The 57,671-nt window shown below is 43.7% G+C and carries 47 protein-coding genes (1 of these 47 running past the window's edge); 28 read left to right on the top strand and 19 right to left on the bottom strand.

Annotation, left to right across the window (positions count from 1 at the left end; translation table 11 throughout):
• The first annotated feature begins 252 nt into the window (after positions 1-252).
• The 3 genes from lysA to DN068_RS05330 all read left to right on the top strand — a co-directional run bounded on the left by lysA (position 253) and on the right by DN068_RS05330 (position 3,954).
• Positions 253-1,467, top strand: a complete 1,215-nt coding sequence (lysA, locus tag DN068_RS05320) for a diaminopimelate decarboxylase (protein WP_110997861.1) — start codon at positions 253-255, stop codon at positions 1,465-1,467.
• Between the two features lie 120 nt (positions 1,468-1,587).
• Positions 1,588-2,169: an LOG family protein gene (locus tag DN068_RS05325; RefSeq protein WP_110997862.1), complete on the top strand. Its 582-nt coding sequence runs from the start codon at positions 1,588-1,590 to the stop codon at positions 2,167-2,169.
• Positions 2,170-2,454: 285 nt separating this feature from the next.
• Entirely contained in the window at positions 2,455-3,954 is a 1,500-nt protein-coding gene (locus tag DN068_RS05330; RefSeq protein WP_110997863.1) for a nucleoside recognition domain-containing protein, read from the top strand.
• Between the two features lie 384 nt (positions 3,955-4,338).
• On the opposite strand, the gene DN068_RS05335 is transcribed toward DN068_RS05330, so the two are convergent.
• Entirely contained in the window at positions 4,339-4,833 is a 495-nt protein-coding gene (locus tag DN068_RS05335) for a nuclear transport factor 2 family protein (protein WP_110997864.1), read from the bottom strand.
• A gap of 34 nt (positions 4,834-4,867) precedes the next feature.
• On the bottom strand, positions 4,868-5,575 hold the full coding sequence (locus tag DN068_RS05340) for a C40 family peptidase (protein WP_110997865.1): 708 nt from the start codon (positions 5,573-5,575) through the stop codon (positions 4,868-4,870).
• Positions 5,576-5,703: 128 nt separating this feature from the next.
• Between DN068_RS05340 and DN068_RS05345 the strand changes: the two genes are divergently transcribed.
• On the top strand, positions 5,704-6,099 hold the full coding sequence (locus DN068_RS05345) for a hypothetical protein (protein WP_110997866.1): 396 nt from the start codon (positions 5,704-5,706) through the stop codon (positions 6,097-6,099).
• Positions 6,100-6,169: 70 nt separating this feature from the next.
• Positions 6,170-6,760, top strand: coding sequence for a Crp/Fnr family transcriptional regulator (locus tag DN068_RS05350; protein ID WP_110997867.1), 591 nt, complete (start codon positions 6,170-6,172; stop codon positions 6,758-6,760).
• Between the two features lie 312 nt (positions 6,761-7,072).
• Here DN068_RS05350 and DN068_RS05355 read toward each other — a convergent pair whose 3' ends face one another.
• Positions 7,073-9,940, bottom strand: coding sequence for a gliding motility-associated C-terminal domain-containing protein (locus DN068_RS05355; RefSeq protein WP_110997868.1), 2,868 nt, complete (start codon positions 9,938-9,940; stop codon positions 7,073-7,075).
• A 279-nt stretch (positions 9,941-10,219) separates the two neighbouring features.
• Between DN068_RS05355 and DN068_RS05360 the strand changes: the two genes are divergently transcribed.
• Positions 10,220-10,606 carry a DUF3276 family protein gene (locus tag DN068_RS05360; protein WP_110998078.1) on the top strand — a complete coding sequence of 129 codons (387 nt, stop codon included), beginning with the start codon at positions 10,220-10,222 and terminating at the stop codon, positions 10,604-10,606.
• A gap of 121 nt (positions 10,607-10,727) precedes the next feature.
• Here the strand turns inward: DN068_RS05360 and DN068_RS05365 are convergent, their stop codons facing one another.
• The 4 genes from DN068_RS05365 to DN068_RS05380 form a co-directional block, all read right to left on the bottom strand.
• On the bottom strand, positions 10,728-11,567 hold the full coding sequence (locus tag DN068_RS05365; RefSeq protein ID WP_123985238.1) for a hypothetical protein: 840 nt from the start codon (positions 11,565-11,567) through the stop codon (positions 10,728-10,730).
• Positions 11,551-11,967, bottom strand: a complete 417-nt coding sequence (locus DN068_RS05370) for a hypothetical protein (protein WP_165836288.1) — start codon at positions 11,965-11,967, stop codon at positions 11,551-11,553. Before DN068_RS05370 ends, DN068_RS05365 begins: the two co-directional genes overlap by 17 nt.
• A gap of 173 nt (positions 11,968-12,140) precedes the next feature.
• Positions 12,141-12,419, bottom strand: a complete 279-nt coding sequence (locus DN068_RS05375; RefSeq protein WP_110997871.1) for a DUF3098 domain-containing protein — start codon at positions 12,417-12,419, stop codon at positions 12,141-12,143.
• Between the two features lie 25 nt (positions 12,420-12,444).
• Positions 12,445-13,299 carry a cell division protein FtsX gene (locus tag DN068_RS05380; RefSeq protein ID WP_110997872.1) on the bottom strand — a complete coding sequence of 285 codons (855 nt, stop codon included), beginning with the start codon at positions 13,297-13,299 and terminating at the stop codon, positions 12,445-12,447.
• A 154-nt stretch (positions 13,300-13,453) separates the two neighbouring features.
• On the opposite strand from DN068_RS05380, the gene DN068_RS05385 reads away from it, so the two are divergent.
• The 3 genes from DN068_RS05385 to DN068_RS05395 all read left to right on the top strand — a co-directional run bounded on the left by DN068_RS05385 (position 13,454) and on the right by DN068_RS05395 (position 16,242).
• Positions 13,454-14,587: an arginase family protein gene (locus DN068_RS05385; RefSeq protein ID WP_110997873.1), complete on the top strand. Its 1,134-nt coding sequence runs from the start codon at positions 13,454-13,456 to the stop codon at positions 14,585-14,587.
• Positions 14,588-14,664: 77 nt separating this feature from the next.
• Positions 14,665-15,849: a GTPase HflX gene (hflX, locus tag DN068_RS05390; protein ID WP_110997874.1), complete on the top strand. Its 1,185-nt coding sequence runs from the start codon at positions 14,665-14,667 to the stop codon at positions 15,847-15,849.
• A 144-nt stretch (positions 15,850-15,993) separates the two neighbouring features.
• Positions 15,994-16,242 (top strand): hypothetical protein, encoded by a 249-nt coding sequence (locus tag DN068_RS05395; RefSeq protein ID WP_110997875.1) that lies wholly within the window; start codon positions 15,994-15,996, stop codon positions 16,240-16,242.
• Here the strand turns inward: DN068_RS05395 and DN068_RS05400 are convergent, their stop codons facing one another.
• Positions 16,243-16,899 (bottom strand): DUF2461 domain-containing protein, encoded by a 657-nt coding sequence (locus DN068_RS05400; protein ID WP_110997876.1) that lies wholly within the window; start codon positions 16,897-16,899, stop codon positions 16,243-16,245.
• A 149-nt stretch (positions 16,900-17,048) separates the two neighbouring features.
• Between DN068_RS05400 and DN068_RS05405 the strand changes: the two genes are divergently transcribed.
• The 4 genes from DN068_RS05405 to DN068_RS05420 all read left to right on the top strand — a co-directional run bounded on the left by DN068_RS05405 (position 17,049) and on the right by DN068_RS05420 (position 22,349).
• The gene (locus tag DN068_RS05405) at positions 17,049-18,218 is read left to right on the top strand and encodes a 1-deoxy-D-xylulose-5-phosphate reductoisomerase (RefSeq protein WP_110997877.1); all 1,170 of its coding nucleotides are present in this window, start codon (positions 17,049-17,051) and stop codon (positions 18,216-18,218) included.
• Between the two features lie 46 nt (positions 18,219-18,264).
• A complete protein-coding gene (rseP, locus tag DN068_RS05410; RefSeq protein WP_110998079.1) occupies positions 18,265-19,620 on the top strand; it encodes an RIP metalloprotease RseP in 1,356 nt (451 codons plus the stop codon).
• A 367-nt stretch (positions 19,621-19,987) separates the two neighbouring features.
• A complete protein-coding gene (locus DN068_RS05415; protein ID WP_110997878.1) occupies positions 19,988-21,061 on the top strand; it encodes an NAD(P)/FAD-dependent oxidoreductase in 1,074 nt (357 codons plus the stop codon).
• A 46-nt stretch (positions 21,062-21,107) separates the two neighbouring features.
• A complete protein-coding gene (locus DN068_RS05420) occupies positions 21,108-22,349 on the top strand; it encodes a M16 family metallopeptidase (protein ID WP_110997879.1) in 1,242 nt (413 codons plus the stop codon).
• 304 nt (positions 22,350-22,653) lie between these two features.
• Here DN068_RS05420 and pdxA read toward each other — a convergent pair whose 3' ends face one another.
• The gene (pdxA, locus tag DN068_RS05425; protein WP_110997880.1) at positions 22,654-23,715 is read right to left on the bottom strand and encodes a 4-hydroxythreonine-4-phosphate dehydrogenase PdxA; all 1,062 of its coding nucleotides are present in this window, start codon (positions 23,713-23,715) and stop codon (positions 22,654-22,656) included.
• A gap of 43 nt (positions 23,716-23,758) precedes the next feature.
• On the bottom strand, positions 23,759-25,195 hold the full coding sequence (locus tag DN068_RS05430; RefSeq protein WP_110997881.1) for a leucyl aminopeptidase family protein: 1,437 nt from the start codon (positions 25,193-25,195) through the stop codon (positions 23,759-23,761).
• A 315-nt stretch (positions 25,196-25,510) separates the two neighbouring features.
• On the opposite strand from DN068_RS05430, the gene rsmA reads away from it, so the two are divergent.
• The 7 genes from rsmA (at position 25,511) to DN068_RS05465 (ending at position 37,272) form a co-directional block, all read left to right on the top strand.
• A complete protein-coding gene (rsmA, locus tag DN068_RS05435) occupies positions 25,511-26,269 on the top strand; it encodes a 16S rRNA (adenine(1518)-N(6)/adenine(1519)-N(6))-dimethyltransferase RsmA (protein ID WP_110997882.1) in 759 nt (252 codons plus the stop codon).
• Positions 26,266-27,207: an NAD(P)-dependent oxidoreductase gene (locus DN068_RS05440; RefSeq protein WP_110997883.1), complete on the top strand. Its 942-nt coding sequence runs from the start codon at positions 26,266-26,268 to the stop codon at positions 27,205-27,207. Before rsmA ends, DN068_RS05440 begins: the two co-directional genes overlap by 4 nt.
• Positions 27,208-27,317: 110 nt before the next feature.
• Positions 27,318-31,160 (top strand): carboxypeptidase regulatory-like domain-containing protein, encoded by a 3,843-nt coding sequence (locus tag DN068_RS05445; RefSeq protein WP_165836289.1) that lies wholly within the window; start codon positions 27,318-27,320, stop codon positions 31,158-31,160.
• A gap of 24 nt (positions 31,161-31,184) precedes the next feature.
• Positions 31,185-35,159 (top strand): T9SS type A sorting domain-containing protein, encoded by a 3,975-nt coding sequence (locus DN068_RS05450; RefSeq protein WP_110997885.1) that lies wholly within the window; start codon positions 31,185-31,187, stop codon positions 35,157-35,159.
• A 66-nt stretch (positions 35,160-35,225) separates the two neighbouring features.
• Positions 35,226-36,305, top strand: coding sequence for a PorV/PorQ family protein (locus DN068_RS05455; RefSeq protein WP_110997886.1), 1,080 nt, complete (start codon positions 35,226-35,228; stop codon positions 36,303-36,305).
• A gap of 87 nt (positions 36,306-36,392) precedes the next feature.
• On the top strand, positions 36,393-36,866 hold the full coding sequence (gene greA, locus DN068_RS05460) for a transcription elongation factor GreA (protein ID WP_110997887.1): 474 nt from the start codon (positions 36,393-36,395) through the stop codon (positions 36,864-36,866).
• 10 nt (positions 36,867-36,876) lie between these two features.
• Positions 36,877-37,272: an HIT family protein gene (locus tag DN068_RS05465; protein WP_110997888.1), complete on the top strand. Its 396-nt coding sequence runs from the start codon at positions 36,877-36,879 to the stop codon at positions 37,270-37,272.
• Positions 37,273-37,414: 142 nt separating this feature from the next.
• Here DN068_RS05465 and DN068_RS05470 read toward each other — a convergent pair whose 3' ends face one another.
• Positions 37,415-37,717: a putative quinol monooxygenase gene (locus DN068_RS05470; RefSeq protein ID WP_110997889.1), complete on the bottom strand. Its 303-nt coding sequence runs from the start codon at positions 37,715-37,717 to the stop codon at positions 37,415-37,417.
• The gene (locus tag DN068_RS05475; protein ID WP_110997890.1) at positions 37,714-38,631 is read right to left on the bottom strand and encodes an SAM hydrolase/SAM-dependent halogenase family protein; all 918 of its coding nucleotides are present in this window, start codon (positions 38,629-38,631) and stop codon (positions 37,714-37,716) included. The genes DN068_RS05470 and DN068_RS05475 overlap by 4 nt, the downstream gene beginning before the upstream one ends.
• Positions 38,632-38,672: 41 nt before the next feature.
• Here DN068_RS05475 and DN068_RS05480 point away from each other — a divergent pair, with 41 nt between their 5' ends.
• Positions 38,673-40,112, top strand: a complete 1,440-nt coding sequence (locus tag DN068_RS05480; RefSeq protein ID WP_110997891.1) for a choice-of-anchor Q domain-containing protein — start codon at positions 38,673-38,675, stop codon at positions 40,110-40,112.
• Here the strand turns inward: DN068_RS05480 and idi are convergent.
• Together idi and DN068_RS05490 are read right to left on the bottom strand one after the other, a co-directional pair.
• Positions 40,109-40,642, bottom strand: coding sequence for an isopentenyl-diphosphate Delta-isomerase (gene idi, locus DN068_RS05485; protein ID WP_110997892.1), 534 nt, complete (start codon positions 40,640-40,642; stop codon positions 40,109-40,111). The two genes, DN068_RS05480 and idi, sit on opposite strands and share 4 nt — an antisense overlap.
• Before the next feature lie 67 nt (positions 40,643-40,709).
• Positions 40,710-42,053, bottom strand: coding sequence for an oligosaccharide repeat unit polymerase (locus tag DN068_RS05490; protein ID WP_123985239.1), 1,344 nt, complete (start codon positions 42,051-42,053; stop codon positions 40,710-40,712).
• A gap of 167 nt (positions 42,054-42,220) precedes the next feature.
• On the opposite strand from DN068_RS05490, the gene DN068_RS05495 reads away from it, so the two are divergent.
• Positions 42,221-43,318 carry a vWA domain-containing protein gene (locus DN068_RS05495; protein ID WP_110997894.1) on the top strand — a complete coding sequence of 366 codons (1,098 nt, stop codon included), beginning with the start codon at positions 42,221-42,223 and terminating at the stop codon, positions 43,316-43,318.
• Between the two features lie 64 nt (positions 43,319-43,382).
• Here DN068_RS05495 and DN068_RS05500 read toward each other — a convergent pair whose 3' ends face one another.
• Positions 43,383-44,873 carry a glycosyltransferase family 39 protein gene (locus DN068_RS05500; RefSeq protein ID WP_110997895.1) on the bottom strand — a complete coding sequence of 497 codons (1,491 nt, stop codon included), beginning with the start codon at positions 44,871-44,873 and terminating at the stop codon, positions 43,383-43,385.
• A 595-nt stretch (positions 44,874-45,468) separates the two neighbouring features.
• Between DN068_RS05500 and DN068_RS05505 the strand changes: the two genes are divergently transcribed.
• The gene (locus tag DN068_RS05505; protein WP_165836290.1) at positions 45,469-46,998 is read left to right on the top strand and encodes a T9SS type B sorting domain-containing protein; all 1,530 of its coding nucleotides are present in this window, start codon (positions 45,469-45,471) and stop codon (positions 46,996-46,998) included.
• A gap of 63 nt (positions 46,999-47,061) precedes the next feature.
• On the opposite strand, the gene pyrH is transcribed toward DN068_RS05505, so the two are convergent.
• Positions 47,062-47,793 (bottom strand): UMP kinase, encoded by a 732-nt coding sequence (gene pyrH, locus DN068_RS05510; protein ID WP_110997897.1) that lies wholly within the window; start codon positions 47,791-47,793, stop codon positions 47,062-47,064.
• A gap of 428 nt (positions 47,794-48,221) precedes the next feature.
• Here pyrH and DN068_RS05515 point away from each other — a divergent pair, with 428 nt between their 5' ends.
• Positions 48,222-49,607, top strand: coding sequence for an MBOAT family O-acyltransferase (locus DN068_RS05515; protein ID WP_207798861.1), 1,386 nt, complete (start codon positions 48,222-48,224; stop codon positions 49,605-49,607).
• 2 nt (positions 49,608-49,609) lie between these two features.
• Positions 49,610-50,758 (top strand): alginate O-acetyltransferase AlgX-related protein, encoded by a 1,149-nt coding sequence (locus DN068_RS05520; protein WP_110997899.1) that lies wholly within the window; start codon positions 49,610-49,612, stop codon positions 50,756-50,758.
• Between the two features lie 72 nt (positions 50,759-50,830).
• Here DN068_RS05520 and gcvT read toward each other — a convergent pair whose 3' ends face one another.
• Together gcvT and DN068_RS05530 are read right to left on the bottom strand one after the other, a co-directional pair.
• On the bottom strand, positions 50,831-51,919 hold the full coding sequence (gcvT, locus tag DN068_RS05525) for a glycine cleavage system aminomethyltransferase GcvT (protein WP_110997900.1): 1,089 nt from the start codon (positions 51,917-51,919) through the stop codon (positions 50,831-50,833).
• A gap of 96 nt (positions 51,920-52,015) precedes the next feature.
• Entirely contained in the window at positions 52,016-53,455 is a 1,440-nt protein-coding gene (locus tag DN068_RS05530; RefSeq protein ID WP_110997901.1) for a T9SS type A sorting domain-containing protein, read from the bottom strand.
• A 164-nt stretch (positions 53,456-53,619) separates the two neighbouring features.
• On the opposite strand from DN068_RS05530, the gene DN068_RS05535 reads away from it, so the two are divergent.
• From DN068_RS05535 to DN068_RS05545, 3 genes are all read left to right on the top strand, one after another.
• Complete coding sequence (locus DN068_RS05535; protein ID WP_123985240.1) at positions 53,620-53,982, top strand: hypothetical protein; 363 nt, start codon at positions 53,620-53,622, stop codon at positions 53,980-53,982.
• A 27-nt stretch (positions 53,983-54,009) separates the two neighbouring features.
• Complete coding sequence (locus DN068_RS05540; protein WP_110997903.1) at positions 54,010-54,387, top strand: hypothetical protein; 378 nt, start codon at positions 54,010-54,012, stop codon at positions 54,385-54,387.
• Between the two features lie 255 nt (positions 54,388-54,642).
• Positions 54,643-56,871, top strand: a complete 2,229-nt coding sequence (locus DN068_RS05545; RefSeq protein WP_110997904.1) for a cation:proton antiporter domain-containing protein — start codon at positions 54,643-54,645, stop codon at positions 56,869-56,871.
• Positions 56,872-57,229: 358 nt separating this feature from the next.
• Here the strand turns inward: DN068_RS05545 and pckA are convergent, their stop codons facing one another.
• Positions 57,230-57,671, bottom strand: partial view of a phosphoenolpyruvate carboxykinase (ATP) gene (gene pckA / locus DN068_RS05550; RefSeq protein WP_110998080.1) — the end only. Its footprint extends 1,172 nt past the window's final position; 442 of the gene's 1,614 nt are visible here — the last part of the coding sequence; its start codon lies beyond the right edge, outside the window; the stop codon is at positions 57,230-57,232.

A 57,671-nucleotide genomic window follows, 5' to 3' on the forward strand; every position in this document is an offset into this window, starting at 1 on the left:
ATTTTTTGGGGGGACGTCAACTTACACTAACAGATAGGTCTACCTTATTTATCCTTAAGGCTAAATAGTAACAATGTCGATGAAAAGTGCGACGCAACTCAGGCTTAATCGGAGTATTTGACGCCGGCAACCAAAAGATTACCGTATGCTTGGCAGCCTTTTTTAAATTGAAAACATAATATATGTTTTCTTTCGGCAAAGAGTTCGTCTGGATTTCAGGAATTGATTCATTAAGCATAATTTCGCGCCATTATGTATGAGCCAGTTACAAATCAGCAGCTACTTGATGTAGCCAATGAGTTCGGTACACCGGTATATGTGTACCATGCCGAGAAAATTGCACAGCAATATCACAAGTTGAAGGATGCTTTCAAGGGACATCCTACGAAGTTTTTCTATGCCTGTAAGGCACTTACCAACATCAATGTTCTGAAGTACATGCACCAATTGGGTGCGTCATTGGACTGTGTAAGTATCAACGAAGTGAAGCTGGGGCTGAAGGCTGGTTTTGAACCGAAGCAGATTTTATTTACGCCAAACTGCGTTGATTTCAGCGAAATCGTTGAAGCGGTAGATCTGGGCGTAAACATCAATATCGATAATATTTCTATCCTCGAACAATTCGGGAATCGCTACGGAAGCGGTTATCCGGTTTGTATCCGTATCAATCCGCATATTGAGGCAGGTGGTAACTATAAAATTTCTACCGGTCATATCGATAGCAAATTTGGTATTTCCATCCACCAGATGCGCCATATTGAACGTGTGGTAAAAACAACCCATCTGCATGTACAGGGGCTGCATATGCATACCGGTAGCGAGATTAAGGATGTGAATGTATTCTTGCAGGCGCTGGATGTACTGTTTGAAGTAGCGCGCCATTTCAAAGAACTGGAATTCCTGGATCTGGGCAGTGGCTTTAAAGTGCCATACAAAGAAGGTGATCCGGAAACAGATGTAGTGACTTTGGGCGCTAAACTGACCGAAGCAGTTAAAGAATTTGAAGCAGAATATAACCGCAGCCTGGAAATCTGGTTTGAGCCAGGTAAATATCTGGTAAGCGAATCGGGTTCATTCCTCGTGAAAGCCAATGTAATCAAACAAACGACTGCAACGGTTTTCGTAGGTGTAAACTCCGGTTTCAACCACCTGATTCGTCCGATGTTTTATGACGCTTATCACCGTATTACCAATATCTCCAACCCTACTGGTGCAGAGCGTATCTATACCGTAGTTGGTAATATCTGCGAAACCGATACGTTTGCCTGGGACCGCGTGTTGAACGAAGTGCGTGAAGGTGATCTGTTGTTGTTCCACAATGCAGGCGCTTATGGTTTTGAGATGAGCAGCAATTTTAATTCTCGTCTGAAACCTGCCGAAGTGATGATCAAAGATGGTAAAGCCTTCCTGATCCGTGAGCGCGATGAATTTAAGGATCTGCTCCGCAATCAGATAGAAGTATTGTAAGCAAACGCTTATCGCAACATACACATTACCGCAATTGGCCGCTGGAAATAAAATAATAACAGCGATGCCGGTTGCGGTAATTTCTTTTTTGACTAATCTTGTTTCGAAAATCTGATCATTATGAAAAGTGTTGCCATTTTTTGTGGTTCCAGCGAAGGAAACCATCCTGAATATAAAGAACAAGCCTATTTATTGGGCAAAGTGCTTGCCGGACGAGGAATGCGCGTTATTTATGGCGGCGCCAGAATAGGTTTGATGGGTGCGGTGGCCGATGGCGCATTGGATCATGGCGGTGAAGTGATTGGTGTGATTCCGGAATTTCTGCAAACAAAAGAAGTCGCACACGAAGGTCTTACCGATTTGATTGTTGTGGACACTATGCATGAGCGTAAACTGAAAATGCATGAGCTGAGTGACGCGATAATCACGTTGCCCGGTGGTTTCGGTACGATGGAAGAACTGTTTGAAATGCTTACCTGGGCACAATTAGGTTTGCACGGCAAACCAATTGGTGTACTTAATACCCGAGGTTTTTATACTGATCTTTTTGAGCTGGCTGACCGAATGGTCAATAGTGGCTTTCTCAAAGCCAATCATCGCGATATGCTCCTCAACTGTGATAATATTGATGAGCTCATTACTGAGATGAAAGCCTACGAAGCACCGGAGCTGCCGAAATGGATCTCGAAGCAGACAACTTGATTAATTCAAAAGTCAAAATTCAAAACTACTCGCATTTACGCCAGGCTCAGGTTTGTCAGGCTGAGCGGAGTCGAAGCCTTTAATTAAATGGTTAAGTCAGTCCATTCGTGAATACGCAACGACTGATTTAACCTTTTGTCGTTTTAACTAATTAACCTGCTGAGCGCTGTCAGGCTGAGCGGAGTCGAAGCCTTTAATTAAATGGTTAAGCCAGTTCATTTGTGAATACGCAGCGACTGATTTAACGTTTTAACTAATTAACCTGCCCAGCGTTATATTTGTCACATGGCGTTAAGCAGAATATGGGCAGCATTTATCATCATTGCAATTGCAGTGGCGAGCTTTAAATGCGTTTTCTCCGGCGACAAAAATATCTATAGCCGCATGGTAACCGGTAAAGCAGACGATGCTTACGATACCGTTTACTATCAAATGATCGGCGCGCCGGATAGGGCTGTAGCAGCTTCGCCGGAAGCGTTTGTTCATAATCTGCAGAGTTATGCTTTTATGCCGGCAGATAGTGCACATCCTGCAAAGCTGATTCTGACCGCTAATCTCAATACGGATACTGTCGTTAAACTAAAAGCCATTCATCCCGAATGGCAGTATTATACTTTCCAGTCGGTACAAAGCAAACTTCATAAAAATGCAGATGGGGTTATTGAAACCTGCAAAAGCGGAGTCAATATCAGTCTTGGCTTGATTGGTATTATGGCTTTGTTTATGGGTTTTATGAGCATTGCTGAAAAAGCAGGTGGCATTCGGCTGTTGTCTAAAATTGTGGGGCCGTTTTTCTCTAAGCTATTCCCTGAATTACCGAAAGGGCATCCGGCAATGGGGCATATGGTGATGAACTTTTCTGCGAATTTGCTCGGTCTCGATAATGCAGCTACGCCGTTTGGCTTGAAAGCAATGGAATCCCTGCAGGAATTGAATCCCAACAAAGACACCGCGTCCAATTCGCAGATCATGTTTTTATGTCTGCATGCATCCGGACTTACATTGATTCCGGTAAGCATTATTGCGATGCGCTCCGCATTGCACGCGGCTAATCCCACTGATATTTTTGTGCCTTGTATGATTGCAACATTTGTAGCCACCCTTGCGGCTATGTCTATTGTTGCGTTCAAGCAAAGGATTAACTTGTTTCAGCCAGTGGTTTTGGCCTGGATCGGCGGCTTGTCGGCTGTGATTGCTGCAATGGTCGTTTATCTTACTAAGCTGAATGTGGCGGGGATGCAATCGTTTTCTTCATTGCTGAGTAATGGTCTGATCCTTTTTATTTTTCTGGTCATTGTTTTGGGCGGACTTTATAAAAAGATCAACATTTTCGATGCATTTGTAGAAGGGGCTAAAGGTGGTTTTGAGACTTCAGTGCGCATTATTCCTTATCTGGTGGGTATTCTTGTTGCTATCAGTATGCTGCGCACCAGCGGCACTTTTGATGCCGTGATCAATGGAATGAAATCTATTTTCATTGCCTTGCATACAGATACCCGTTTTGTAGACGGATTACCAACGGCGCTGATAAAACCATTAAGCGGCAGTGCAGCCCGCGGTATGATGGTAGATACAATGAAGAACTTTGGGCCCGATTCTTTTGCTGGTAGACTGGCCTGCATTTTGCAAGGTTCGTCAGATACTACTTTTTATGTACTGGCTGTTTATTTCGGCGCTGTTTCGGTAAGAAATACCCGCTATGCCGCTGCCGCTATGTTGCTTGCAGATCTGGTGGGCATCATCACGGCAATTATTCTGGCTTATCTTTTCTTCGGAAATATTTAGCGATATCGCTGACATCTGATTTCCTGATGCCTGATTCTTTAGCGTTGTCGAAGCATTGCATATATGGGTCCTTCGATTGCGCTCAGGGTGGCGCTCTTATTTTCTACCCAAGGTGGCAGGAGTATTCATAATTCTTAGATAATAACGCATCATCATCTACAAATGTTCGAGCGTTAGCGAATCGCTCTTGTGTTTAAAATTCTTGCCAGTCTTGTGACGCGCACTGTTTTTTTGACGGCAGTCAGGAGACTGCTAATATTATAGACACGAGTCGCCCTTCGGAAGACTCGCGCAAGGTATGACTGGATTCCTGTTTGGTAGGGACCGGGGGAAACAAGAAGGGCTGCCATTTGGCAGCCCTTCTTGTTATTCGTTTGTGTTAGCTTATTTGTGTGTGGTATCTGCAACCGGTGCCTCTGTAGCAGGAGCGGCAGTTGCTGTAGTGTCAGTTGTTGGAGCCGCTTCAGGAGTTGCGTTTGCGTTGTTTTCGCCTTCGCCGCCTGCGTTGTCATTTTTGCTCCATTGTACCAGCCATTTGCCGTTTTGTTTTACCAGATTCAGATTACGTGTAGTAGTATCTTCTGAAGTAGTGTAAGAAACAGTTGCTTTATCGCCGTTTACTTCTTCTTTACCTACATTGATCTTTACTTTCTTAGCGTTTTCTTTAGCTGAGTCAGGCATCATAGCAGTCAGTTGACTCATCATATCCAGCATTTTCTTTGTTTCGTCGGTAGAAACAGATTTTGCAGTTTCATAATCCATGTGGTTCAGACCATTCAGGAATTTTTCAGCAGAAGCTTTAGGTGAATTGCTGCTACAGCTGATCATAGTTACTGCGAGTGCGAAAACCGCTACGATAGATAAGAAGACTTTTTTCATAAGATTTTTTTTAGTTCAACGTTGCGCAAAAATATCATTTATATCTTACTTGCCAAATGGTTTTTGCGTGTTCAGACAGAAACAGATCATCGATGCCGACGAAGTGATAACCCACTACCGACGTTGTTTTGATATAGTCAGGATCAGCCGTGGCGCGGGTAATTGCTTTGTAGATAAATTCTGCACAATAGAGTTTATCCTCCGTTTTCAGATCAAAATCCATATCGAATAACGGACGGCGTTTATAAAATTCTGAAACGATTTTTTGAAGATTGATTACAGCGCTGTCTGAAAAATTGAAACGCGCAATGCCAAATCCGAGGTTGTGATACGGGGCGATAAACATATTTGCTGAATCGCGACGCATACGTTCATCCGGGTTGTCTTCACCGCCAATACTGTGATACACAAAAGGGTAACCGTTTTCTATAATCACTAATCCGCAGTGTGAATAGGTTTTGTCTTTTTGATTGATCTGAGAAAGCATATAGCTGGTCACATCGTTTCCGGTACGCATCACGATATCTCCGGTGTGCAGCATTTTCACGGCAGAGTCGGCTAATTGCCTGTTTTCTGATTTGTCAGCACGTGCCTGGTCATGATTAATGTGTTGGATCGCAGCGCTTTGTGTGTTGTCTCCAGCTTTTTGGCATCCTGTAATAAATGCCATTGAAACTAAAAACGTAAAGAGGGCAAATACTATATCCAGTTTACTATCTTTATCCTTGCTAATTGATTCCATCGCAGCGAAGTTAGGTATTTGACTGGGTTTGGGAAGATCGGCTACCCAACAAAAGACAGTCGGAACGCTGTCTATAGGAGAACAGAATCATTATCACAGAAAAAATTAACTTTAAAAAAACAAATACAATGAAACGTTTACTATTAGCATGTTGCCTGGTTGCTGCTTCAGGAACAGTGGTAATGGCACAAAACAAAGCCGCTGTCACTAGTCAGGATCAAAAGGTAGATCCTAAATTGATGTTCGCTTCTAAAGTGAATGAACTGGAAGCAAACATTGCTCGCAAAGATGAACAAACTGCGAAAAGTACCTACATGCAGCTGGCAGGAATGATGCAAACCCGTATCGGCGAAAAACAAAGAGCTTACGATGCTTCAAATTCTGATGCAGAACGTAAAGAAATTGCCAAGCAGAGAAAACAACAGGAACAACTCTATATCGATACCAAAAATCTGTACCCTACTATCGGAACAAGCGGTACGGAAATGGTGAAAAAAATGAGAGAATTCCTCAACGTTTACTAGTAGTAATTTTACATTATACCGGGCTGTAGAAGTAGTACGCTGCTTTTACAGCCTTTTTATTTCCGAAGTAATGACTGATGCTTATGAAATGCTGTTCAGGCATATTACTGAACACGTGCCACTCTCTGATGGGGATAAAGAACTGATCAGCTCTTGTTATAAGCTGGTGCATTACCGTAAGCGCCAGTATGTGCTCAAAGAAGGCGATATTGTACGTAATTCCAATTTCGTGGTGAATGGTTGTCTGCGTTCTTATTACCGTGACGAAAATGGCTTCGCACACGTGCTGATGTTTGCTGTTGAAAACTGGTGGATCAGTGACCTTGACAGTTATGTATACCAGACGCCTTCGCAGTTGTTTATTGATGCGCTGGAGGATACAGATGTGTTGCAGGTTAGCCGCGAAGATCAGGAAATGTTGTATGATAAAATACCCGTGCTGGAACGCTACAACCGGCTGATCATGCAAAAGTCACTGGCGAACATCCAACACCGTATTCTCGGAAATCTCAGCAAGCCTGCGGCAGAACGTTATCTTTTCTTCCGCGAAAAATATGGTTTTCTGGAAGGTCGCTTGCCGCAGCATCAAATTGCTTCCTACCTCGGCGTCACGCCAGAGTTTCTCAGTAATATCCGCAAAAAATTATTTAAGAAAGCGTAAAGCTCAAAGCCTAAGGCTTATACCAATTGACTATCAAAAGAAGGCACGGTTAAATGAAACCAATCTATTTGGTAGTTGATTGTGTAAAAATGGATTTACGTCCCTCCCGGTCTAAGGAAATGGAGGCGTTAAGAAATGAAATGCCTTTGGTATTGAAGCCGGTTTGGTAACGAAGCATTCTTCGGAAGACTCGTCAGTATTACTTGCAAAAAGAAAGGCCGCCTCAGATGAGGCAGCCTCCTATTTCAAGAACTGGGACTATAGTATAATTACGGGCAGCTTTAAGCTTTCGGCCGCGCGCCTTCGGCGTTACTACCGCATCAGCGTCACATCGCCTTTGTAAGTATCTTGTCTGCCGTCAGGCCATGCCAGGCGAATAATGTAATTGTACACGCCAACATCCTGCGCTTTTCCATGGAAAGTGCCATCCCATCCGCTATTGTTGTCGTTGGTGTTAAACACTTCCTGACCCCATCTGTTGAATACCCGGAATTCAATCAGTTTTTGAAAACCCATATTCGCCGGGCGGAAAAGGTCATTTTTACCATCACCGTTTGGTGTAAAGGCAGATGGTATCGTTACCGGAATATTTGTCTGCACAGTTATTTTTACAGAATCTTGCTGACGGCACTGATTGGTGTCGATGGCGAGCAATGTATAGCTCGTGGTTACCTGTGGTGTTGCCGTCGGGTTGGCGATGTTCGGATCATTCAATCCAGCTACAGGATTCCAGAGATAATAAATGCCACCTGTTACCAGTGCATTCATCGTTACTGACTGTCCATAAAGGATAGTGGTATCAGCGCTCACTGTAATCACGGGCAATGGATGTACGGTGATTTTTTTGTTGAGTGTGTCGCTACAGCCATACTTGTCAAATATTACGGCGTGGTAAGTAATCGTTTGGGTAGGACGGGCAACAGGATCGGTACAGTTCGTGCAACTCAACCCAGTTGCGGGATACCAGTTATAGCTTACGCCGCCAGCCGCGTGCAGCTGCACCGAGTCACCACCACAAATAGCAGTATCGCGATTTGGCAGTAATGACGGGTTGCGTACGGAAACTGTCACCTTCGCTGTGTCGCGACGATAACAGAAATTGGAATCCATGATCTGCAGTTTATAAGTTGTAGTCGACGGGACATAGGCAGTGGTATTTTGCGCGGAGCTGTCGCCAACAAACAATGTCGGTGTCCAGAGGAAGGTATGTGCGCCTGATGTCGGTGCGCATTCCGTAAACGTAATATTTGGACGATCGGCAGAAACTGGATAAGAGCTTGTGTTTGCAGCAAGACTACAGCCATTGCTGCTGCTTTGATGATTGTGTAAAACAGCGCCCGTCATCACATTGGCGGTTGTTTGTATCGCGTCGTTCAACGTGGCGCTGTTGTTATGGTAGCAAATTTCTACCAGCAGGTTCATAGAATCATTCCAATCATAATTATAATCCAAAGTGACAGTGTTCTGGCCTGCTACAGAGGTAAATGAGGCAGGGCCATAAACGATAGATGCACCGGGCTCAAAGTCATTTGTGAGGGCTGCGGTGTGGGTGCATTTGAGTTTCACGGTGAAATTGTTGTAAGGGGCTGTGCTGTTTTTTGTCGTTACATTAAGACCTATCTGAGTGATCGTGCCACTTTTTAAACCGGCGGCCCTCAATTGCGCCGCTGTAAAAAGCATTTGCGTGCGGCTATCGCTCACAGCGCCATAGAGCGGGGTATTGGTCGTTGTGCCGGTAGCGGCACTGTTACCCACAGTGACAGGCGGGGCCGGATTTGTGCACGGCGTATTATTCGCACCACAGTTTATTGCCGGCGGCGGACCTGCGATAGAGATAGTGCTGTTAAGTCCGGCATAGCCTGGATAACAGAGGAGTTCCGGAGCGGCCTGCGCATCAATATAACCCTGGTCTGAGACTGTCCAGTTAAAAGTCCCGGCTACAGAAGCATCACAAGTATCGGAGATTGGGTTGCCGTCTGTGCCCCAGATTACAGAAATGCTGTAGGTACCGGCGACAGGGATGGACTTGTCAAATTCTATATCGATGGTGTCTGTAAGATCTATTGTGCTGCCGCAGATGAATGGAACTGTTTTACAGCCTATAGGCATTGCGCTTGATACATGAACAAAACTTGGCCCGGTGATCTGAAAGTCGCTACCATCTGCCGCTACGGTGCTGCATTTAACCGGACGATTCAATACAATCCTTGCTTTTTTACACGCAGGTGTGTCCATTTTAATGATCTGAATCGGTGATGGTGGCGGCGCTAATGTGAAATTGATCGCATCTGTACTCGCCTGAAAATTGCCGCAGTTATCGGAAAGTGTATTGCCGTCGGTGCCTGTTTGTGCGTGCAATGTATAAGTGCCAGCTGGCAATGCCGAGGTCATATGTAGGTTCAGCACATTGGAAAATGCACCACCTGCAACGCAGTTTTGACTGGTCGCTTCTAATACCGGATAATTGACACCGGCGGATGAAGTAACCGTAAAATCGGAGCCGTTAGCAGCGATGGAACCACATTTAACCGGTTCTTTCATTGTGACAATCAGATTGTCGCCCGAATATCCGCAGCGTGTTCTTACATCAGAAAATACCGGCGGCACCGTGTCTGTAATGGATGTCGTGGATGCAGAAAAGTCAAGAGTATAACCAACATTGCTTTGAGAATAGTTGTCGATCACGATCACATAGCTTTCGCCTGCAACCGCATTAATGGCCGAACTAAAACCGGGGCCGCCTGCACCTAGCGATGGCTGTGTTGCCGTGGTAGAAAGTCCGGTAAGGATACCGCTGCCCGTACCGGCGTAATTACAGCGCACCGGCAGATTATTGTGAACGATATCGCAAACGCTTTGGCCGCAACCGTTTGGCGTTACATTCCAGACCGCAAAATCGTAGTCGGTCTGCGATGCTGGTGTGAGCGTAAAAACCAGCGTGCCCGACTGTACAATGTTGATAATGTACCAGGTAGTTAAGTGTTCATTGCCCAAAAGGCAATCCTGGTTGGTTGCAGTAATATCCTGTACGTTTCCAGAGCCGGGCGATGCCACATTCTGAACATATATCGGCTGGCATATAGGTATGGCGCCGATGCAATCCTGGGTTACAGCCTGTGCAAAACCTTGACACGTGAGCATGACAAGTCCTGCAAGAAATAGTAAGGGTTTCAAGTTCATAGATGTTGCTTTGTACCCTTTATAGACGACTGACTAACAAAAAATGGTTGGCAAATATTTGGGGTAATGTTATTCGTAATGTGGCCAAATCGGCCTGTAACCATTGCCCGGATTGAGGTTGGCAGGGCTGAAAATGCCAAAAAAAGACATAAAAACAAGGGCTTTTAGTATAATAAAATTCTTTCAGAAATGAAGACACTTTATGCTAAATTAATTTGGATACTTCGCTTTCTTAATTAATTTTGCCACCTCAAATTGTTCACATTAAACAACAGAACTGTGGCGTACGACAACAAAAATTTTGGCGACAACCGCAATAATGAAAGCTTGTTCAGCAAGCGCATAAAAGCAGGTAAAAGAAGAACTTATTTCTTTGATGTTCGCTCAACACGTGGAAATGACTATTTCATCACTATTACCGAAAGCAAAAAACGCTTTGATGACAATGGTTACGACAGACACAAAATGTTTCTGTACAAAGAAGATTTCAACAAGTTTTTGAACGCGTTGACTGAAACTGTAAACTACGTGAAAACTGAGTTGATGCCAGATTTCGATTTCGATGCTTACAATCACGATCAGGACGCAGAAGGCGAAGAAACAACAATGTCTACAAGTTCTGTATCTGAAGCTGAAGACGGCGGTGTAGACGACTGGAAAATGTAATTCCTAATTAAGAATATTAAAAGAGTCCCCCACATACGGTGCGGGACTTTTTTGTTTTCCGGGAGTGTGGCGCTAAAAGGACTAACGTTCAATGCTGCTCGTGTTATTTTATCAAGCAGTTTTAAGTGGCAGGCCTTAAGTGTTGGGCTTTCAGCCAATATTGAGCCGTGATAAACGGCAGTGCAATTATGAGTAATTCCAAAAAGAACACGTCGGCAAAAAGATAAATGCTGAGGAAAATAAATACGGCACTGAAGATCAGCAGACGATCATATTTCTTCGTAAAAAAACCCAGCAAGAACGTGCCTTCCGCAATAAACACCAGTTTATCTCCGATGTTTACTAATGCAGGATGTTGTATGAACCAGACATAAATACCGCTCATAAATGTTTGCGGATAATGATATAGGTATTCTGCCAGATTCAGCTTCATACAATCCAGCCCATGATTCCAATCCCAGATGGCGCCATGTGCAATTTTCCAGATAAAGCAGGTGGCATAGATAAAGCAGGCATAGTAGCGCATAGTACGCCACCAGAGCGAGAAATTATCGTCAGTGCCGGCGGCGAATGCAAATAAGATTACCGCAAAACCTGCCTGATAATTACTGCCGTGGCAGAGATAGATATTGAAAGTAATGGCGTAAACGAGATACAGAACTGCATAACTCAGCGTACAGATCCGTTTCGTTGGAAATCTGAAAGACAAAATACCTGTCAGAAAAAGCAAAATGGAAAAGACAATTCCTGCCGTTTTGTTTCCCGTGATCAGATCTGGAATGCCCGCTAGTTTTAACGTCCAGAAAGAAAAATCGTAGTCAAGTTTGAAGATGGCAGGTGCTGCCAATTGATGCGGCATAATGCCCGAATACAACCGCCATAATAAAAATACCAGTGAGCTCAGCACCACAGTTCGGGTGATGATCACTCTGACTCCGCTAAAATCATTTTCCATGCTCATATGCTGCCAGCTGTTTTTTGTAAACAAGAACAGGGCGGCCGTCCGCACCATATTGCAATGTCAAATCATAAATCCGCAATGAGTTTATCTGTTTTCCCGATTGCTGTGATAAATAAACTTTCAGCCATTCCGGATAATGATTGATTTCTGCCCGCGTTGGATTGATGCGATAAATAAGCCGGGTAAAATCGCTGCCCGCAAGTGAAAACAGCTTTTTAAACGAATGGTAATCCTGAAGATGATAATTGCTGTCTGTGAGCGCCACATAATGTCGAAGCGAATAATCGGCCATCATGCGTTTATAATCGTTGAATGTATGTGGGTCGATGTGCAATTGGCTATCGCAGTACACTTCAGTGATATGATACTGCTGCCGCGGCTGGAGCGGAATGGAATACATCGCCCAAATATAAAAGGGGGTGGTTTGCCACCCCCATATTGATGTTGCGAAATTGATGCTCAGATAAATGATGATCGCTGAAAAAAGCAATTTGTTCTTTTGCCTTAGTTCTGCCAAAAAGTTTTTACGACCATTCATCCGAATGAAATTAAGGAAAAACCTTAGTCAATCAACTACTGTGCGTTTTCCTCTTTTGGTTTTTTCATGATCGCGTATGCTTCGATACCAAAGCCCAGCAGAATCATGATTGGCGCCAGTGTAATACGGCGGAAGCTGTAGATTTCATCATAATTGAACTGATGCGGATCAGGACTTTTACCGCCGCTCATCAGGATGAAGCCCAGCAGAATCAACGCCAGACCGCCCAGCATCCACATATAATTGCCTTTGTCAAACAGGAAAGTCTGGTTGCCCAACGGTTGTTTTTTAGTATTTGGTTTTTGAGTTGCCATACAACAATATTACTGTGTTTTTATTTTAATAAAGGTCTTCCACCTGTACTTTCAGATATTTTACTACAGAACGGTGCGTACTTACCAGCGAAATCATAATGCCCATCAGCACCATGCCGATCATCAGTAAAGCTAGTAATACCGGTTCATGCAGTAATTTCAATTCTGGCAGTCTCGATTCCGCAAATGCGATGACAAACCACAGGCCAGCCACTGCAATAATACCACTGAGCAGCCCATTGATGATAGCGCGGGTATCGAACGGCTTAGAAATAAACCAGCGTGTAGCGCCTACCATTTGCATGGTTTTAATCAGGAAACGATTGCTGAACATTGCCAGACGAACGGTATTGTCAATCAGAATTACGACTACGACAAACAGCAGCAGCGAGATCGCGCCAAGAATCAGGCTGATCTTTCTGAAATTATCATTCATCTGCGTTACCACCACTTTTGGATAAGTGACATCATGCACCACATTACTCTGCATGATGAATTGTTTGATTTTTTCTAAGCTGTCTTTATTGACATATTCAGAGTGAAGATTGAGCGTAAGTGAAGTAAACAACGGGTTTGCACCGGTCAGTTCATCCACATTTTCGCCTTCCAGATCATTCATCATTTTCAACGCTTCTTCTTTCGTCACAATCTTCGATTGGCGCACAAATGGCTGTGCATCGAGGATTGATTTCATCTTCGTCACGTTTTCATCGCGGGTATTATCATGAAAATCTACCTGCACTTCAATATCTTCTTTGAAAGCACGGGTAAGTCCACGACCGTTAATAACCAGCCATCCTAACGTGCCGAGTAAGAATAATACAAGCGACACGCCTATAATGGCGTTAGCATAAGATGTTTTTGATTTTCCTACAGACATGAATATTGCTTAGCGCCCAAAAATAAAAAAATTAATAAGCCTTGCAGGTTAATTGCTGTTAAAAGTTCACAGAAAATTTTTTGCTGTTCTAAAAACAGATGTTTGAACCAATCGAAAGGAGCCTTACATTTATGAGTTATCGTTTTGGAGATATATGCAAGACTTAAGACCTTTTTTCGCAGAAAGACATTTTATAGAAAATAAACCGGAAGGTTTTTACGAACCGCTGCAATGGGGTGCGAATATAAAATGCGCTACGCAGGACAGTTTTGATTGCGAAGAAGCAGACATTGTGATACTCGGTTGCGGCGAATGGCGCGGCGAGCAGCAGAATGCTTCTTATAGCAATGGGCCGGATGTGATCAGAGAACAGTTTTATGCTTTGTACGATTGGCATCCGTCGATCAAGATTGCCGATCTGGGCAATATCCGTCAGGGCGTTTCTGCAGATGATACACGTGCGGCACTGCGTATGGTTCTGCATGAGCTGCAGGAAGCAGGAAAAATTGTGTATCTGCTGGGTGGTTCGCACGATCTTACCTTGCAGCAGTACGATGCCTTTAGATTGAGCAACCAGCAAATTACCGCGTCAATAGCAGATATGCTGATTGATCTCGACGAATCAGAAGAGGTCACGTCCCGTAGCTTCCTTATGGATATGCTGACCTCCCAGCCGAATTATGTGCGTCATTACAGCCATATCGGTTTTCAGAGTTATAATGTACACCCACGCATGCTGGAGACGCTGGATAAGCTTCGTTTCGATTTTTATCGGCTTGGCCGGGTACGTGAAAATATAGATGTGGTGGAGCCGGCATTGCGCAGCAGCCATTTGTTTAGCTTCGACATCAATGCAGTTCGCTTCAGTGATGCGCCAGTCAATCGTTTTGGCTCGCCAAATGGCTTTACCGGTGAAGAAGCCTGCGTGTTGACCCGTTTTGCGGGCATGAGCAGTCTGCTGACTTCATTTGGCGTTTATGGTTATGATCCGCTTCGCGATATGCACCAGATGACGGCCAAGCTGATTGCACAGATGTTCTGGTACTTTATCGACGGTGTCACGCTCCGCCGCACAGAAGCCTCTATTGAGGATCGCGGCGAGTTTGTGGAATTTCATGTGAGCTTTACCAGCAATGACACTACATTCCTGAAAAGCAAACGCACCGGCAGATGGTGGATGCAACTGCCGAACCATCGTTTTGTGCCTTGTGCTTATACGGATTATCTCACCGCCTGCAATGACGAAATACCAGAACGATGGCTGCGCGAGCAGGAGCGAATGGTGTAATTTGTTATGTTTTATAATGTAATTTTGCGCGAACCATCTCTTTTAGAGGTGGTTTTTTACTAAACGGAAGAACAACCTTGATAGAAAAAAACAACATTCAGCAGGAAGAACGTGCAGTATTGGTCGGTCTGGTTCATAAAACCCAGACGGAAACACAGCTGAAAGAATATTTGGACGAACTGGCATTTCTTGCAGAAACAGCCGGTGCGACAGCCGAAAAAAGCTTTATTCAGAAATTGCCACGTCCCGACAGCCGCACTTTTGTGGGTAAAGGGAAGCTGGAAGAAATACGCGAATACGTCAAAGCCAAAGGCATTAACCTGGTCATTTTTGATGATGAGCTGACCGGTTCGCAGATTATTAATATCGAAAAAGCGATCAACACCAAAACCATTGATCGAAGCGATCTTATCCTTGACATCTTCGCCCGCCGCGCTAAAACGGCACAGGCAAAGGTTCAGGTGGAGCTGGCGCAATATCAGTACCTGTTGCCGCGTCTGAAAGGGATGTGGCAGCACCTGGAGCGTCAGGGTGGTGGTATCGGTTCGCGCGGTCCGGGTGAAACCGAAATTGAGACGGACCGTCGTATCGTAAAAGATAAAATTGCCCTTCTGCGCAAGCGTTTGGCAGAAATCGACAAACAATCCTTTACCCAGCGTAAAGAGCGTGGCACTTATGTGCGCGTGGCGCTGGTGGGCTATACCAACGTGGGCAAAAGCACGCTGATGAATCTTCTGAGCAAATCGGAAGTATTCGCAGAAAACAAACTTTTTGCGACGCTGGATACCACGACGCGTAAGATTGTATATGAGCAAACGCCCTTCCTGCTCAGCGATACGGTAGGATTTATCCGCAAACTGCCGCACCATCTGGTAGAAAGCTTTAAAAGTACGCTGGATGAGGTTCGTGAGGCCGATTGCCTCTTGCACGTGGTAGATATCTCGCATCCGGCTTACGAAGATCAGATGGGGGTCGTTAATAAGACGTTACAGGAAATTAAGGCGTTTGACAAGCCAGTGCTCACTATTTTCAATAAAATGGACCTCTATGAGGAGCGTGTTTTCGATCCTTGGCTGGATGAAGAAGTGAAGCAGGATTTGCTGAATCAGCTGCAAAAACGCTGGGAAACAGAGACAAATGGTACCTGCGTATTCGTTTCAGCGACAGAAAGACGCAATATCGAAGCGCTCAGAGAGACAATTCTAAAAAAAGTTAAGAGTCTTTACGAAGAACGTTACCCATACCTGACTAACTTTTATTAGTGGAAAAGTTTTATTTAAATATTAAGTTTTAAAAAATTGTTTTTGATACTTTTGATATAGAATTATTTGCTATTGCTTCTGGGGAAAATTTAACTTAACTTTTCAAAAAGAAACTTTTTTTGGTTTAACGTAAAATAATCTACCATGAAGCACCATTCACGCGAATTGCTAGTCACCACAAAAGTTGCTCAAAACTGGCAAGATGATTTCGACCAACAGGTCGATGGGCTGATGTCTTTAATCAGCAAGGTGGATAACGATGTAAACGTGCAGAACGCCGCAGAACTCATGGATGTGTATCACAACACTACCACTGAGCGTCCTAAAAAAGCAGGCAAGAAAAAAGCCGCCCAAAATGACCGGCCCTTTGAATTTGTCGTGTTCCGGAACTAACTAATCGAGAGATCTATTTAAAAAATCAATAAACGGTTTTAATACAGCAAAAACATTTACACTTTTCTTATCAAAGTCTTTTCCGGTAACATCAGCATCCGCAAGTGGATGGCTCACCGTAAAACTTTTCATCTTCAGGTAGTTGATTGCAGGATTATCGGCCGAGTAGCCTTGTGGTAAGGTTTTCAGTTGTTCGCCAGTCACCTCCCTGAAGATTTTTTTAAACTGCTTACTTGCTACGATTCCAGTAAATTCCTCAAAATTGTAGTCAATCTCCTGCCTTACCGCTTTCAGCAGGCTATTTTCAGGCATCCACAATCCACCTCCAATAAAGCTTTTGCCGCCTGGCTCAATATGCAGATAATAACCTGCACCCGGATATTTGCGCCCGCCGCGACTGAAAAATGCGCCAAAATGGGCTTTGTACGGTGTTTTATCTTTGGAAAAACGCACATCCCGGAATATCCAGAAAATAGAGTCTTTGGCTTTCTGACCTTCCAGCATCGGTTCCAGTGAAGTCATCTGTTTCAGAAGACTATCGATAAGTGTTTCATGATCAGCTTTCGCCGCTTCATATTTGGTGCGGTTTTCGTCAAACCACGGCTTGTTATTGTTGGCAGCCAGATTTTTAAGAAAACTAAGCGTAGTATTTTGCATTGCCGGTTTGTTAAGTTTTTTACAAAATCAACTTTCTGAAACGAATATAAGTGATCCGGCAAAGACGCATTGCGTCAATGGTGGGCTTATTTTAATATCTTTGAGCGCCGCGGAATGGTTTGCGGTAGGATTACCATTAAATATTTTTCATGAAGCGTTTGGCCATATTGGGATCTACGGGTTCTATCGGAACTCAGGCACTGGAGGTAGTAGCTGCGCATCCGGATTTATTTGAAGTGGAAGTGCTTTCTGCCCATAGCAACGATACATTGCTGGTAGAGCAGGCGATAAAGTTTAAACCGAATGCCGTTGTCGTTACTGACGAATCAAAATACGAAGCTGTAAAAGCAGCTTTACATGCATACCCGGTGAAGGTTTTTGCCGGACTCAAATCACTGAACGAAGTTGTACAGTGGGATACTGTTGACGTGGTACTTGGCGCTATTGTCGGTTTTGCAGGTTTACATTCAATTCTTGCAGCCGTAGACGCTGGCAAATACGTAGCATTGGCCAATAAAGAAACATTGGTTGTTGCGGGCGAGCTCGTTATGAAACGTGCCGCAGAAAAAGGTTCATTGATTGTGCCGGTGGATAGCGAGCATTCTGCCATTTTTCAATGCCTGGTAGGTGAAAGTTCCCGGACAATCGAGAAAGTCATACTCACAGCATCTGGTGGTCCGTTTTTGGGTAAAAAACCAAACTTCCTGGTGAATGTAAAAGCGTCGCATGCTTTGCAGCATCCAAACTGGACGATGGGCGCTAAAATTACCATCGACAGCGCAACGCTCATGAATAAGGGCCTGGAGATGATTGAAGCTAAATGGCTGTTTGGTCTGCAAAATGAGCAGATCGAAGTTACAATCCATCCGCAGTCGATTGTGCATTCGCTCGTTCAGTTTAACGATGGTTCGCTCAAAGCACAGCTGGGTCTGCCGGATATGAAACTGCCGATCCAGTACGCGCTGGCGTTTCCGCATCGTATTCACAATGATTTTAAACGTTTCGATTTTAAAGATTTTCCAAAACTGAATTTCGAAGCGCCTGACTATAAAACATTCCGTAATCTCGCACTTGCAAAAGATGCTATGTTTAAAGGTGGTAACGCACCTTGCGTGTTGAATGCTGCCAATGAAGTTGTGGTGCATGCGTTCCTGCAAAACAAAGTAGGCTTTATGGAAATGAGTGAAATGATCGAGCAGACGTTGGAGCAGGTGAACTTTATTGAACACCCGACGCTCGAAGATTATGAAAACAGCGATAAAGAAGCCCGTATCCGGGTTCAGGAGCTGGTAAAGAAAAGCCAGTTGTCTACATACTAAAATATTTTCCGATCCTTAAGACATGCAATTAAACACCGTATTATTAATGGCAACGTGGCAGGTAAAAGGCCTGCAGTTGTTTGCCGCTTTATCCCTTCTGATTTTACTTCATGAATTCGGACATTTTTTCTTCGCAAAACTGTTTAAAACCCGCGTTGAGAAATTCTACCTGTTCTTTGACTTCCTTTTTCCATTCTCGGGTCTGCTCAACTTTTCTTTGTTCAAAAAGAAAGCGGGTGGTACAGAGTACGGTATTGGCTGGTTTCCGCTTGGCGGCTATGTAAAAATTGCCGGCATGGTAGATGAAAGCATGGATACGGAATCTATGAACAAACCACCGGAGCCTTGGGAATATCGTTCAAAACCAGCCTGGCAGCGTCTTTTCATTATGCTTGGCGGTATTATTATGAACGTGCTTACCGCAATGGTGATCTACGCGCTTATTTTCAACGTTTGGGGTGAAACATATCTTCCGACTAAAAATGTGAAATACGGTATCGTAGCAGATTCTCTGGGACAGAGTATTGGTTTGCACAACGGTGATAAGATCGTTAGCGTCGACAACGTGGAAATAGAACGTTTTAAAAGAATTTCACTGGATATCATTTTCCATTCCGGAAAAACAATTCAGGTGATGCGTGACGGCAAACAAGTAGATGTGCCTGTGCCAACCGGTACCATCCGCAAGATGCTGAAATCAGAACGTGGTTCGTTTATTGGTGTGCGTGTTCCTGCGCATGTGGATACGCTGACTACTGATTCCCGCGCTTATCAAATGGGACTGCGTCAAAATGATAGCATTATTGCGGTGAATAATAAACCGGTAATGTTCTTCGATGAATTTGATCAGGAGAAAAAAGCCAATTATGGTCAGCCAATGACAGTAACGGTCATCAGAGGCGGCCAGCCGATGAGCTTTAATACCGTAGTTCCTAAAGATAGTTCACTGGGTATTCCAATGCCGAATCCTGCGCGATACATGGAAGTGATACATAAAGACTATAACACTTTCCAGGCACTGGGCAGAGGCTTTGTATTTACCGGCGAACAGTTTGATTTCTATTGGCAGCAGTTCAAATTGCTGTTTACTTCAAAAGAGGTGAAAGTGAATGAAAGCCTTGGTGGTATCGCAAGCTTCGGTAAAGTATTCCCTTCTGAGTTTGACTGGCAGGAATTCTTAGGACTTACGGCGTTTATTTCCATTATCCTGGCGTTTATGAACTTATTGCCGATTCCGGGTCTGGACGGTGGTTACGTGATCTTCCTGCTATTTGAATTGATCACACGTAAGAAAGTAAGCGATAAAGTAATGGAACGCGCTACTACAGTAGGTTTGGTGTTGCTGCTGATTCTGATGGTATACGCCAACGGCTTGGATGTTGTTAGAGCGTTTATGAAATAAGAATTCAAGGCTTACGCTTAACGTTTAAGGCGGAACGCTGTTTGATTTTTACGAATATAGAAAAGAGGTTGTCTTGCGGCAACCTCTTTTTATTTTGATAAAAAACGCTAGGGTTTTGCGTGAAATTAGTTGCGGAGTCAGGGTGTGTGCAAACTGTCAATTGTCGACTGTCCTCTGTCGACTGAAAAATTTCAATAAATCTTGCAAAAAAATAATGGCAGATTCCTGCACGCTGTCATTGCAGTTACTCTATATTTGCCACCACTGTAATGAAAACCTTGAGCTGATTAAGGTTTATCTGCTGTTCCCCTCTACCGAAGCACAATTTTTGTTTTAACGATTGATTTATCAGACATAGTTCTAAAAAATGAGAAGAGACGGTTCACAAAGCAGCGTATGGCAGCCTTGTATCAATGATTTTGCGCCTTCGGCAAATGAATCAGGTTATGAGGTAAAAATTTCGGGTAATGGTGTTATTGCTTTAGCAACGGCGCTCAGCTTGCAACAGCAGGGGAAAAATTGTGTATTGGTTACCGACCGTGAAACACAATTGCCAGCTACAGCTTATTTAACAACGATATTACCCAACGGCTACCAAAACAAAACAAACGCAGCACTGATTGCCGATGGAATGCGTGCAGCAATCGATCTGGCAGAAGAATGGATCATTTCGTCAGAGATGGAATGCGATCTTGTATACGAACCTGGCTATTTATTTTCAGCGCAGGCCGATAACGATATTCAGACCGAGAAATTTGCGGCAGAAGAAGCCGGACTTGTAACCACTATGGTGAAAAGTATTCCGGTACCTATATCGTTTGCCAAAGCCTGCCGTTTCGAATATCAGGCGAGATTGAATCCATCTGCTTTTTGCAGCGGGCTTGCAAAAGCCTTTATGGAAGCGGGTGGCACGATTGTGGATTGCAATGTGGTAAACTACAAGGACATTCCTGCCGAAGATTCTGTTGTATTGGATACAGAACAAACAAACAGGAACAGCTATCATCTCGCATTTACGCTGGCTTCAGGTATTTATCCCTATGGAGTTGCACAATGCGGCGATAATGAATTTTATTCATTCCAACTGGCAGTGAAAGATGGCAAGGAATATGTGCTGGCTTCATTACTGGATGTGCCACAGGAAACAGATGCAGTAAGTGCTTTCGAAAAGCTGGAACAGGTTATACGTGCTAGCTTTAACATTGCGTCCCTCGATTTTCATTGGATCAATAAGTATTATTATAACGGCGATCCTCTGATCGGCACGTTTGGAATCCATAATAATGACATCCGTTATCTGCATGCGAGTGCAGGAAGTTCTGGCTTTACCACAGCTTTGCTGGCGGCCCAGGTAATTGCAGACACTGTTTTGGGCAAAGAAAATCCGTTTGCGGCATTGGTAGCGGGCAAAATAAATCATTTAACGACTTCCGAAGCTTAATTGATGCGGTTCTTGCGTACATTTAGCTTTCGTAACGAAAGATACTATGCTACAATTTGATCGATTTACGCTGGCCAACGGGCTCCGTGTTTTGGTGCATGAAGATCATACTTCACCGATGGTGGCGATGAATATACTTTATGATGTGGGCGCACGCGATGAAGATCCTCACCGTACCGGCTTTGCACATTTGTTCGAGCACCTCATGTTTGGTGGTTCTGTAAATATTCCTGAATATGATGAGCCATTGCAGATGGCGGGTGGCGAAAACAATGCGTATACAACGAATGATATTACCAACTACTATATTCAGCTTCCGGCAAAAAATGTAGAGACTGCATTCTGGCTGGAGAGCGACCGCATGTTGTCACTGGCTTTTAGTGAAAAAAGTCTGGACGTGCAGCGCAAAGTCGTTTCAGAAGAATTTAAAGAGCATTATATCAACAAGCCGTATGGCGATGCATGGGAACATTTGCGTGCGCTTGCTTACAAAAAGCATCCGTACCAATGGATGACCATCGGCAAGGATCTGAAACAGATTGAAGAGGCGCAGCTTGAAGATGTAAAAGCATTCTTCTTTCAGCATTACAGACCTGTAAATGCAATTATGTGTCTGGCCGGTCATATTACCACAGAAGAGGCCAAAACGCTGACTGAAAAATGGTTTGGGGAAATCCCTTCGGGAACGCCTTATAAGCGCGAATTGCCTGTAGAACCGGCACAAACTGAGGCGCGTACGATGACTGTAGAGGCAGATGTACCGCTGGATGGCCTGTACAAAGCATGGCATATGAGTGGCCGCCTTTCTGAGCCATACTATGCTTCAGATCTTATTACCGAAATTCTCGGCAATGGTTTTGCATCCCGTTTGTATCAGCGACTGGTAAAAGAAAAGCAACTGTTCAGCAATCTGAATTGCTATCATACGGGCAGCCTCGATCCGGGATTGCTGGTGATAGAAGGTAAAATTGTGGAAGGTAAAACGCTGGAAGAAGCAGACGCCGCCATTGAAGCAGAATTGGAGTTATTGAAAGCAGAAGGTGTTACTGCCGGCGAACTGGATAAAGCGAAAAACAAAATTGAGGCCATGATTGAATTTGAAGACATGAGTCTCCTTTCCAGAGCGAATAACATTGCTTTTTACGAATTACTGGGCGATGCAGACCGCATTAATCACGAATGGGAAAGATATCAGGCCGTAACGGCTGAAACGTTGCAACAAACAGCACGGGATATTTTCCGGAAAGAAAATAGCAACACACTTTTTTATAAGAAGAAGGCTAAGTAGTCGGTAGTGAATAGTGAGTTGTCAATTGTGAAACGCAAACTGTGAAACCTGAAACAATTTCAAATCATACAATAGAAGAGGCGACTGATGGTCGCCTCTTCTATTGTATGCCACAGGTGATAGGCCGTAATTGGTCAGACGATTCGAAGTCGTCCGATCAGTTAATGCGCGCAAGCCGTAAATTTAAAAGACCTGCCAAGTGGCAGGTCTTTTAAAAATATTTTATTAAACAAACGTAGCGCCGCCGCGAGATGATCTCTCAGGTCTTGTGACGTATTTGCTCGCCAGAACTCCCCTTCAGGGGTTAACTATTATCCCGTTCTTTTTCAATCTTGCCGCGGCGCATTGGGTTGGCCGTGTATTCTGCGTAGTTTTTTCGTTGTTTCAACAGACGGATACTTTCAAAAATCGCTTCGCGGAAAGATGATTCATCCGCCAGATTTTTTCCGGCAATATCAAATGCAGTGCCATGATCTGGTGATGTGCGGATTACCGGAAGGCCGGCCGTGTAATTTACCCCACCGCCTTGTGCCAGTGTTTTGAATGGCACTAATCCCTGATCGTGATACATTGCAAGAACGGCATCAAAATGCTGATAGCTGGCGCGCGCAAAGAATGCATCGGCGCTGAACGGGCCGAATACCAGCGTGCCTTGCTGTTGCAGCAATTCGATTGTCGGCTTGATGATTGTTTGTTCTTCGGTGCCGATTTGTCCTTCATCGCCGGCATGAGGATTTAAGCCCATTACCGCGATTTTTGGTTTATCGATACCGAAATCCTTAATCAGGCTTTCTTTCAGCAGATTTACTTTCGAAATGATCAGTTCCTTGGTTATTACCGAAGCTACTTTACTCACCGGAATATGCTCTGTAACCAGTGCTACGCGCAGATCTTGATCGTAGAGCAGCATCAGCACATCATTGGCGCCAAACTTTTCTTTGAAGAAAGGTGTGTGTCCTGTATATGGGAAGTCATTGTTGTGCGTATTGCTTTTGTGGATCGGTGCAGTCACTACCGCATCGATCTGGCCGTCTTTCAGACATTGCGCAGCTACCTGCAATGAACGGATCGCGTATTTACCACCAAGTTCAGTAAGTACACCTGGCTGCACCGCCACGTCCTCTTCCCAGCAGTTAAAAACATTGATCTGTTTCGGATTTAGTTTCGTCAGGTCTTTAGTACTGTTGAAGCTAAATGTATTTTCCGGAACGATGCGACGGTAGTAATTAATGACTTTATTGGAAGCAAAGATCACCGGTGTACAGAAATCGAGCATACGGTTGTCTGAAAATGTCTTAATGATCAATTCCAGCCCGATACCATTGAGGTCTCCGGTAGTAATACCTATAATTGCTTTTTCTTCCATTTTAAAATTGTTTGTTTTGTTGTGCTTTAAAAGCGCGTGAAAACTAGTGTTTGCCGTAGTGCATCAGGAAATCTACCAACATACGTACGCCATATGCAGTACCGCCCGAAGTAACATAATTGCGTTTGGCCGTAGCGAAAGATACGCCGGCAATGTCAAAGTGCATCCACGGATATTCGGTAAAGTGTTGCAGGAATTTACCAGCGGTAATAGCGCCACCGTAAGGGCCGCCAATATTTTTCAGGTCAGCAATTTCAGATTTGATCATATCTCCGTATTCATCCCACAATGGAAATTCTGCCAGACGTTCGTACTGGCGGTCGCCACTGTTGCGGAATGATTGTTTGGTGGCGTCATCGGCCGTACCCATACAAACGATACCGTGTTCGCCGATTGCTGCTGCAGCGGCGCCCGTAAGCGTTGCGAAATCAATGACCAGTTCTGGTTTGTAGCGTTTTGCCCAATGTAAAGCATCGGCCAGTACCAAACGGCCTTCTGCATCAGTATTCAGTACTTCTACCGTAGTGCCGCTGTACATTGTAATGATATCGCCCGGAACATAAGCATTTTCTCCCGGACGGTTTTCAGTAGCCGGCACCAGGGCAATTACATGTAAAGGCAATTGCATTTTAGCAACCGCATACATAGCAGCAGTTACCAGCGCGGCGCCGCTCATATCGCTTTTCATGCGATCCATAGAAGCCGGCGTTGGTTTTAGCGAGAGACCGCCTGTATCATACACAATACCTTTACCTACCAGTACAATCGGCGCTTTATTGATTGCTTTGCGTGGTTTGTATTCCATTACTGAAAACGTAGGAGGTAAAATGCTGCCGCGGTTTACGGACAGGATACCACCCATTTTTTCTGCCTCGATCTGTGCTTTTTGCAGGGTTGTTACTTTGAAACCCGCTTCTTTGCCCATCGCCGCAATTTCTTTGGCCAGTTGCGCAGCCGTCAGAAAATTGAGGGGTTCATTTACGAGTGTACGTGCTTTATAAATGGCTTCGGTAAGGATGTTCAGCTGGTCTGCTTCTTTTACCGTAATGGATTGTTTCGTGAAATTGATGAGGCGAAGGGTATTAGCGATTTTCTTCGCTTCGGTACGGTATTTCAGGAACTGATAATTGCTCAGTGCCATGCCTTCCGCGAAATGGTAAGCGGCATGTGCATTTTCTGAAATATTATGAATAGTGAGTTCTTCCATTTTCTGGCGGTTGCAGATGTTCTGCATTTCAGCGCCGGCTTTACGGATAGATTCACTGGTTTGGGTATCTGTTTTTTTGTCTTTGATACAATAAACAAATACGAAACGATTGTATTGATTGATGGAAATGAGCTGGTGTTCCTGCTTGAGCATGTCTGCCACAAACGTCTGTTCCTGTGCGGAAATTTCCGAAAGCTGTGCTACCTGTGTGGCGTTACCGATGATGTAAAGCAAATGCTTTTTGGACGGCTTCTGAACTATTTTAAATTCCATAGTCTAAACATGAATAGAGAACAAAGATAGCAGGAAGTTGTACGTTTTAAGTCGTAAGTTTTATGCGGTCAAACGTCAATGGTCAATGGGCAATGTCAAACGTGAAACGTGAAACGTCAAATGTCAATGGGCAAACGCTCGAACGTCAATTGCGAAGACATAGTGGGGCAATCACCAAGCACAAATCTCCAATCTCAAATATTTCGGGGCAATCAGCATTCGTAAATATTAAATCTCAAATAATTGCGGGCTAATCTGAAATCACAAATCTCCAATCTCAAATATTTCAAATGTTTTCTGGACTTTTGCAGCGATATGCAATACACGTTAAAGAAAAGCCTTGGACAACATTTTCTACATGATGAAAACATGTGTAAGAAAATTGTGTCGCAAATAGAGCCGTCAGCAGGCATGCAATTGCTGGAAATTGGCCCTGGCGGCGGCGCGCTTACCAAATATCTGATTGAATGGAAGGACGTGCAGTATAAGGCTATTGAGGTAGACGAAGAAAAGGTGCAATATTTGCAACATACGTATCCGGTGCTGAAAGATAAAATTATCCTGAAAGATATACTGCAGGCGGATGTTCCGTTTGAAGGCAAGTTTAGTGTGATCGGTAATTTTCCCTATAATATTTCTTCGCCAATCATGTTTAAAATGCTGGAATGGGAACCGCAGGTTGATGTGATCATTGGTATGTTTCAGAAGGAGGTAGCGGTACGTATCGCAGCTGGACCGGGGTCTAAGCAATATGGCATTTTAAGTGTATTGACGCAGGCATTCTTTAAAGTCGATTATCTCTTCGATGTAAATCCAAATTGTTTTACGCCGCCGCCAAAAGTGATGAGTGGGGTGGCAAGCTTCGTGAATTCGGGAAATCCTTTTGGCATCACGGAAAAAAGAAAATTCTTCAACCTCGTAAAAGCGGGATTCAATCAACGTCGCAAAACATTGCGTAACGCACTGCGTGGCACTTTGCCGCCGGAAGCGCTGACACACCCGTTGATGGACAAACGTGCCGAGCAATTGTCTGTAGCAGATTTCGTATCACTTCACAAGCAATATCAGTTATGAACCAATCGGGAAAAGTCTTGATCGCGGCGCCGGTGCATCCAGTTTTAACGGAAGGCCTGGAAGCTGCGGGATACACGTGTGCTATTCATGAAAAGATAACACAGCAGGATGCATTTGAACTCATCAGGGATTGTGTCGGTGTGATTACTTCCACAAGACTTTTGCTCGATAAAGCTCTGCTGGATGCGGCTCCCAAACTGCAGTGGATCGGGCGTATGGGCTCCGGTATGGAAATTATCGACGTGCCTTATGCGACAGAAAAGGGCATTGCCTGTTTCAGCAGTCCCGAAGGAAATCGGAATGCTGTTGCCGAACACGCTATGGGCATGTTATTGGGCGTTACCAAGCGCATCGCATGGAGCCACCAGGAAGTGCAAAAAGGTTTGTGGCTACGAGATGAGAACCGTGGCACTGAACTGGAAGGAAAAACAATCGGAATCATTGGCTATGGTAATACGGGCAAGGCTTTCGCGAAGAAGTTACTGGCATTTGATATGAATATTCTGGCTTACGACATTGATCATACTTTACCGGTTCAGGAAGGTGTGGTCTTTTGTCAAAATCTGGATCGCATTTTCGAAGAAGCAGAGCTGCTTAGTTTTCATTTGCCATTAACAGAAAATACATATCATTATTTTGACAATGTTTTTCTTCAGCAGATGACTAAGCCATTTATTTTGATTAACACCTCCCGTGGCGACGTAGTTGATACAAATGTAATATGGGAAGGTTTGCAGTCGAAAAAGATAAAAAGTGTTTGTTTGGATGTGCTGGAAGGTGAGCCGCTGACGAAGATGAATGATGAAAAAAAGCAATTGGTTCATCAGATATCGATGCTGCCAAACGCCCTGATAACGCCTCATATAGCGGGTTATAGCTTCGAAGCGGTATACAAGATGAGTAACTCCTTACTGACAAAAATCGTCATACCAAAGTAAAACATATAAAATAAACATTTCCTTGACAAAAAAGAGCAACTGCCGTATTACTTTTAACAGAAGTTTTTATCTTTACCCCTCATTTGGTTAATAAATCTTTAATGCAGGATATGACACGTACACTACGTTATTTATTCTTATTGCTGTTTATCGGGATTTCCGGAGAGGCTCTTGCCCAGGCGGGTGAGCTATTCGGTACCGTCTTAGACGCAACCAAACAGCCGGCAATCGGCGCCATTATCAATGTGGAATCCGGAGGTATTTCCAAAGGAGGAACAGCCGCGGATATTGATGGTAACTATTCCATTAAACCGTTGCAGCCAGGCCGCTACACTGTAAAAGTGCAGTACGCAGGTCACAATCCGATAACAGTTTCCGATGTGTTGATCAGCCCGGATAACGCAACTAAATTGAACTTTAGCATGGAAACCTCAAAAGGTAACGTGCTGAAAGAAGTTCAGGTAAAGTATGTTCGTCCGCTCGTTGATAACGCCCGTCCTGGTACCAACAATACCATGACACGCGAGCAGATCAAAAACATGCCTACGCGTAACACTGCGGATATCGCGTCTTTGTCAACTGGTGTATACCAGCAGAAGCAAGGTCAAACCAACCTGAACATCGGTGGTGGTCGTTCAAACGGTACACTTTACATGATTGATGGTGTAATGGTGAGCGGCGGTGCAAACTCCGTAAACCTTCCTCCTGACGCGATCGATCAGATGGAAGTAATCACTTCAGGTATCCCGGCAAAATATGGTGATGCCTCTGGTGGTGTAATCAAACTGACCACACGCGGTATCTCTAAAAATTTCCGTGGCGGTGTAAACGTTGAACACTCTCTGGATGGTTACAACAACAATTATGTTGCGTTTAACATTTCCGGTCCGTTCATGAGCCGCATGGTAAATGACATTAAAAAACCAATCGTAGGTTTCTTCCTCTCTGGTGACTACCGTAGCTATAAGGACAATGATCCTTCTTATGGTGGTAACTATGTAGTGAACGATGCTAAACTGGCTGATATGCGCGAGCATCCGCTGGTAGCTGTCGGTACTGCTACAGGTGTTCCGAACCTCAGACCAGCAACAGAGTTTGTTACAATGTCTGATCTGACTACACAAAAGGCAAAAGTTAATGCAAGTGGTAACCGTGCAACTTTGCTCGGTAAACTCGATTATGAGATCACTCCAGGTACCAACCTTACTGTAGGTGGTTCATTTAACTACACTAATTATTACGACTACAACCGTGCGCTCACACTGTTCGCTCCAGACGCAATGCAGAAGAGCAATCAGTATACCGGTCGTGGTTATATCCGCTTTACACAACGTTTTGGTAAATCGGCTACTGGTGATAAAAAAGAAAATAACAAAATCAGCAACGCATACTATACTGTGCAGGCTGACTACCAAAAGGATTACATCTCTACAGAAGATCCTAATAATAAAAGAAATCCGTTCCTGTACGGTTATGTTGGTAAATTCGTAGAAAACCAAACTCCGGTTTATTCTCCGGGTCTTGATACCGCAACTCAAGTAGATCACAATGCAATCCTGTTGCAAGGTTACCAAGGTACTGGTATTACATACACTCCTTCTAATGTAAATCCATACCTCTCTAATTATACTTCTCAGTATTATGCATTAGGTGGTACAAACCCTACTGCTCTTAACAATATCCCAAGTAACGGTGCATATCTCCGTAACGGTGATAACCCAGGTTATACTTACTCTCTGTGGCCTGGCGTTGGCTATCCTCAGACCGGTTATGGCTACAGCCGTGCAGATCAGTTCTCTTTTGGTGTAGATGCGTCATTTGACTACAAACACAACAAGACAACACACGCTATCGAATTCGGTCTTTACTATCAGCAACGTACTGAACGTGATTACCAATATGGCGTAAGAGGCCGCAGCGTATGGACTATCATGCGTCAGCTGACAAGTGCAAACGTTAATAATAACCTGGATCACTCTAATCCGATTTATATCGTTAACGGTCAACAATACACGAAAGATCAGATCGATGCAGGTGATGTAATCCCTGGTCCTGGTGATACTGTAACATACAATCGTGCTTACAATGGTGATCCTACACACGTAGGTGGTTTCGATTATAATCTGAGACAAAAATTAGGTGCATCTAATCACGATTACATCCAGCCGGATGCGATGGATCCTTCTACTTTCTCAATGAATATGTTTACACCTGATGAATTGCTGAACAGTGGTAAACCATTGGTTTCTTACTATGGTTATGACTACCTCGGTAATGTTGTAAATGGTCAGGTAAACTTTAATGACTTCTTCACAGCGAAAGATGCAAACGGAAACTATACCCGTACTATCGGTGCTTACCGTCCAAACTATATGGCTGGTTATATCTCTGATGCGGTACGTTTCAAAGACATCCTCTTCACAATTGGTGTACGTATCGAACGTTTCGATAACAACACTAAAGTGCTGAAAGATCCATACTCAACTTCTCCGACTTATTCTTTGTCTCAAATAATGAGCAATAATAATGATCCGGAAAATCACTCTCAGGCAAACTTTGGTACAAACGGTATTCCTTCTAACATCGGTAGCGGTTATGTAGTATATGTTGATGATAACGCTTCGGTAAAACCAACTGTAACTGGTTACCGTAACGGTGATACATGGTACGATGCAACTGGTCGTGAAGTAGCTGATCCAAACATTCTGAAACAAGAAAGCGGTCGTGATCTGCAACCATACCTCCAAAGAAATACAGACGGTACAGCAATTCCGAAAATCTCTGATGCTGGCTATGATCCAACAGGTGCATTTACAGATTACAAACCTCAGGTAAATGTAATGCCACGTATCTCTTTCTCATTCCCGATCAACGATGTTGGTTTGATCTATGCACACTACGATGTGATCATGCAACGTCCTAAATCATTCAGCAGCGTTCTGACTGGTACACAGGCTTATGCTTCTCCGGTTGATTATATGTACATCCAACAAAATGGTAGCTCAGTAATCATCGGTAACAACAACCTGAAACCAGAAAGACTGACTAACTATGAAGTAGGTTTCCAACAAAAACTGTCTGACCTGTCTGCGATCACATTGAATGCATTCTACAAAGAACGCCGTGATCAGATCCAGGCTCGTCCTTACCTGTACGCTTACCCGACTACTTACTATACTTACGCCAACAAAGACTTCTCTTCTACGAAAGGTCTGGGTGTGAAATATGAACTGCGTCGTGTAAACCACATCTCAATGCTCCTCAGCTATACTTTGCAATTTGCTGAAGGTACCGGTTCTACTGCTACTTCTTCTTATGGTAACGGTACTGCAGGTCTGCAACAAAACCTCATTCAGGCTTCATTGCCGAACCTGATGCTGGTAAATCCACTGGATTACGATTCTCGTCACAATATCGCTGCCAGCATCGACTACCGTTATGCTGCAGGTGAAGGTCCGGAAATCGGCGGTCTGAAAGTGTTCCAGAATGCTGGTATCAACCTGATGTTTAACGCAAGAAGCGGTGAGCCTTATACGCACTACGCAGAAGCTCAAAGCCTGGCTGTTGACGCGAGCAACTCAAGAACAATTCAAGGTGGTATCAACGGCAACCGTTTGCCTTGGCACTACATGTTCAACCTGAAAATCGACAAAGACTTTGCACTGAGCTTCAACAACAAAAAAGACGAAGCATCTGCTACAAAAAGAAAGTACTATGTTAATGCTTATGTGATGATCAACAACCTGCTGAATACACGCGACGTACTTCAAGTATATCCGTACACAGGTCGTTCTGACGATGATGGTTACCTGACATCTCCACAAGGTATTCAGTTCACTTCAAACCAGACAAATCCTAAATCTTACTCGGACCTGTACACTGCTTTGATGCGTAATCCATCATATCTGAATAACCCTCGCAGAATCATTTTAGGCCTTTCATTTAATTTTTAATCAACACGGTAACGATAAAAAGTTATGTTAGTAAATAGTAAAAAATGGCTCTCGCTGGCGATGACCACTGTCTTTACAGGGGTTGGTCTCCTCGCCACTGCGCGACCAAATCAGAACTTTAACGGTCAGCGTATGACTAATGGTACCCAGCGTACCACGGCATCGCGCGATTGTAAGCCAGCGACGTCTGCTATCGATCTTGACATCAATAACGTTCGTGCCAGATTGATGACCGGCGGTGATATGTGGTGGGATCAGGGTAAAGATGTTGCCGCTTACGAAGTACCTAAGGGAAGCGGAAAGAGCTCACTCTTTGCTGGTTCGGCATGGATTGGTGGTTATGACCCTCAGGGTAACCTGAAAGTTGCCGCACAAACATACCGTCAGGACGGTAATGACTATTGGCCTGGCCCGCTTGAAGCAGGTGCCTACACTACAAGTTCTGCAACTTGTTCTGAATGGGATCGTTTCTGGCGTGTAGAAAGATCAGATATCAACACCTTCCGTGATTTGATTAAAAAAGGATCCGTTCCTGATGAATCGGATCCTGCATATGCTCCGATTTATCAGTGGCCGGCTCATGGTAACACTAAAGCTATAGGTAACAGTGGCGCCCCTCTGGATCTGCTTACTGCTACCACACGTGATTACGCTCCGTATATCGACGTTAGTGGCCCGGGTGGTAAACCAGATGGTATCTACAACCCTCAGTACGGTGACTATCCAGATATCCTGGGTGACCAATACATCTGGTGGGTGTTCAATGATGAAGGTAACATCAAAATGCAGACGCAAACAGATGCGATCGGTATGGAAGTTCAGGCTAGCGCCTTTGCGTTCTCTACAAAAGATAACCTCAACAACGCTACCTTCTATAACTACCGTATGATCAACCGTAGCCCGTCTACGCTGGATACAGCGTTTATCGCTACATGGACCGATGCGGATCTGGGTTATGCATTCGATGACTTTATCGGTTGTGATACTGCTCGTGGTCTTGGTATCCTTTATAACGGTAAAAGTATTGATGGTAACGGTGAACCAAGCAGCTATGGCTCTCAGGTTCCAATGGTAGGTGTTGACTTCTTTATCGGTCCTAAACGCTTTATTCCTAACCCGAACAAACCGGGTACAGATACAGCGATTAAACTGAAAATGACTGCCTTCACGTACTTTAATAACGATAACTCTGCAATCGGTAACCCAACCAATGGTCAGCAGATCTATGGTTATATGACCGGTACAAACCGCGGTGGTCAGCGTTTCTCTTATGACTGGGATGGTACAGCAGGTCACACCAGTGTGGCTTATGGTAAAGGTCCACTCATCAAATTTGCATACGTTGGTGAACCAGATAACACATCTTCATGGTCTGAGTGTACTTGTGGTAACAAACCATATGACCGTCGTTTCATCCACTCTTCCGGTCCTTTCCAATTGCAGGCTGGTAGCATTGACCGTTCTCAGAACGACGTAACAATCGGTGCTGTGTGGGTTGCGGACGTAGGTGGTTGTCCTAACACATCATTCAAGAAAATCCGTGTAGCAGATGACGAAGCACAGGAACTGTTCGATAATAACTTTAAAACAATCGAAGGCCCTGAGGCTCCACGTCTCGTAATTCGTGAAATGGACCGCAAACTTGTGTTCTATATCATGAACGATTCTAACAGCACAAACTTCCAGGAGAAATTCGGTTATGATCTTTCTGATCAGAAATACCGTGTTGCTTCTCCTAAAACAAGACACTTTAAAGATTCTCTCTACAAATTCGAAGGTTACCGCATATTCCAGCTGAAAAACAGCCAGATTTCTGCAGCTCAGATCTTTGACGAAAATGGTCAAGTTGACCAGACAGTTGCTGCTGAGGTATTCCAGACAGATATCAGAAATGGTGTAAGCCGTATTGTTAACTATAGCAAGGCAACTGACATCAGCGATACTACATGGGCATATTCTGTGAAAGTAACTGGTAAGGATAGTGGTATCGTTCACAGTTTCTCTCTGCAAACTGACCGATTCGCATCTACGAAAGATCCTCGTTTTGTAAACTATCGCAACTACTACTTCGTAGCAATCGCATATTCTTACAACCAATTCGCTCCATTTAATGCGAAACTGTCTGACTCAACTCAGGACGTTCCTTACCTGGAAAGTGCGCATGGTGCAGGTGGTGTTCCTATTCCAATTGTAGTAGGTATGCCTAACCCGGCTAACGGTGATATGGGTACTACACTGAACGCTGATTATGGTAGCGGTGTAATTGTGAAAAGAATCGAGGGTATTGGTAACGGTGCTAACTTCATCTCTATGGATGCAGCATCTGAAACTGCAGCACTCGATCCGAACAATAACTTTGAAATCGGAAACCCAACTTATGTTGCTGGACAATCTCCGGTAAATGTAAAAGTGGTAGATCCACGTAAAGTACAGAAAGGTAACTGGGAACTGTTCATCACCGGTACTCAGTATGCTGATCAAACAAAAGGTATTATCCCAACTCAGGGTTCATGGAAACTCGTTTATAACGGTGGTCAGGACGTAATCTATAGCGAACGCGATCTGTCTGTATACAACGAGCAAATCCTTGAAAACTACGGTATCTCTGTAGGTCTGACACAAACTGTTCGTCCTGGTGATGATCAGATTAACTCAAATGGTCTGGTAGGTTCTGATGTTACTTTCGCTGATCCTGGTACTGCTTGGTTGACTGGTGTTATCGATCAGGAATCTAAAAACCTCCAGAACTGGATTCGCAGCGGTAAAAACAAAGAGGATTCAGTAAATCCATGTAACTATAATGACTACGCCCTTGATACTGTAGGTCAGTTCTACGAAAACCTGATGCCAAACAACGCGCTCGTTGCTAAAACATGGGCTCCGTTCCCGCTGGCTACAGCAGAAAACAGACCTGCTTGTGGATTTGGTGTAATTCCAAACAATACATCTTCTGTAAACGGAATGTATCAGTTGCACGGTGTTGATATCGTGATGACATCTGACAGAACAAAATGGACTCGTTGTGTTGTATTTGAAATGGAAGATGACCCAACCCTTGCTGAAGGTGGTGCTGCTAAATACCGCCCTAGAAAACACCTTTCATGGACTGGTGACGTAGATGGTTCTGGTGCTCCTGTTTATGATCAAAGCGATTCTGGCAGATCTTGGTTCCCGGGTTATGCAGTTGATCAGGAAACTGGTGTACGTCTGAACGTTATCTTCGGTGAAGATAGCTGGTTGAAAACTCAAAATGGTGCAGATATGATCTGGAACCCGACTACACCACTGCAAATTAATGGTGACGGTTCTGGTACTATCGGTAACGTAATCAACGGTGGTAAACACTATATCTACGTTCTGGGTACGAAATATGATGAAGGTCAAGGTACAATCACTGCGCTGCAAAGCACAAACGCCCTGAACGTACAGAACTATTTTAAAAATACTTTCATGTGGGTAGGCTTGCCTACGCTTACTGCAGGTTTCAACCTGAAGTCACTGAAAGATGGTATCATCCCGACTGAAACAAGACTCCGTATCCGCGTTTCTCGTCCTTACGCACAATACCTGCCTACAGGACAGACAGCGATAAATGGCAACCTTCCTTACTATACATTTAGTACAGATGGTCTGGCTCCGGTAGCGCTTACTGATAACTCACATGGTAATAAGGATTCTGTAGCTGATCTGATGGCTGTAGTTCCAAACCCTTACTATGGTTACTCGGGTTACGAAGTAAACCGCGTAGGTACTACGGTTCGTATTATCAACCTGCCACGTCGTGCTACTGTAAGCATCTATTCACTGGATGGTACGCTGGTTCGCCGCCTCGAGAAAGACAATGCAAACGTGTCTTACCTCGACTGGGATATCCTGAATGCTAAGAGCCTTCCAATTGCTAGTGGTATGTATCTTATCCATATCAATGCAGAAGGTGTAGGTGAGCGGATTATTCGTTGGTTCGGTGCAATGCGTCCGGTTGATATCACTAACTATTAATAACTGAATTTGAAAGGGCCGGTAGCCATTCCGGCCCCCAAATAAATAATTCATCATATAACGTTTATGAAAAGTTTTTCTACCAAAGCTGCATTAGCTATCTGTGCCATCGGCTTATCGGTGCAGGCTTTTGCAGGAAATAAAGATAGATCCGGACAAGCGGGAGCAACAGAAATGCTGATCAACCCTTGGGGTGCTTCAAACGGCGTGTTTGGCCTGAACACGGCAACTGTGTCTGGTGTAGAAGCTATGAAGGGGAACATTGCCGGTCTCGCCATGGCTGATCGTACAGAAATAGGTTTAGGATATACGATGTACCTCTCTAACTCTAAAGTAAGCATAGCAGATCTGGGCTTTTCTCAGAAACTGGGCAACTTTGGTGTACTGGGTGTAAACATTATGTCTACTTCTTTCGGCGAAATTCCAATCACTACTTATGATAATCCATCAGGTGGTGTTGGTACTTACAAACCTCAGTTCCTGAACTTCCAGGTTGGTTTTGCCAAAGAATTCTCTAAATATGTACGTGCTGGTATCTCTGCTACCTACGTGAGTGAGCAGGTTACCAACGTATCCGCTCAGGGCGCTTGTTTCGACGCAGGTGTACAATACGTAACCGGCGCACGCAATAACTTCCACTTCAGCGTTGCTTTGCGTAACCTCGGTACCAATATGCGCTACTCTGGCGGTGGTTTCGCTGTTGACGCACAATCTCAGTACGGAACATATTCTATGTCCCAGGACGTTCCTTCCGATAAATTCGGTATGCCAACGTATCTGAATTTCGGTCTGGCATATGATTTCTACCTGGATGAAAACAAATTGCAAAATCAGGATGATAAGCCAAAACATCGTCTGACTGCAATGGGTAGCTTCCAGTCTAACTCTTATCAAAACGACTATCTCGGCCTTGGTGCAGAATACGCGTTCCGCGAAATGTTCATGCTCCGCGCTGGTTACCGTTATGAAAAAGACATCAACACCGATCAGAGCAATACAATGTTTACTGGTTTCAGTGCGGGTGCATCAGTTCAGTATAAAGTAGGTGACAAAGGTCCGCGTCTGGCTGTTGACTACGCTTACCGTCCTACTGCAAAACCAAACAACGGAGTACACACGTTCACGCTCCGCATGCATTTCCGTTAAGGATATTTTTCTTAAATTCGTTTTTGTACAACGCTTCTGTCTCAATCAGAAGCGTTGTATTTTTTATTAATCTAAAACAGTAGTAATATGTCTGGAGTTAATTATGTTACAAAAGAGACGTTGGAACAAATGAGAGAGGAATTGACACAGTTGAAAACGTCGGGTCGCGCTGAAATTGCACACGCGATTGCTGAAGCCCGTGAAAAAGGAGACTTGCGTGAGAATGCTGAATATGACGCCGCTAAAGAAGCTCAGGGTCTGCATGAAGCTAAAATTGCAAAACTTGAAGCCGCCATTGCCTCTTCCCGCATAATGGATACCAAAGATATTGATACAAGTAAAGTCTCTATACTGAGTAAAGTAAAAGTGACGAACCTCAATACTAAGAAAACAGTTGAATACCAGATCGTTTCTGAAAAAGAAGCAGATCTCAAAGCAGGTAAGATTTCTGTTACTTCGCCAATCGGCAGAGGTCTGCTGGGTAAAGTAGTAGGTGAAGTTGCAGAAGTGACTGCTCCTAGTGGCGTAATTAAATTTAAAGTCGAAGAAATTTTCATTTAATAGCTCTCTTATGGCCACCATTTTTTCAAAGATCATCGCAGGTGAAATACCTTCTTTCAAGATCGCAGAAAACGATCATTTTTATGCTTTTCTGGACATCTTTCCGCTGGTGAAAGGTCATGTGCTGGTTGTGCCGAAAGTGGAAGTAGATAAGTTTTTCGATGTGTCAGACGATCTGCTGAGCGAATGGCTGGTTTTCGCAAAACCTATTGCAAAAGCTATTGAAAGTTCTTTTCCGTGTAACCGTTGTGGCATAAGCGTGGTTGGCCTGGAAGTGCCGCATGCACACATGCATCTTGTTCCCATCAACGGTGCCGACGATCTGAATTTTACCCGACACAAGCTGAAGCTTTCGGAAGAAGAACTGAAAGAAATTCAGGCAACCATCGTAGCAAAGCTTTCTTAATTTCTGATGTCTGATCGCAGGTTTTTGTGATTTTGCGAAAAATAAAAAAGCCTGGCCAACAGTACTGTTGGCCAGGCTTTTTTCTATAGTAGCCCGGAAAGCTGGATCGGTTACTCATCGTCCACAGCTCACAAATCAGCCGTCAGCGATCTCCGACAATCGCTTTCTGATTCACGCTCCAGGCTTGCGGTTTCGCCTGAAACAACGCTTTAGTTTTTGACCAGGTATCTTTAAAAAATTCAGAAAAGCGATAATGATTCAGATGCTCCTCGCTTTCCCACATGCTGTAAGTGAAAAATATATTCGGATCATGTGCATCTTGCCATAATTCGAGATGGCGGCAGCCTTCAAATGTTCTGATTTTTTGTTTGCGTTCTTCAAACAATGCCTCAAAATTGCTGACTTCTTCCGGGCGGAAATTCATTTGTACAATGCGTACGATCATTCAAAATAGATTTTAATCGTTTTATACATCAGATCCTGATCGCGGTAGAGCTTAAGGCCAAAGAGGCTGGCGGCATTACCCCGGTTGATCGCTATTTCAAGAAATCCCGTAGCATTAAAACGACAAAGTTTTTCACCGATGCCAACATTGTAGTAATGGTGGCTGAGCTGTGTTATTTCCTCATCGCGGACAAACTTGATATAGAAAGGCCGGCCTTCACCAAAGACCTCGAATTGTTCCTTTGTAATATTTAATACCACATTTTCGAAACGATCAATGTGAATGACCTGGCATTCCACACTATTGTCTTCTGCTTTAGGACGCCAATGGATCGGGGCTACGCGCATGTTGCACGGTTTCATGTTTTCAGTATGGCCATCATAGTGTAATTGATGGATCATCTTGCCCACTGCCAGCATCCAGTCGCGAAAACGGTCGTCATCAGAAAGTTCCATACAATGGAAAACACGGTCTATCTGATCGCCAAATGCCAATGATAAAATGCCATTGTCGGGAGCCAGGAAAAAATAACCGTCTTTTTCGCAAAGAATCAAACGTGGACGTTTGCTGTAAAATACATCCGTCAGCAGAATATGACAGGTGCCTGTCGGGAAATTGCGATAAGCTGCTAATAACAAATAAGCGGCTTGTTGCAGATGGAAAGGCTCTACCTGATGCGAAATATCTATGATGCGCGCTTCCGGCAATGACTGCATCAGTATGCCTTTAGCCGAAGCTACTGAAGCATCCTGTAAGCCAAAATCTGAAAGAAGCGTAATGCACTGCATAGACGGAGGGAAAAGCAAAAATACTGCTGAATGAATGTAAAGCAAAAAAATGGCAGAAGGATTTCCTGTTTCGAGTAAATTCGTTTTTATGCGGAGAAAATAATTATCTGTTTTCAGCGTTATCATTTTCACACGTTAACTTTACCCGTCAACGATTTTGCGACTTCATGCGATCTAAATATTTTCTGATACCGGTTTTTGTTCTTTTCGGGATGCTCATTTTCGGCACATCCTGCAAAAAGGACAAACTGCTTACCAGCGGGGGAAATCTTACATTTTCCACTGATACACTCACTTTTGATACTGTCTTTACTGCACAGGGCAGCTTTACGTTGCAGGTGAAAATTTTCAACCCACAGGATCAGAAAGTAAATATCAGCTCTATTCGTCTGCAAAATGGTGCCAGCTCTTATTTTCATCTGAATATCGACGGCTTTGCCGGAAACAGCAGGGAGAATATTGAAATCGCAGCTAAGGATAGCATGTATGTTTTCGCAACGGTAAATATTGACCCGACCGATGCAAATACGCCGTTCGTTATTGAAGACAAACTGATTGCCACGCTCAACGGTACGGATTACAGTCTTCCGATGGTTGCATATGGCCAGAATGCGCATTATATCACCGATAGTGTATTAAGTTCGGCTGCGCCGATTCAGTGGCTTACTGATAAGCCGTACGTAATTATTCACAGTGCATTGGTCGATTCGTCCACAACGCTTGTAATCCCGCCCAAATGCCGCATTTACATGCACGCAGACTCCCGTTTGTATGTGCAGGGAACACTGCTGGCGCAAGGCACTAAAACTGATAGTATCATTTTCCAGGGTGACCGTCTTGATCGTGATTATTTCGGTGGTGATCTGCCAGGCGAGTGGGGTGGACTTTATTTTGACATCAGCAGTCACAATAGTAAAATGGATTGGGTAGTGATGAAAAACTGCGGCAGTTCTGTTGGTAACGGACTTCCGGCAGCGTTGTGGGTATCTGGCGATGGTAGCAGTACCAATCAGCTGACGATGACACACACTATTATTGAAAACAGTATTGGTTATGGATTGCTTTGTTTTAATGCCAATGTAAAAGCAGAAAACAGTCTGGTGCACTCTACGGGAACGCAGGCTCTGGCACTTTTTCAGGGAGGTACTTATTCGATTACCAACTGCGATTTTATCAACTACTATCCGATAAATATCAACCATACGGATAACCCGACCGGCGCCATATTCAACTACTACGATACCAGCAATACCGGTTATTTGCAGGGTAATCTGAACGCTGTTTTAACCAACTGTCTTATCTACGGAACTATTGACGATGAGCTGGTGACCGCGAAAAAGGGAAGCGGCGCATTCAATCTTCAGTTTATCAATTGCGATATCAAATCTACACAGAACCCGGATGCACTTGATGCCAGCACGGTATTCACTAATTGCCTTTTCGGACAAGACCCCCAATTTGTGGACTATACGAAATGGAATTTCCGTGTGAAGGCAGGTTCGCCGCTGATCGATGCAGGTGCACCCGTATCAATTGGGAATGATCTTGACGATCAGCCGCGAGTGAACGGTAGCGCTATTGATATTGGCTGCTACGAATTTTACTAGTCTTTGAGGTTATTGAGATAATCAACAAACATTGGGAATGCGAGGTGGAACCAGGCGGTAAAGTCGTCCGGGCGTTTCGCCATCCAGCCTTTTATTTCGGGAATTGATGTGTACCGGAATGCCATGACTTCATCTGGATTGATGATCGGTGTATCTGAATAATGACCGAGATAAATATGGTCGTACTCATTTTCGATCAAACCATTGCCCACATCAGATTTGTAACGCAGTTTAAAAATTGGTTCCAGGGCGGCATCAAATCCCATTTCTTCCGTCATTCTGCGATGTGCTCCGGCAAGTGTGCTTTCATGTGGGAAAGGGTGCGAACAACATGTATTCGTCCAAAGACCACCGGAATGGTATTTATGTAGCGCACGTTGCTGCAGGAGCAACTCATGCCGGTCATTCAGGATAAAAACAGAAAACGCACGATGCAGCACGCCTTCCTGGTGAGCAGCCATTTTTTCCATTGTCCCGAGCCATTCGTCGCGCTCGTTCACCACAGTTACCAGATTTTGTGCAAACGCCATAGTTTCAGTTTAATAATCATTACCAGTCTTCTGCGTGCAAATTACCGAAAACTGAGCCGATATTTTCTCAGGCTGATTTAGAAAGTCTCCGTAAAAACTGATGCAATAAGCTGGCCGAAATAAAGAAACCCGCGAGATAAGCGAACGATGAAAGCAAATCGCCCCGCAGTATAAAGAACGACATGATCATGGCAACAGGATAAAAAATAACGCCGAAATGCAGCGCTGGAGATGATTTCATGCGTGCGTACCAACGATCGTAAACACAACCGGCAATGGCAAAGCCCATAATAAAGAGAACTGCGCCGATGGCTCCGAAATTGATCAGCCCTTCTGCATAATAAGCACTCGTGTAATTATGGAAGTTTTCCAGCGATGGCTCATATATCAATGCGCCACTGCCAATAGATTTTCCGGGCCAGATGCTGCGTGGCACAAAAAACAGAATTACCGTAAGTAACTGTCTGCCCCAGGTAATGTCATGATTTGCGATATACTGATATGTTTTGCAGACAGAAGTATAAGCGTCGAAATCGCCTTTTACAAGAGCGCTTGCGTAAATTGACTGCAAATTTTTGGTGTGCGTGGTTAATTCTTCACCGGCATATCTTGTGAGACTGAGCGCTGGAAAAACGATCAGCAGTCCGACGGTCAGCAGGATGGCAAACACATTTTTTTTCTCCAGCCATTTTAAATGAAACGCAAGTAGTAGGCTGAGGTAAAGGCAGGCCGCATAATATCGCGCGAGCGATAAAGGGAAATTGACAAAGACGCAGCAAAACAAAACGGTGAGCAACCAGGGCAGAGCAATCTGTTTTTTCCGAAACAGCCAGATAGATAACAGCGAGAAATACATTGTTACACCACGAAGTCCTTTGTCGAGCAATAATGCAAGTGTGGGATGTATATTCTGGTAAAGCGAAAGTTCGGCGTCCTGACGATGCCAGATATTGCTAAACCCATAAGTGAAGATAATGCCGGAGCAACAAATCAGAAATACACAAAACCCCACCAGAAAAGCTTTAGGCGTAATCTGGGCACCATTGACCGGAGGCGAAGCTTTTAATTTTAATGGTCTTTTTGATAAGGATGTTCGTATTGCACTATATGCTGCAAGGCAGACTAGCAATAGCAGGTTCGTTTTTATAAAAATGGCATCCGGGAAAAATTCATCCCAGGCCATATTGTGCTGCGTGTACTGGAAAAGTGGCACGACGCCCATGAAGACAAGATTAAATATCCAGAACATTTTATTAAACGAATAGGGGGTAGTATCGCGGAACGTTTCAAAAGCGGCGTAGAAAATAATGACCAGAAAACTGCCGGAAATAACGAAATTATTACTTCCGGAATTTGACCGGACAAGCAGCAAGGCCGCACACAACAATGTGATCAATCCGGCAAAAAACAAAGGTTTTCTATTTTCGGGAAACGGCGCCAAAATGTTGTGAATGGTTGGATTGTGTGTAAATATAAACGCTTTTCTCTAAGCGATCTTTCTCTATAGGCTTATTGGTGTTTCTTCGTGTTGGGGAAATAGGCGATTCCTTAACTTTATAATCGTAAAAAAGAAGAGCAATGCGTGGGTTCGTATTTTCAGAATATCGTGCGGATGAAAACAATAAATCTCCATTTGAAAGGTTGCTGAACCTTTTTATGGAGCTGCTGCAGTATACCAGCGGTGACGCTACAGAAGCCCTTGACTGGCTTACACAGCTGGACCGCGAACATAAATTCACTGACAAAGATTATGGCATCGGTGATTTTATTGAAGACCTGAAAGCAAACGGGTATCTGACGGAAGAAAATCAAACCGGTGCATATAAGATCACCGCAAAATCAGAGCAAACAATCCGTAAACGTTCGCTGGAAGAAATCTTTGGCAAGCTAAAAAAAGCACGTCAGGGAAATCATCAGGTGTATCAAAGTGGACAGGGCGATGAATTAAATCCGGAAATCAGACCTTATGAATTTGGTGATACGCTGGAGTCGATCGATTATACCGGGACGTTGAAAAATGCTTTTATCAATCACGGCGTACAGAGTTTTTCACTGAAGGAAGATGATCTTGAAATTCATGAAAAAGATTTCAAATCGCAGACTTCTACCGTGTTGATGATTGATATCTCGCATTCGATGATTCTTTATGGCGAAGACCGTATCACACCGGCTAAAAAAGTAGCCATGGCATTGAGCGAACTCATCACAACGCGCTATCCGAAAGACACACTCGATATTGTTGTATTCGGGAATGATGCCTGGCAGATTGAAATGAAAGATTTGCCCTATTTGCAGGTCGGGCCGTACCATACCAATACGGTAGCAGGCTTAGAATTGGCGATGGATATTTTACGCCGCAGGAAAAATCCCAATAAACAAGTATTTCTGATTACAGATGGCAAACCTACTTGTCTCAAAATTGGAAAGAAGTACTACAAAAACAGTTTTGGTATCGATAGTAAAATTCTGAATCGTACGTTGAACCTGGCAGGTCAGTTGAAAAAGCTGAAAATACCGGTGATTACCTTCATGATTGCCCGTGATCCGTACTTGCAGGCTTTTGTACGCAATTTTACGGAAGTCAATAACGGAAAGGCATTTTATTCCAGCCTCGATGGCTTAGGCAGTTTTGTATTTGAAGACTACGAGCGCAACAAGCGGAAAACAATGCGATAGTAAATCGATTGAACTATTAAAAACGAGAGCGGCTGCATCATAGGCAGCCGCTCTCGTTTTATGGTTAACGCCTGAGCCTGTATAAGTCATACAATTCATTTATGTGGAGGGAGTCTACATAAACACCCGGTTGCTTCAGGTAATTCCAGAACAAATCATCAGTCAGGTAACGACGGGTAAGCATGTACGTTGCTTTAAACGAGTCGAGTATTTCTCTGTTTCGCTGCTCATTTTCCTGCCAGGCCAGGTTCATTGCTTTTTTGCCTGTGTAGAGCGTCAGCAATCTTGGCTTCACAAAAACGACGATATCAGAATCCGAAACATGTGTTTTTACATAACTAAAGGCAACTGAATCGGCGGTTTCCGGCGCCCATTCAGGTTTCAGATGTGAGGCACGCTCGTAATCATCATATCCCAGCCCCAGAAAAATAAGTGTACATCCGACTGCAATCTTCCAGGGGGATACTTTGACGAGTTGCGGCAAAACCATCTTTAAACCATCTTTTACAAAAAGAAGGAATATCGGCACGGCAGGCAGCAAATAACGAAGTCCCTGATAAACCGGCGTGATGATAATCATTCCGCACATCAGCAAGAAAAATACATTGTCGGTACGCAGTCCTTTTTTTAGCGAAAGAATCAATCCGATGAGGCCAAAAGCGATTGACGACATGGTAATGATGGTAATCGGGAATTTGAAAAACGGATCGTAGGGATCGTGGGATAAAACGCTGGAAAGCATGTCCAGCAGATTATTGACATTTCGGCCGATCAGTTCCCAAAGATTGCTGATGTGTGTAACGTAAATCTGTTTGTAGAACTGAAGCGTTCCATTTGGTGCATGGAAAACGACTGTGTTGAAGAATATAAACAAAACAGCCATTCCGACGCACAACAAAAATGAAGGGCGTTTTAAAGCGGCAAAGCCCGGCGACTTTTTGTTTTTAATCCAGTCGCGCAAAAATTCATAGCCAAAAACGATTCCTTCCGCGGCAACCAGCAGTATTGTCTGAGAGCGAATGAGCGTGGCAAACACGCCGAGTAATATCAGTAATAATAGTCTTTTTCCGGAAAGATTTTTGCTACCGCGGAATGCTAAATATAATGTGACAAACAATGCGCAGGGAATGTCGGAGAGCGCATGCTTTTTCATGTCAATGATGAAAGATGTGTAGCATAAAATGATCGCCAGACACATCGCTGATATTTTTTCGCTATAGTGGCGGTAGTAGTAATAAGCAGCGAAAAGCAACACTGAAATAAACAGTGCATTCATATAAAAAAGCGGCTGCGGAGCAATGCCAAAGAAGCCGACAACAGGCGCTATCAGCATTGGATAGCCAGGTGGATATTGTGGGGGCGCATAATCCGTGTTGGCTGAGTTAAAAATGAAGCCCGATGCGTAATACGGTTTGCCGGAGGCAATATTCTGTGCTTCTTTTACATATTGCGTCCAGTCGTCACCGAATGAAAACGTATGCTGAATATTTAAAAAGAACAGCGGAATGCAAAAGATGCAAAGGATGACAACCGGGAACCATTTTTTTTGTAGCAAGGGTGTAGACGAATTAGGCAGGGCAAATATAGAGAAAAGGCCTCTGCGGCCAAATACGAGCGAAAAAACGCGCTCATTTATTTTGATTGTGATGGTTCGGGGAATCTTGTGTTTGAGAATAGGAGTGCGACAGACGACAACCAGGAATGCGTTTTGACTTGTAAGGTCAGGAGCGTACTTTAGCGCGCCAAATCACTCTATGCTCCGGATCAAGTACCTATCTATTCTTCTTCTGTCTCTTCTTTGCACTTCAGCCCAGGCCACACATTACATTGGCGGAGAGATGTTTTATACCTATCTTGGAAACAACCAATACAGGGTTACAGCAAGGATTTTTCAGGATTGTTTGCATGGAGGTTCAGTTTCAATTGAGAATGATGCGCAGTTTAGTATAGGGATTTTTCGTGGCAATGGAAATGCAATTTGGTCCAATGATTCGTTGGTCGCGAAGTTTACCAATCCAATTGTCCGGGAATTGAAAAGTAAATGCATAAATGATACCGCAGCGTTTTGCGCTCAGTACCTCGAGTTGCAGAAAGTATTTGTGTTACCTAAGGATGGGATGCCTTATATATTTGTCAATCAACATTGCTGTATGCCTGGAGATATCAATAATATCCATGATCCAGGGAATAGTGGGTTAATGCTTAGTTGTACGATACCAGCATCTGATACCAATAGCTGTGCTATTTTCAATCATGCGCCGGTTATGAGATTCTGTACAAATAAGCAGTTTAATCTTGATTTTTCGGCGACAGACGCCGATGGTGACTCCCTCGTTTACAGGTTTGTAAATGATTACGGTAGCGGCACAACTCTTGAAGATTCACCACCACAATTTCCTGGCTCAACTAAACTGCTCCAATATGCTAGTTCATATTCTGCATTTGGCCCCCTGGGCAACAAAGGACTAACAAAGCTTAATAGCGCTACTGGCCATCTTACAGGTATCTGTTACAAAGAAGGCGAGTACTTTATTGCAGTCGCCTGTGATGAATACAGGAAAGGTAAACTCATAAATACCGTAGTGCGGTCACTGGTTTATTCTTTCGGCGACTATGAACGGGAAGTAACAGCGATGGTCCCGATAACGCCGTCGGTATATAATTTCGCCGCTGAGGACAGTGTTTTTATTTCGCAATGCAACGGAAATAGAACAGTTCATTTTGAGAATACAAGTATTGGCGCCAAGAGTTATAAATGGTATTTCGGCGATTTCAACAATGTCTATGCCAGTTCTGCAGATTCAGCGCCTGTTTATACTTATTCCGCAAGTGGCAAATATCTTGTCACGCTTGTGGCTTTCGGGGCCAATTGCTCAGATACTATTAAAGGATATGTACTCCTTAGCGATGACAGCATTCATAATGATTTCTCTATTTCAGGCGGACCTTGTATGATGGAGGAATTTCAGTTTTCAGATAATACGAATGCCTATGGGAATGCTGTTGTACAATATGGCTGGTCAATAGGTGGACAGCAGTTCAATGGAGCGGATGTACAAGCTGTCATTAACTATCCTGGCGTGCAAAAAATAATCCATGTGGTGACAACCGCGCATGGCTGTATTTCTGTGCTGACTAAAAATCTGGATGTATTAGAAGGGCATATTAATGCAGGCAACGATACTACCGTATTGACAGCAAGCTTATTGGTATTGAATGCGACAGGCGGGGCCAATTATTTATGGACGGCAATGCCATCTGCGCTCAACCCTGTTACGAATCCGACAGCGGCTAATGCAACGATACTTTGCACGAATTCCGGACGGAATATGCAGTACGTATTGACCGGGACAGATACCAACGGATGTAGTGCTGCGGATACGCTTGTTGTCAATGTTTGTGATCATAAGTACGTGTATCTGCCAAACGCGTTTACGCCAAACGGAGATGGGCTCAATGATGTGCTGAAGCCGTTTCTATTGGGGTATACCTTAGACGAAATGCGCATTTTCAATCATAGCGGGCAGCAGGTTTTTTATACGACAGATGAGCATAACGGCTGGGATGGACAATTTGCAGGAAAGCCGGCACCAGCAGAAGGTTATTTCTGGATGATAAATGCCCATGATAAAGCCGGCGAAAAGCAAACGTTCAAGGGTAATGTTGCGATCATTCGCTAAGTAATAAACAATAAAAAATCCTCCTCACGATACATGAGGAGGATTTTTTTATTGCAAGTCTGTTTAAGCTTCTACTGCAACCGGATTCTGAACCAATGTGCCCACCATTTTACCGGTAACGACATCCAGCAGATTGCCAGTTTTGTTCATGTCAAAAACGATGATTGGAAGGTCATTTTCCTGACACAGTGTAAATGCGGTCATATCCATTACTTTCAATCCTTTTCCGATTACATCGCTGAAACTGAGGTTATCGAATTTAGTAGCGGTCGGATCTTTTTCCGGATCCGCAGTATAAATACCATCTACTCGGGTTCCTTTCAGAATCACATCAGCGTTAATTTCAATAGCGCGGAGTGAACCGGCAGTGTCGGTGGTGAAATAAGGATTACCAGTACCAGCACCAAAAATCACAACGCGGCCTTTTTCCAGGTGACGGATTGCTTTACGGCGGATATAAGGTTCTGCAACCTGTTCCATTTTAATAGCACTTTGCAGGCGTGTATTTACGCCAGCTTTTTCAAGTGCGGCCTGCAATGCCATACCGTTGATCATGGTGGCCAGCATGCCCATGTAATCGCCCTGTGCACGTTCAATACCGGTTTCTGCTTCATTCATGCCACGGTAGATATTACCCCCGCCGATGACAATTGCTACTTGTACACCGAGGTCCGTAATTGTTTTGATATCTAGTGCATATTGTTCCAGCATCGCCGGAGCAATACCGAAAGAACGGTCGCCCATCAGAGATTCACCGGAAAGTTTAAGCAGAATACGATTGTATTTTGGAAGCATATACTGGATTGATGTTTTTATTGATTGCAACTGCAAAGAAAACTAAAAAAATCCAGTCCCGGCCAATAGGAAATTGAATTGGTATTTCGTATAGATCGCCGTTTTTTTAACGGTTGTGTCCGGTCCGAAACACGTTTTTTCAGCGGTGGGAATAATTCGTTCCCGTAACCGGTTGTCGAGGAGACGTAATATGAAAACGAAGAGAAATCTGATAAATCATCATTTTTAATTCAATCCGAGCTAACTTGCGACTTCCGTACGAAAGATGGAGCTTATAGTAGTTCTGAAACTTCTGCTGTAATTTCTTTTTTAGACGTTAGCCATAATTGCTGCAACCATGTATTATTCTCTTAAACTTATCAGGTCGTTTCACGCTATTTTAAAGGTGTATCATGGTTTTTAGCAGTATCGTCTTTCTTTTTTATTTCATGCCTCTGTTCTTTCTCGTTTATTTTCTGGTAGACAGAAGATTGAAGAATTGGGTAATTCTTGCCGGAAGCATCGTTTTTTATGCCTGGGGGGCGCCTCAGTTTATTTTCGTTATTCTGGCTACCACTGTCGCCGATTTTTATATCGTCCGGATGATGGATGCATCACGCACCGATTGGCTTCGTAAATTATTACTGAGTCTGTCGCTGTCTATCAATCTGGGTTTGCTTTTCTATTTCAAATATTCCAATTTCTTCGTCCAGAACTTAAATCATGTTTTGCAGCAAATAGGGATGAAGCAAGTAGGGTGGACTAGTCTCGTTTTACCAATTGGGATTTCCTTCTATACTTTTGAAACGTTGACTTATGTGGTAGACGTATACCGCAAAGTGCACAAACCGCTGCGGAATTTTTGGGATTATCAGCTGTATATCATCCTTTTTCCAAAACTCATCGCCGGACCAATTATCAGGTTTCATGATTTTGCCGACCAGATTTATGATCATACAGAGCATGAAAATGCAGAAAACCGTTTGCGCGGTTTGTACCGGTTTTTTATAGGTCTTGGTAAAAAAATATTGATTGCAAATGTTATGGGCGCTGCTGCAGATACTGTGTTCAACATACCACACCAGGAATTGGGCACTGCAACCGCATGGTGGGGCGCACTTAGTTATACTTTCCAGATTTATTTCGATTTTTCGGGCTATTCGGACATGGCTATTGGCCTGGGGTTAATGATGGGTTTTCGCATCCCTGAAAACTTCAACAATCCGTATACGGCAACATCAATAACCGATTTCTGGCGCAGATGGCATATAACGCTCGGAAGCTGGATGCGCAACTATCTATACATTCCGCTGGGCGGCAACAGGGGTAGTAAATGGCGTACGTACATCAACCTTTGGATTGTATTTCTCGCATCTGGCTTGTGGCATGGTGCAGCGTGGGGTTATGTTGCGTGGGGCGCCTATCACGGCTTTTTCCTGGTAATGGAGCGTTTGTTTTTAGGTAAATGGCTGGCAAAACTGGGCAAGGCGTCTTTTATTTATTCCTTTTTTGTGGTGCTTATAGGCTGGGTATTTTTCAGGATTGAGCATATCAGACCATCACTGGCGTATCTGGGCCGCCTGTTTTCCTGGCATAAAAGCTCCGAAGCCTGGCTGCCAACTACCGAGTACTACACGATATTTGCTGTGGCCTGTCTGTTTTCTTTCTTTACCATTGCCAATTGGGGACAACGCATACAGCAACGTTTCTTTTACGCACCATATCCTGTAAGACGTCATTATTTGGTTGCAACACTGATGCTGGTTATTTGCCTGCTGTCGGCAAGTCGCATCGCCACTTCCAGCTTTAATCCCTTTATTTATTTCAGGTTCTAGCAATGAAAAGAAATATTCCTCAAAAGATAATTTTAGTCTTCTTCTTTGTGGTTTTGCTTGCACCATTATTGCAACAGAAGTTTCACATAGTTGAAAGTGGCAGACTGTTTGGTGCAATAACCGATTCGCCTGATGTGAACTTTACGATACGTGGCTGGTGGGACGGCAGTTATCAGAAAAAGAAGACTTTTTATTTAAATGACAGCTTCGGTTTTCGTACCGATTTTGTACGGATGAATAATCAGGTGGATTATTTCCTTTATCACCGCATCAATCAGAGATCTACTGTAGTTGGGAAAAATGGTGTGCTCTTTGAAAGAAGCTACATAGATGAATACAATGGCAAAGACTTTGTCGGTGATCCCGAAATCCGTGGAAAGTTGGAAAAGTTAAAAGCGATACAGGATACATTGACGCGCCTTGGAAAAACTTTTGTGTTTGTATATGCACCGTCCAAAGCGTATTATTTTCCCGATGACTTTCCTGATGATTTACCTAAGGTTTCGAGTAAAAATACCAATTACCGTAGCTTCAGACGTATAGGCGATTCATTGGGTATTAATCAAATTGATTGCAATGCCTGGTTCGTAAAAATGAAAGGGAAAACGGAGGGGATATTAATGTCGAAAGGTGGCGTACACTGGACCTTCTACGGTGCGTTGATGGCTGCAGACAGTATTGTACGCTATGTCGAAAATGCAAGGCACATCGATATGCCGCGTTTTTTATGGAAGGAAGCATGGCTGGGAGAACCCAGACCTCAGGAAGTAGATCTGATCGCAGCTGCCAACCTTATTTATCCAATTGCTAAAGATGAATATCGGTACCCGATCCTGCTGGAAGAGAATGACTCATTAAAAACGAAACCAGACATGATTTTTCTGGGTGATAGTTTCCTGTGGACGTTTGCCTATAATAACGTGATGCCTCATATCAGCAAGAACTGGGAATTCTGGTATTATTTTCGTCAGGCATGGAATCAGGATGTAGGGAGTGGTAAAATTCCTACCATTGATCTCGGTAATTATGACTGGTTTCAATCGCTGATGCAAAAGGATTGTCTGGTCATGTTGTATACTGAGCCTAACCTGCCAAGTATCGGGAATGATTTTATTGAAAAAGCGTACGACAAGTTTTATCCTAAAAAATAAAAAGTGGTGAATCAATGCAAGATTCACCACTCTCTTTTATAATAGGCACCAATGTTTTGATGCGATAGTCAATTATTGGAGGAAAGGAATTTTCACCACCTGAGCTTTTACCGCTTTATCACGGATCATAATAAAGATATCGCTGCCTTCCGCTGCGTTTTCTTTAGTTACATAAGCCATACCGATCGCTTTGCCGAGGCTTGGTGACTGCGTACCAGAAGTTACAAAACCGATTTCATTACCTTGTGCGTCCTGAATTTTGTAGTGGTGACGCGGAATACCTTTGTCTACCATTTCAAAACCTACCAGTTTACGGGAAACGCCAGCTGCTTTCTGCGCTTCAAGAATGTTTTTAGCTGTGAATTCTTTAGTGAATTTAGTAATCCAGCCAAGACCAGCTTCTAGCGGCGAAGTAGTATCGTCGATATCGTTTCCGTACAGGCAGAACCCTTTTTCCAGGCGCAGCGTATCACGTGCAGCCAGACCAATTGGTTTCATTCCGTTTGGACCGCCAATGCGGAAGATTTCGTTCCAGATTTTTACAGCATCATCGCCTTTATCTTCGAAATAAATTTCAACGCCGCCACTACCGGTGTAACCGGTTGCGCTCACAATCACGTTATCAACACCGGCGAAGGTACCTTTAGCGAAAGTGTAGTATTTCAGGTTGGTAATATCCATGTCGGTCAGCTGCTGCATGTATTTTACCGCGTTTGGACCCTGAACCGCCAGCAAAGCTGTTTTATCAGAGATATTGTGCATTTCTACACCTTCTGTATTGAATTTGCTGATCCAGTTCCAGTCTTTTTCAATGTTAGAGGCATTTACCACCAACATATAAGTTTTGTTTTCTTCGATGCAATATACCAGCAGATCATCCACGATACCGCCTTGCTCGTTTGGCAGGCAACTGTATTGTGCCTTACCGGCAGTCAGTTTGCTCGCATCATTGCTAGTCACACGCTGAATCAGATCCAGTGCTTTATCACCTTTCAGCATGAATTCACCCATATGGCTTACGTCAAACACACCGGCGTTGGTACGAACCGTGTTGTGTTCTTCATTGATGCCACTATAAGAGATCGGCATGTTGTAACCGGCAAATTCAGCCATTTTAGCGCCCAGATCAATGTGTATCTGAGTAAAAGGTGTATTTTTCATTAAATAGAATTTTAAAAATTATCGCGGGCAAAGATAGGTGATAGAATGATGATATTCCACAAAAGAAAAACGGGCATGGCGCCCGTTTCTGCTTTATTATTTTGATGCTGTTTTGATCAGCTTTTCCATTTTCAGGAACTGCCCGCTGCCGTCGGCAATACGAAGTAGATAAATGCCATCTGGCAAGCTGCTGATATCAACGGACGTCGCGTTTTTACGTTGTAATAGTGTTCGGCCATCGAGGCCCGTAACCGTCAATTGTACCGCAACAGCTGTTTGCACATAAACCGTGTGTTGGGCCGGATTTGGGAATACTTTTATTGCATTATTATTAGACAAAGTGTTTACAGATGTTGGGTTAATTACATTCAGAGGAACATTCAGCTGTCCGTCAGCAATAATCAACTGAGCATTTTCGCAGAGTGTTGTGTCGGTGGTGTAATGTGTTGTTGCTGTAAATATACGGGCTCCAGTGTCGGTCAATGACGGTGTCCAGGTAAAACAAGCTCTGGAGGTATCGTTGGCTGTGGTATAGGACACAGATGAGCCGGGTAGTGTAATCCCGTGGTTATCGGCGATACTCACGGGGGTATTCTGGCAGGTAGCAATGATGCAAAATTGAACGGTAGAATCCGGGTAGGCATGGATACCGTTTGCATCAAAATAGCCACCGACAATGGAATTCGTATCGAGGTAATTATAAACTCTGTGATAGCCAGTATCCGGAGCAATAATGAATTCCTGATCAATCATGGAAGTGCCAACGATGATGCCGTTTTTGTAGCGCGTTGCTTTTACTGCCAGGATGTTTTTACCTAAACCGGAAGCTGCCGCTGTAAAATTGCGTGTACCAGCCACATGGGCGAGTGTATAGGTATGATTGCTGGAAATCGGATTGTCCGTCAGATTGTACATAGTGTCGGTAAAGCTCAGATCTGTGGCCGCATAGCTGCCCTGGCACAATCCCGGATTAAGATAGTTGGCCGGTGCGGTGCGCGGCATAATCGTTTCGTAAATGATACTGTCCGGAGCGGAAGCGCCAGGCAAAATCCAGGGCACATTCGTCAGCAGAAAAGGATTATAGCTCGGACCGGATAAGGTTGAAATTGTGCTGATATGATTGACAGTACTGTTTAACGTCGTTTCCAGATAAATGTTTGATCCGGTACTGTTGATATTTACAACGCTATCACGACCGGCAATGGAAGTGTAAAATGTCCAATGGCTGCAAGTTGAAGGAACCACGAACTCGCCGCTATAAACATAGGCACGGACCATCGGTGCTGTTTTTACCGAATCCTGCGAGCGGTGCAAGACAATAGAGCCCGAAGTAGTGTTGCAACTATTGAAGTAGCAGACGTAGATCGAATCTGGAACCGGCTGTGATGGCCCAATACAGGGCAGGTAGGTTTGAACGTAAATGTTGTACAAAGAATCTGTGACCCACTCATAGCCGATCTGGCCGCCTTTGTAAATTTCTGCCTTAGCGCCCAAAGCCGCTATCAGTAGCAGAGCGAAGAAAAACGTCTTTTTCATTGAGTTTATAATTGTTAGAGTTAGGTTTTTAATATAGACAGACAAAGATCTGGTAAAGACTAAAAAAATGAATTGATTTAATTTTCAGAATATTTTGAAAATTCGAAATAATCTGTAATTTTACATCGTGATCTTATTCATGTGACCAGTAAAAACCGCAAGCAATGAACTACAACATTCTTGGGTACACGATCTACCTCTTGATAACCATCTTTATCATTTTTAAAGTAGGGATGGTGTTTTACAGGAACGGGTATGTTTTCATTCTTTCTCTGTTTCAGGGAGATACTGTTTTCACCGGTCATGTAAATAAACTGTTGCTGCTGGGATATTACCTGCTGAACATCGGTTATGCATTTCTCAGCATTCAGATGTGGAATGTGATCGGAACGGTGCAGTATCTCGTTTCAGAATTGACGATGCGTGTTGGCGGACTGATGATATTGCTGGCGCTCATGCATTATTTCAACATGACGGTGCTTTATATACTCTCGCATTCGAAGAATAAAATTTTTCATCACGAATAATCTTTCCGAACATTTAAAAATGATGTTATGAACACTAATTTCATTGTAATCGCTTATCTGATTTATTTGCCAATTGCACTCGTGCTTACTTATTATGTGGCTACTACTTTATTTAAAAACAGTAAAGTCTTTATGCTCGATATTTTCAACGGACGCGAAGAAATTGCAGGCGCTACGAATACTTTATTTAAGGTCGGTTTCTATTTGCTGAATCTGGGTTTTGCATTGTACATTCTTAAAATAAAATATGGTCCTGTTGATACGCAGGAAACAATTGAAGCACTTAGTCTGAAGATCGGCGGTTTTAGTGTTTATCTTGGTGTAATGCTCTTTCTGAACCTCTATCTTTTCTTCAGAGGCAAGCGTGTGGCTAAAGAAAAAAGAATACAGCATGGTCAGGCTTAAAGCCGTTTTGAGTTGTACGTTTTAAGTTAAACACTGTATAGACTTTGCATGCAACGGCTCCAGTATGTAACAACGGTCAGACGATTCTAACTCGTCCGACCGTTTTCTGTTAATAGGCTATTGACATCTGACGTTTCACGTTTGATCAATCATTTAAACATCAGATGTTTCGCCAATTGTCAACTATCCATTGGGTCATATGGCAACAAACGGCTATTAACCATGAACTAAATAAGGCCTAACTTTAGGAAGAGCATGAATCATCTTCCACATTTAATAAAAGACCTGGCATTATTATTAATCATCGCCGGAATTACTACGCTGCTGTTTAAGAGACTCAAACAACCGGTGGTACTGGGTTACCTGTTGGCTGGTTTGCTGGTAAGTCCGAACGTGACTTTATTTCCCAACATTACAGACATTGAGAACATCAGAGTATGGGCTGATATTGGTGTAATATTTCTCTTGTTTACACTTGGGCTTGAATTTAGTTTTAAAAAGCTGATGCGGATCGGAGGGCCGGCGTTTATCACGGCTGTCATAGAGATCTCCGCAATGCTTGGTATTGGATTCCTTGTCGGAAAAGCCCTCGGCTGGCCTTTGATGGATTGCATTTTTCTCGGCGGCATTATCAGTATTGCATCTACCACCATCATTCTTCGTTCGTTTGATGAATTAGGTGTGAAGAATAAACGCTTTGCAGGATTAGTATTTGGTGTGCTTATTGTAGAAGATCTCGTTGCAGTGGTATTACTCGTGTTGCTTTCTACAATTGCCGTCAGTCGTCAGTTTGCGGGCATGGAGATGCTGGAATCTGTTTTGAAATTATTTTTCTTTTTGATGCTGTGGTTCGTAGCTGGGATATTTTTTATTCCATCACTATTACTGCGTGCACAAAAATATCTCACTGGAGAAACTCTGCTGATCATCGCTATTGGTCTGTGTTTGACGATGGTGCTTTTGGCGTCGTTAGCCGGGTTTTCACCGGCCCTTGGTGCGTTTATCATGGGCTCCATTTTTGCTGAGACAATACAGGCGGAGCGTATCGAACATTTGATGAAACCTGTGAAAGATTTGTTTGGCGCTATATTTTTTGTGTCAGTGGGAATGCTCATTGATCCGCATATTTTGCTTGATTTTGCCGGGCCGATTTTATTGATCTCGGTAATTCTTGTTGTTGGAAAAACACTGCATGTAACCATTGGTGCACTTATTGCCGGGCAACCGTTGAAGACTTCTATTTATGCGGGTATGAGTATGGGGCAGATCGGTGAGTTTTCTTTCATTATTGCTACGCTTGGCATCACACTCGATGTAACCAGCAAATTCCTCTATCCCATAGCAGTAGCGGTTTCCGTGTTGACGACTTTCAGCACACCGTACATGATTAAGTTGGCAGGACCGCTTTATGAAAAAGTAAATGTTGCTTTGCCGGGCAAATGGAAACGGACACTCAATCGCTACAGCTCAAGTGCAGCAAGCATTTCTATTGTAAGTGATTGGAAACAATTGATTCGGAGTTTTTTCATTCACATGATCTTCTTCACCATATTGATCATTGGCATCCTTATTTTATGTGTCAATTATTTGCAGCCATGGATGTTGCATCATATGAAAAATCCCGCAACAGCTGTTGCAGTGTCGGCGTTGGTCTGTCTGGTTATTTTGTTCCCATTTTTAGGGGCATTGGTCATTCGCAAAATTCAGCCGGAATCAGAAATCAAATTATGGGGCAATAAACGTTATCGTGGCCCATTGTTGTTGCTACGTTTTGTGCGCATCGGATTGGCATTACTATTGCTGGGAATTTTGCTGCTGAGTTTTTTTCCGTTGTATCCGGCCATGGCTGGTGAAGTATTGCTGCTTGTATTGGCTATTATTTTTTCCAGGAAAATACAGGCGTTTTATATCCGGTTAGAAAACAGTTTCTTTTTCAATTTTAATCACCGTGAAATACAGGAAGCAAAAGCCTCCAGATCTGAATTGGCACCCTGGGACGCACATATCGCTCAGTTTACATTGCCGCCGGCTTCGCCGGTTTCCGGGCAAACGCTAGAAGAAGTAGGCCTGCGTGAAAAAATGGGCGTAAATATTGCGATGATTAAACGTGGTGATAATTATACACTGAAGACGCCTGCCCGGGACGAAAAACTGTATCCCGGCGATCGCCTTTTTGTAATTGGTACCGATGATCAGCTGGAGCAATTCAGAAAGTTTATAGAGCCAGAGTCGTCGACGATTGAAAAGCCGGAAACGCAGGAGCTGGTGCTGAAAAAAGTGGTGGTAAAGGAAACTTCTTTTATGGATGGCACAACCATTCGTGAATCTGGTATCCGTGAAAAAACAAATGGTCTCGTAGTAGGCCTGGAGCGCGATGGACACCGCATCCTTAATCCCGATTCATTTATGGTTTTAAAACAAGGAGACGTGCTTTGGATTGTGGGAGATGAGAAATTGATCGCAGCGGCGAGAGAGCAACAATAATTCAAAATTTAAAAGTCAAAATTCAAAAGCTCACGAAACGGGGTACGCAACACAACCGGCCTAAGGTAACGCAGGCGTTAAAAAATGAAATGCAGACAGCGTAAAGCAATTATGATGGCTGTAAGGAATTCTTAAGACTGGAAATAGATTTGCCCAATGCAATACAGCGCCAAATAGTAAGCTTTAATAATTGTAGCTGTATGCCTTTTCATTTTGGCGATAGTTTCCTTTAGCCTTGAATTTTTGGTTACTTTTTGTTCAAGCAAAAAGTGACAGATGAAACTGAGTTAGGTTACGTAATAAAATAAAAAACGCCATCTCGACTGAGACGGCGTTTCCCTTATTACTTCAGCTTCAACTATGCATTCTGCATTACTACAGGTGCAGCAGCCATGATTTCTTCATTAGCCTGAGCAGCGTATTTGTCAAAGTTTTTCACGAACAGTTGTGCCAGTTCGTTTGCTTTTTTGTCGTAAGCTTCTTTGTCAGACCATGTATCACGAGGATTCAGGATCTCAGCAGGAACGTTCGGACAAGTTTGCGGAACCAGAACACCAAAAGTCGGGTGAGCGTTGTAAGTAACATCGTTCAGTTCACCGTTCATTGCTGCAGTGATCATTGAGCGTGTATACTTAAGGCTCATACGGTTACCAGTACCGTAAGCACCACCGCTCCAGCCTGTGTTGATCAGCCATACGTTTACATCGCTGTGTTCTTCCAGTTTTTTACCTAACAGTTCAGCATATTTAGTTGGGTGCAGCGGCAGGAACACGCGGCCGAAACATGCAGAGAAAGTAGTT

The organism is Taibaiella soli, from assembly GCF_003236175.1.
Taxonomy (GTDB): domain Bacteria; phylum Bacteroidota; class Bacteroidia; order Chitinophagales; family Chitinophagaceae; genus QKTW01.

Excerpts from the sequence above, each read along its gene's own strand:
- lysA (WP_110997861.1), top strand. The coding sequence starts at position 253 with ATGTATGAGCCAGTTACAAATCAGCAGCTACTTGATGTAGCCAATGAG.
- DN068_RS05325 (WP_110997862.1), top strand. The coding sequence starts at position 1,588 with ATGAAAAGTGTTGCCATTTTTTGTGGTTCCAGCGAAGGAAACCATCCT.
- DN068_RS05330 (WP_110997863.1), top strand. The coding sequence starts at position 2,455 with ATGGCGTTAAGCAGAATATGGGCAGCATTTATCATCATTGCAATTGCA.
- DN068_RS05335 (WP_110997864.1), bottom strand. The coding sequence starts at position 4,833 with ATGAAAAAAGTCTTCTTATCTATCGTAGCGGTTTTCGCACTCGCAGTA.
- DN068_RS05340 (WP_110997865.1), bottom strand. The coding sequence starts at position 5,575 with ATGGAATCAATTAGCAAGGATAAAGATAGTAAACTGGATATAGTATTT.
- DN068_RS05345 (WP_110997866.1), top strand. The coding sequence starts at position 5,704 with ATGAAACGTTTACTATTAGCATGTTGCCTGGTTGCTGCTTCAGGAACA.
- DN068_RS05350 (WP_110997867.1), top strand. The coding sequence starts at position 6,170 with ATGACTGATGCTTATGAAATGCTGTTCAGGCATATTACTGAACACGTG.
- DN068_RS05355 (WP_110997868.1), bottom strand. The coding sequence starts at position 9,940 with ATGAACTTGAAACCCTTACTATTTCTTGCAGGACTTGTCATGCTCACG.
- DN068_RS05365 (WP_123985238.1), bottom strand. The coding sequence starts at position 11,567 with ATGAGCATGGAAAATGATTTTAGCGGAGTCAGAGTGATCATCACCCGA.
- DN068_RS05370 (WP_165836288.1), bottom strand. The coding sequence starts at position 11,967 with ATGTATTCCATTCCGCTCCAGCCGCGGCAGCAGTATCATATCACTGAA.
- DN068_RS05375 (WP_110997871.1), bottom strand. The coding sequence starts at position 12,419 with ATGGCAACTCAAAAACCAAATACTAAAAAACAACCGTTGGGCAACCAG.
- DN068_RS05380 (WP_110997872.1), bottom strand. The coding sequence starts at position 13,299 with ATGTCTGTAGGAAAATCAAAAACATCTTATGCTAACGCCATTATAGGC.
- DN068_RS05385 (WP_110997873.1), top strand. The coding sequence starts at position 13,454 with ATGCAAGACTTAAGACCTTTTTTCGCAGAAAGACATTTTATAGAAAAT.
- DN068_RS05395 (WP_110997875.1), top strand. The coding sequence starts at position 15,994 with ATGAAGCACCATTCACGCGAATTGCTAGTCACCACAAAAGTTGCTCAA.
- DN068_RS05400 (WP_110997876.1), bottom strand. The coding sequence starts at position 16,899 with ATGCAAAATACTACGCTTAGTTTTCTTAAAAATCTGGCTGCCAACAAT.
- DN068_RS05405 (WP_110997877.1), top strand. The coding sequence starts at position 17,049 with ATGAAGCGTTTGGCCATATTGGGATCTACGGGTTCTATCGGAACTCAG.
- rseP (WP_110998079.1), top strand. The coding sequence starts at position 18,265 with ATGGCAACGTGGCAGGTAAAAGGCCTGCAGTTGTTTGCCGCTTTATCC.
- DN068_RS05415 (WP_110997878.1), top strand. The coding sequence starts at position 19,988 with ATGAGAAGAGACGGTTCACAAAGCAGCGTATGGCAGCCTTGTATCAAT.
- DN068_RS05420 (WP_110997879.1), top strand. The coding sequence starts at position 21,108 with ATGCTACAATTTGATCGATTTACGCTGGCCAACGGGCTCCGTGTTTTG.
- pdxA (WP_110997880.1), bottom strand. The coding sequence starts at position 23,715 with ATGGAAGAAAAAGCAATTATAGGTATTACTACCGGAGACCTCAATGGT.
- DN068_RS05430 (WP_110997881.1), bottom strand. The coding sequence starts at position 25,195 with ATGGAATTTAAAATAGTTCAGAAGCCGTCCAAAAAGCATTTGCTTTAC.
- rsmA (WP_110997882.1), top strand. The coding sequence starts at position 25,511 with ATGCAATACACGTTAAAGAAAAGCCTTGGACAACATTTTCTACATGAT.
- DN068_RS05440 (WP_110997883.1), top strand. The coding sequence starts at position 26,266 with ATGAACCAATCGGGAAAAGTCTTGATCGCGGCGCCGGTGCATCCAGTT.
- DN068_RS05445 (WP_165836289.1), top strand. The coding sequence starts at position 27,318 with ATGACACGTACACTACGTTATTTATTCTTATTGCTGTTTATCGGGATT.
- DN068_RS05450 (WP_110997885.1), top strand. The coding sequence starts at position 31,185 with ATGTTAGTAAATAGTAAAAAATGGCTCTCGCTGGCGATGACCACTGTC.
- DN068_RS05455 (WP_110997886.1), top strand. The coding sequence starts at position 35,226 with ATGAAAAGTTTTTCTACCAAAGCTGCATTAGCTATCTGTGCCATCGGC.
- greA (WP_110997887.1), top strand. The coding sequence starts at position 36,393 with ATGTCTGGAGTTAATTATGTTACAAAAGAGACGTTGGAACAAATGAGA.
- DN068_RS05465 (WP_110997888.1), top strand. The coding sequence starts at position 36,877 with ATGGCCACCATTTTTTCAAAGATCATCGCAGGTGAAATACCTTCTTTC.
- DN068_RS05470 (WP_110997889.1), bottom strand. The coding sequence starts at position 37,717 with ATGATCGTACGCATTGTACAAATGAATTTCCGCCCGGAAGAAGTCAGC.
- DN068_RS05475 (WP_110997890.1), bottom strand. The coding sequence starts at position 38,631 with ATGATAACGCTGAAAACAGATAATTATTTTCTCCGCATAAAAACGAAT.
- DN068_RS05480 (WP_110997891.1), top strand. The coding sequence starts at position 38,673 with ATGCGATCTAAATATTTTCTGATACCGGTTTTTGTTCTTTTCGGGATG.
- idi (WP_110997892.1), bottom strand. The coding sequence starts at position 40,642 with ATGGCGTTTGCACAAAATCTGGTAACTGTGGTGAACGAGCGCGACGAA.
- DN068_RS05495 (WP_110997894.1), top strand. The coding sequence starts at position 42,221 with ATGCGTGGGTTCGTATTTTCAGAATATCGTGCGGATGAAAACAATAAA.
- DN068_RS05505 (WP_165836290.1), top strand. The coding sequence starts at position 45,469 with ATGCCTGGAGATATCAATAATATCCATGATCCAGGGAATAGTGGGTTA.
- pyrH (WP_110997897.1), bottom strand. The coding sequence starts at position 47,793 with ATGCTTCCAAAATACAATCGTATTCTGCTTAAACTTTCCGGTGAATCT.
- DN068_RS05515 (WP_207798861.1), top strand. The coding sequence starts at position 48,222 with ATGCCTCTGTTCTTTCTCGTTTATTTTCTGGTAGACAGAAGATTGAAG.
- DN068_RS05520 (WP_110997899.1), top strand. The coding sequence starts at position 49,610 with ATGAAAAGAAATATTCCTCAAAAGATAATTTTAGTCTTCTTCTTTGTG.
- gcvT (WP_110997900.1), bottom strand. The coding sequence starts at position 51,919 with ATGAAAAATACACCTTTTACTCAGATACACATTGATCTGGGCGCTAAA.
- DN068_RS05530 (WP_110997901.1), bottom strand. The coding sequence starts at position 53,455 with ATGAAAAAGACGTTTTTCTTCGCTCTGCTACTGATAGCGGCTTTGGGC.
- DN068_RS05535 (WP_123985240.1), top strand. The coding sequence starts at position 53,620 with ATGAACTACAACATTCTTGGGTACACGATCTACCTCTTGATAACCATC.
- DN068_RS05540 (WP_110997903.1), top strand. The coding sequence starts at position 54,010 with ATGAACACTAATTTCATTGTAATCGCTTATCTGATTTATTTGCCAATT.
- DN068_RS05545 (WP_110997904.1), top strand. The coding sequence starts at position 54,643 with ATGAATCATCTTCCACATTTAATAAAAGACCTGGCATTATTATTAATC.